The organism is Pseudomonas syringae (genome assembly GCF_002157375.1).
Classification (GTDB): Bacteria; Pseudomonadota; Gammaproteobacteria; order Pseudomonadales; family Pseudomonadaceae; genus Aquipseudomonas; species Aquipseudomonas syringae_T.
On record NZ_MTSA01000010.1, the window covers coordinates 1 to 57,671 of the forward strand.

Annotated in this window: 46 protein-coding genes, 1 tRNA gene and 3 pseudogenes (1 of these 50 running past the window's edge); 27 read left to right on the top strand and 23 right to left on the bottom strand. The window is 58.8% G+C overall.

Features of this window, described 5'->3' with window-relative positions:
* Positions 1-238: 238 nt before the first annotated feature.
* From trpE to BW686_RS13945, 9 genes are all read right to left on the bottom strand, one after another.
* Positions 239-1,720: an anthranilate synthase component I gene (gene trpE, locus BW686_RS13895; protein ID WP_084917678.1), complete on the bottom strand. Its 1,482-nt coding sequence runs from the start codon at positions 1,718-1,720 to the stop codon at positions 239-241.
* A 69-nt stretch (positions 1,721-1,789) separates the two neighbouring features.
* On the bottom strand, positions 1,790-2,608 hold the full coding sequence (locus tag BW686_RS13900) for a phosphoglycolate phosphatase (RefSeq protein WP_084917680.1): 819 nt from the start codon (positions 2,606-2,608) through the stop codon (positions 1,790-1,792).
* A complete protein-coding gene (gene rpe, locus BW686_RS13905) occupies positions 2,605-3,279 on the bottom strand; it encodes a ribulose-phosphate 3-epimerase (RefSeq protein ID WP_084917682.1) in 675 nt (224 codons plus the stop codon). The genes BW686_RS13900 and rpe overlap by 4 nt, the downstream gene beginning before the upstream one ends.
* Positions 3,280-3,398: 119 nt before the next feature.
* Positions 3,399-4,220 (bottom strand): ABC transporter permease, encoded by an 822-nt coding sequence (locus tag BW686_RS13915; protein ID WP_024672805.1) that lies wholly within the window; start codon positions 4,218-4,220, stop codon positions 3,399-3,401.
* A gap of 11 nt (positions 4,221-4,231) precedes the next feature.
* The gene (locus BW686_RS13920; protein ID WP_084917686.1) at positions 4,232-5,479 is read right to left on the bottom strand and encodes an ABC transporter permease; all 1,248 of its coding nucleotides are present in this window, start codon (positions 5,477-5,479) and stop codon (positions 4,232-4,234) included.
* A gap of 77 nt (positions 5,480-5,556) precedes the next feature.
* Positions 5,557-6,591: a polyamine ABC transporter substrate-binding protein gene (locus BW686_RS13925; RefSeq protein ID WP_084917688.1), complete on the bottom strand. Its 1,035-nt coding sequence runs from the start codon at positions 6,589-6,591 to the stop codon at positions 5,557-5,559.
* 82 nt (positions 6,592-6,673) lie between these two features.
* Positions 6,674-7,798, bottom strand: coding sequence for an ABC transporter ATP-binding protein (locus tag BW686_RS13930; protein ID WP_084917690.1), 1,125 nt, complete (start codon positions 7,796-7,798; stop codon positions 6,674-6,676).
* A 626-nt stretch (positions 7,799-8,424) separates the two neighbouring features.
* Positions 8,425-9,054, bottom strand: a complete 630-nt coding sequence (locus tag BW686_RS13940) for a response regulator (RefSeq protein ID WP_084917694.1) — start codon at positions 9,052-9,054, stop codon at positions 8,425-8,427.
* Complete coding sequence (locus BW686_RS13945; RefSeq protein ID WP_084917696.1) at positions 9,051-11,099, bottom strand: sensor histidine kinase; 2,049 nt, start codon at positions 11,097-11,099, stop codon at positions 9,051-9,053. The genes BW686_RS13940 and BW686_RS13945 overlap by 4 nt, the downstream gene beginning before the upstream one ends.
* A 78-nt stretch (positions 11,100-11,177) precedes the next feature.
* Here BW686_RS13945 and BW686_RS13950 point away from each other — a divergent pair, with 78 nt between their 5' ends.
* Positions 11,178-12,164 carry an alpha/beta hydrolase family protein gene (locus tag BW686_RS13950; RefSeq protein WP_084917698.1) on the top strand — a complete coding sequence of 329 codons (987 nt, stop codon included), beginning with the start codon at positions 11,178-11,180 and terminating at the stop codon, positions 12,162-12,164.
* Positions 12,165-12,197: 33 nt separating this feature from the next.
* Here the strand turns inward: BW686_RS13950 and BW686_RS13955 are convergent, their stop codons facing one another.
* The 3 genes from BW686_RS13955 to BW686_RS13965 are packed head-to-tail and all read right to left on the bottom strand — an operon-like array spanning position 12,198 to position 14,718.
* Positions 12,198-12,965, bottom strand: coding sequence for a TerB family tellurite resistance protein (locus BW686_RS13955; protein ID WP_084917700.1), 768 nt, complete (start codon positions 12,963-12,965; stop codon positions 12,198-12,200).
* Positions 12,966-13,637 (bottom strand): N-acetylmuramate alpha-1-phosphate uridylyltransferase MurU, encoded by a 672-nt coding sequence (gene murU, locus BW686_RS13960; protein WP_084917702.1) that lies wholly within the window; start codon positions 13,635-13,637, stop codon positions 12,966-12,968.
* Between the two features lie 55 nt (positions 13,638-13,692).
* Positions 13,693-14,718 (bottom strand): aminoglycoside phosphotransferase family protein, encoded by a 1,026-nt coding sequence (locus BW686_RS13965; RefSeq protein ID WP_084917704.1) that lies wholly within the window; start codon positions 14,716-14,718, stop codon positions 13,693-13,695.
* 129 nt (positions 14,719-14,847) lie between these two features.
* On the opposite strand from BW686_RS13965, the gene BW686_RS13970 reads away from it, so the two are divergent.
* From BW686_RS13970 to BW686_RS14020, 11 genes are all read left to right on the top strand, one after another.
* Positions 14,848-17,631, top strand: a complete 2,784-nt coding sequence (locus BW686_RS13970) for an LPS-assembly protein LptD (RefSeq protein ID WP_084917706.1) — start codon at positions 14,848-14,850, stop codon at positions 17,629-17,631.
* Positions 17,612-18,934 carry a peptidylprolyl isomerase gene (locus BW686_RS13975; protein WP_179149266.1) on the top strand — a complete coding sequence of 441 codons (1,323 nt, stop codon included), beginning with the start codon at positions 17,612-17,614 and terminating at the stop codon, positions 18,932-18,934. The genes BW686_RS13970 and BW686_RS13975 overlap by 20 nt, the downstream gene beginning before the upstream one ends.
* Positions 18,931-19,920: a 4-hydroxythreonine-4-phosphate dehydrogenase PdxA gene (pdxA, locus tag BW686_RS13980; RefSeq protein ID WP_084917708.1), complete on the top strand. Its 990-nt coding sequence runs from the start codon at positions 18,931-18,933 to the stop codon at positions 19,918-19,920. Before BW686_RS13975 ends, pdxA begins: the two co-directional genes overlap by 4 nt.
* Positions 19,917-20,723 (top strand): 16S rRNA (adenine(1518)-N(6)/adenine(1519)-N(6))-dimethyltransferase RsmA, encoded by an 807-nt coding sequence (gene rsmA, locus BW686_RS13985; RefSeq protein WP_084917710.1) that lies wholly within the window; start codon positions 19,917-19,919, stop codon positions 20,721-20,723. The genes pdxA and rsmA overlap by 4 nt, the downstream gene beginning before the upstream one ends.
* Positions 20,724-20,835: 112 nt before the next feature.
* Positions 20,836-21,216 carry a Co2+/Mg2+ efflux protein ApaG gene (gene apaG / locus BW686_RS13990; RefSeq protein WP_084917712.1) on the top strand — a complete coding sequence of 127 codons (381 nt, stop codon included), beginning with the start codon at positions 20,836-20,838 and terminating at the stop codon, positions 21,214-21,216.
* Positions 21,216-22,118 (top strand): symmetrical bis(5'-nucleosyl)-tetraphosphatase, encoded by a 903-nt coding sequence (locus tag BW686_RS13995; RefSeq protein ID WP_084917714.1) that lies wholly within the window; start codon positions 21,216-21,218, stop codon positions 22,116-22,118. The genes apaG and BW686_RS13995 overlap by 1 nt, the downstream gene beginning before the upstream one ends.
* The gene (gene glpE, locus BW686_RS14000; protein WP_084917716.1) at positions 22,115-22,435 is read left to right on the top strand and encodes a thiosulfate sulfurtransferase GlpE; all 321 of its coding nucleotides are present in this window, start codon (positions 22,115-22,117) and stop codon (positions 22,433-22,435) included. Before BW686_RS13995 ends, glpE begins: the two co-directional genes overlap by 4 nt.
* Before the next feature lie 285 nt (positions 22,436-22,720).
* The gene (locus BW686_RS14005) at positions 22,721-24,643 is read left to right on the top strand and encodes a PrkA family serine protein kinase (protein WP_084917718.1); all 1,923 of its coding nucleotides are present in this window, start codon (positions 22,721-22,723) and stop codon (positions 24,641-24,643) included.
* A gap of 122 nt (positions 24,644-24,765) precedes the next feature.
* On the top strand, positions 24,766-26,037 hold the full coding sequence (locus tag BW686_RS14010) for a YeaH/YhbH family protein (protein WP_084917721.1): 1,272 nt from the start codon (positions 24,766-24,768) through the stop codon (positions 26,035-26,037).
* Complete coding sequence (locus BW686_RS14015; RefSeq protein ID WP_084917724.1) at positions 26,034-27,596, top strand: SpoVR family protein; 1,563 nt, start codon at positions 26,034-26,036, stop codon at positions 27,594-27,596. Before BW686_RS14010 ends, BW686_RS14015 begins: the two co-directional genes overlap by 4 nt.
* Positions 27,597-27,695: 99 nt before the next feature.
* The gene (locus tag BW686_RS14020) at positions 27,696-28,925 is read left to right on the top strand and encodes a multifunctional CCA addition/repair protein (protein ID WP_084917726.1); all 1,230 of its coding nucleotides are present in this window, start codon (positions 27,696-27,698) and stop codon (positions 28,923-28,925) included.
* 275 nt (positions 28,926-29,200) lie between these two features.
* On the opposite strand, the gene folK is transcribed toward BW686_RS14020, so the two are convergent.
* Entirely contained in the window at positions 29,201-29,725 is a 525-nt protein-coding gene (folK, locus tag BW686_RS14025) for a 2-amino-4-hydroxy-6-hydroxymethyldihydropteridine diphosphokinase (protein WP_084917729.1), read from the bottom strand.
* Entirely contained in the window at positions 29,716-30,069 is a 354-nt protein-coding gene (folB, locus tag BW686_RS14030; protein WP_084917732.1) for a dihydroneopterin aldolase, read from the bottom strand. The genes folK and folB overlap by 10 nt, the downstream gene beginning before the upstream one ends.
* Positions 30,070-30,143: 74 nt before the next feature.
* On the opposite strand from folB, the gene plsY reads away from it, so the two are divergent.
* A complete protein-coding gene (gene plsY / locus BW686_RS14035; protein WP_179149267.1) occupies positions 30,144-30,713 on the top strand; it encodes a glycerol-3-phosphate 1-O-acyltransferase PlsY in 570 nt (189 codons plus the stop codon).
* Between the two features lie 34 nt (positions 30,714-30,747).
* Here plsY and tsaD read toward each other — a convergent pair whose 3' ends face one another.
* Positions 30,748-31,773, bottom strand: coding sequence for a tRNA (adenosine(37)-N6)-threonylcarbamoyltransferase complex transferase subunit TsaD (tsaD, locus tag BW686_RS14040; protein WP_084917737.1), 1,026 nt, complete (start codon positions 31,771-31,773; stop codon positions 30,748-30,750).
* Positions 31,774-31,971: 198 nt separating this feature from the next.
* Between tsaD and rpsU the strand changes: the two genes are divergently transcribed.
* The 6 genes and pseudogenes from rpsU to BW686_RS14070 all read left to right on the top strand — a co-directional run.
* Positions 31,972-32,187 (top strand): 30S ribosomal protein S21, encoded by a 216-nt coding sequence (rpsU, locus tag BW686_RS14045; protein WP_002551877.1) that lies wholly within the window; start codon positions 31,972-31,974, stop codon positions 32,185-32,187.
* A gap of 469 nt (positions 32,188-32,656) precedes the next feature.
* A complete protein-coding gene (dnaG, locus tag BW686_RS14050; RefSeq protein ID WP_084917739.1) occupies positions 32,657-34,612 on the top strand; it encodes a DNA primase in 1,956 nt (651 codons plus the stop codon).
* A 67-nt stretch (positions 34,613-34,679) separates the two neighbouring features.
* Positions 34,680-36,530, top strand: a complete 1,851-nt coding sequence (rpoD, locus tag BW686_RS14055) for an RNA polymerase sigma factor RpoD (protein ID WP_084917741.1) — start codon at positions 34,680-34,682, stop codon at positions 36,528-36,530.
* 276 nt (positions 36,531-36,806) lie between these two features.
* On the top strand, positions 36,807-39,284 hold the full coding sequence (locus BW686_RS14060) for a bifunctional diguanylate cyclase/phosphodiesterase (RefSeq protein WP_179149268.1): 2,478 nt from the start codon (positions 36,807-36,809) through the stop codon (positions 39,282-39,284).
* Between the two features lie 15 nt (positions 39,285-39,299).
* Positions 39,300-39,376: transfer RNA gene (locus tag BW686_RS14065), tRNA-Ile, on the top strand.
* Positions 39,377-39,504: 128 nt separating this feature from the next.
* A pseudogene (locus BW686_RS14070) lies at positions 39,505-39,705 on the top strand (site-specific integrase); the annotation flags it as partial.
* A gap of 728 nt (positions 39,706-40,433) precedes the next feature.
* On the opposite strand, the gene BW686_RS27135 reads toward BW686_RS14070, so the two are convergent.
* From BW686_RS27135 to BW686_RS14115, 8 genes and pseudogenes are all read right to left on the bottom strand, one after another.
* Entirely contained in the window at positions 40,434-40,874 is a 441-nt protein-coding gene (locus BW686_RS27135) for a hypothetical protein (protein ID WP_084917748.1), read from the bottom strand.
* A complete protein-coding gene (locus BW686_RS14085; RefSeq protein ID WP_084917750.1) occupies positions 40,871-41,797 on the bottom strand; it encodes a DUF6402 family protein in 927 nt (308 codons plus the stop codon). Before BW686_RS14085 ends, BW686_RS27135 begins: the two co-directional genes overlap by 4 nt.
* Before the next feature lie 4 nt (positions 41,798-41,801).
* Complete coding sequence (locus BW686_RS14090; RefSeq protein WP_084917752.1) at positions 41,802-42,386, bottom strand: PAAR domain-containing protein; 585 nt, start codon at positions 42,384-42,386, stop codon at positions 41,802-41,804.
* 360 nt (positions 42,387-42,746) lie between these two features.
* Positions 42,747-42,998 (bottom strand): annotated as a pseudogene (locus BW686_RS14095) (LysE family translocator); the annotation flags it as partial.
* A 6-nt stretch (positions 42,999-43,004) separates the two neighbouring features.
* A pseudogene (locus BW686_RS26125) lies at positions 43,005-43,124 on the bottom strand (AraC family transcriptional regulator); the annotation flags it as partial.
* A 51-nt stretch (positions 43,125-43,175) separates the two neighbouring features.
* Entirely contained in the window at positions 43,176-43,811 is a 636-nt protein-coding gene (locus BW686_RS14100) for a 4'-phosphopantetheinyl transferase family protein (protein ID WP_084917755.1), read from the bottom strand.
* Positions 43,808-47,842, bottom strand: a complete 4,035-nt coding sequence (locus BW686_RS14105) for a Pls/PosA family non-ribosomal peptide synthetase (protein WP_084917758.1) — start codon at positions 47,840-47,842, stop codon at positions 43,808-43,810. The genes BW686_RS14100 and BW686_RS14105 overlap by 4 nt, the downstream gene beginning before the upstream one ends.
* 244 nt (positions 47,843-48,086) lie before the next feature.
* On the bottom strand, positions 48,087-48,596 hold the full coding sequence (locus tag BW686_RS14115) for a GNAT family N-acetyltransferase (protein WP_084917760.1): 510 nt from the start codon (positions 48,594-48,596) through the stop codon (positions 48,087-48,089).
* 357 nt (positions 48,597-48,953) lie between these two features.
* On the opposite strand from BW686_RS14115, the gene BW686_RS14120 reads away from it, so the two are divergent.
* The 8 genes from BW686_RS14120 to pqqC all read left to right on the top strand — a co-directional run.
* A complete protein-coding gene (locus BW686_RS14120) occupies positions 48,954-50,021 on the top strand; it encodes an FUSC family protein (protein WP_084917762.1) in 1,068 nt (355 codons plus the stop codon).
* 11 nt (positions 50,022-50,032) lie between these two features.
* On the top strand, positions 50,033-50,494 hold the full coding sequence (locus BW686_RS14125; protein WP_084918069.1) for an Lrp/AsnC family transcriptional regulator: 462 nt from the start codon (positions 50,033-50,035) through the stop codon (positions 50,492-50,494).
* Between the two features lie 152 nt (positions 50,495-50,646).
* A complete protein-coding gene (locus tag BW686_RS14130) occupies positions 50,647-52,326 on the top strand; it encodes a flavin monoamine oxidase family protein (RefSeq protein ID WP_084917765.1) in 1,680 nt (559 codons plus the stop codon).
* Between the two features lie 23 nt (positions 52,327-52,349).
* Entirely contained in the window at positions 52,350-53,156 is an 807-nt protein-coding gene (locus BW686_RS14135; protein WP_084917767.1) for a carbon-nitrogen hydrolase family protein, read from the top strand.
* A gap of 669 nt (positions 53,157-53,825) precedes the next feature.
* Entirely contained in the window at positions 53,826-56,156 is a 2,331-nt protein-coding gene (pqqF, locus tag BW686_RS14140; RefSeq protein ID WP_084917769.1) for a pyrroloquinoline quinone biosynthesis protein PqqF, read from the top strand.
* Between the two features lie 135 nt (positions 56,157-56,291).
* Positions 56,292-56,366: a pyrroloquinoline quinone precursor peptide PqqA gene (pqqA, locus tag BW686_RS14145; RefSeq protein ID WP_003422658.1), complete on the top strand. Its 75-nt coding sequence runs from the start codon at positions 56,292-56,294 to the stop codon at positions 56,364-56,366.
* Between the two features lie 85 nt (positions 56,367-56,451).
* On the top strand, positions 56,452-57,363 hold the full coding sequence (gene pqqB / locus BW686_RS14150; RefSeq protein ID WP_084917771.1) for a pyrroloquinoline quinone biosynthesis protein PqqB: 912 nt from the start codon (positions 56,452-56,454) through the stop codon (positions 57,361-57,363).
* Positions 57,364-57,371: 8 nt separating this feature from the next.
* Positions 57,372-57,671, top strand: the 5' end (the start) of a protein-coding gene (gene pqqC / locus BW686_RS14155) for a pyrroloquinoline-quinone synthase PqqC (protein ID WP_084917774.1). 456 nt of this gene lie beyond the right edge of the window; 300 of the gene's 756 nt are visible here — the first part of the coding sequence; it begins with the start codon at positions 57,372-57,374; the stop codon falls past the right edge of the window.

Below are 57,671 nucleotides of genomic sequence, written 5' to 3' on the forward strand. Positions count from 1 at the left end.
CCGGGGCTGTGCCGGCCTCTTCGCGAGCAAGCTCGCTCCCACAAGACTTATGTATTATGAGTGTCTAGATAGAGGCGGCGCAGGTTTGTGACTTGTGGGAGTGAGCTTGCTCACGAAAGTAACAGCCCAAACACCCCATTTCCGGGGCTGTGCCGGCCTCTTCGCGAGCAAGCTCGCTCCCACAAGACTTATGTATAACGCTCTGCGTCTGCTTTGAGACGCAGAGCATCAAGCCCGCTCAACCCTCGGCAGGCTGCGACGCCAGGGCAACGGCGCGGAACATCGCGCGGCGTTTGTTCAGGGTTTCTTCCCATTCCAGTGCGGGCACCGAGTCGGCGACGATGCCGCCACCGGCTTGCACATGCAGCTCACCGTCCTTGATGACCGCAGTACGGATCGCGATGGCGGTGTCCATGTTGCCGTTCCACGCCATATAGCCCACTGCCCCGCCGTAGACGCCGCGCTTGACCGGCTCCAGTTCGTCGATGATTTCCATGGCACGGATTTTCGGCGCACCGGACAAGGTACCGGCTGGCAGAATCGCCCGCAGTGCATCCATCGCCGTCAGGCCGTTTTTCAGCTCGCCGGTCACGTTGGACACAATGTGCATCACGTTGGAGTAGCGTTCGATCACCATCTTCTCGGTCAGTTTGACTGAGCCGATCTCGGAAACCCGCCCGACGTCATTGCGCCCAAGGTCGATGAGCATCAAATGCTCGGCGATTTCCTTGTGGTCGGACAGCAGGTCTTCCTCCAGCGCAATATCCTCTTCTTCTGTCGCACCGCGAGGACGGGTTCCGGCGATGGGACGCACCGTGATCAGATTGTCCTCGACGCGCACCAGCACTTCCGGCGAGCTGCCCACCACGTGGAAGTCACCGAAATTGAAGAAGTACATGTACGGGGTCGGGTTGAAGCAGCGCAGCGCCCGGTACAAATCAATCGGCGCCGCCGTGAAATCGATGGACATACGTTGAGACGGCACCACCTGCATCACATCGCCCGCCAGGATGTACTGCTTGATGGTGTCGACCGCGGTCTCGTAGTTATCCTGCGTGAAGCTGGAGCGAAATACCGGGTCGGCGGCCGGCGGCCTGTCCAGGTCCAGACCACGACGCGGCGTGATCGGCTGCCGCAACGTGTGCATCAGTTCATCCAGCTGCGCAACGCCACTCGCGTAGGCATCCTGCTGCGCCGGATCGACCAGCACGATAGCGTGCATCTTGCCCGCCAGGTTGTCGAACACGACCACTGCGTCGGACACCATCAGCAGGATGTCTGGCACGCCCAGCGGGTCGGGGTTCGGGCAATTGGCCAGGCGCTTCTCGACATAACGTACACAGTCGTAACCAAAATAGCCGACCAGCCCGCCGTTGAAACGCGGCAGCCCGGCGATGGTGGGTACGTTGTAGCGCGCCTTGAAGGTCTCGACAAAGTCCAGCGGGTCTTCAACGTCAAGGCTTTCGATTTCGACGCCATCGTGGGTCACGCTGACGTGATGGCCATGCACACGCATCACGGTGCGGCATGGCAAACCGATGATCGAATAACGGCCCCATTTCTCGCCACCCTGCACCGACTCCAGCAGGTAGGAGTTCGGCTGATCGGCCAGCTTGAGGTAGATCGACAGCGGCGTGTCGAAGTCAGCCAGGGTTTCACGGGCAAGCGGGATGCGGTTGTAGCCGTCGGCGGCCAAACGCAGGAATTCTTCACGGTTCATGAGCAACCTCGTGGTTTGAAGGTAAACGGTCAGGTAGGCAAACGTGCCGGCATGCCGGCCAGAATCAAGTCAGGCGCGCCAACGCCAGCGGGCCAGGGCCTTGATGACTTTCATCCAGAGTTTGCGAGTGACCACCACGATGGATTCTCTTGAGGAGGGACGTTTGATGTCGGGCAACAGTATCTCAGCGTCCAGATCCAGGCAACCGGGAATCAACCTGCGCAGATCATCGATGACCATCGCCGGGTTTTCTTCGGCAATCGGCCTGCCGTGATTGTAGCCATAGCTCAACGCAACGCAGGCCACACCGGCAGCCTTGGCGGCCTGCACGTCACTGCGCGAGTCACCGACAAACAGCGATTGCGAAGCAGGAACACCGGCCATTTTCATCACGAAAAACAGCGCGGCAGGGTCGGGCTTTTTCTGCGGCATGGTGTCACCACCGATGATCCAGCGAAAAAAACGCCCCAGCTTCATTTCATCCAGCAACGGCGCCACAAAGCGCTCCGGCTTGTTGGTGATGAGGGCCATTTCGACGCCCATCTTCTGCAACCACTTCAGGGTTTCGCGCACGCCGGGGTAGACCACGGTGAACTCATGCTTTTCGGCATAGGCTCGCATGAAGATTTCCAGCCCCTGCTCGGCCAGGGCATCGTCGACGCCGCTGTGGTCGAGGTTGTCAGCCAGCGCACGGCGTACCAGCACCGGCGCACCGTTGCCGACCCAGCCACGAACCGACTCCAGACCAGCCGGTGGCCGGCCCAGTTCAGCCAGCATCTTGTCCACAGCCACGGCAAGGTCGGGGACCGAGTCCACCAGCGTGCCGTCCAGGTCGAACATGATCAGCTTGGGCAGTTGGCCTGCAAACAACGTGTCGAAGCCGCTCATGCGCGGGCAGACGCCAGTTCTGCACGCATCTTCTCGATCACTTCGCGATAATCCGGAGCATTGAAAATCGCCGAGCCGGCGACGAAGGTGTCAGCACCTGCCGCTGCGATTTCACGGATGTTGTTGACGTTGACGCCGCCGTCGATTTCCAGACGGATATCACGGCCAGACGCTTCGATCAGCGCTCGCGCTTCGCGCAGCTTGTTGAGCGTGCCGGGAATGAACTTCTGACCGCCGAAGCCGGGGTTGACGCTCATGAGCAGGATCATGTCGACCTTGTCCATCACGTATTCCAGCAGGTTCAGCGGGGTCGCCGGGTTGAACACCAGACCCGCCTTGCAGCCGCCCTCACGGATCAGTTGCAGGGAGCGGTCGATGTGCTGGGTCGCTTCCGGGTGAAAGGTGATGTAGGTGGCGCCGGCCTCGATGAAGTCGCCGATGATGCGATCCACCGGGCTGACCATCAAATGCACGTCGATCGGCGCGGTCACGCCGTACTTGCGCAACGCGCCGCACACCATCGGGCCGATGGTAAGGTTCGGGACGTAGTGATTGTCCATGACATCGAAGTGGACGAAATCAGCGCCGCTGGACAGCACATTGTCGACTTCCTCACCCAGGCGGGCGAAGTCAGCGGAAAGGATCGATGGGGCAATAACGAAGGGCTGCATGACGCACCTGTTTGAGCAGAATCACGGTGCGCGGATTGTACGCCAAGCTTCGCCTGGAGCGGTAAGCCTCAAGCTGCAAGCGTATGGATTCGCCTTGTCTTGCAGCTTGCTGCTCTCGGTTACTGAGCCGTTCTCAGTTTCTCGCTGCGCCCCCTCAACCATTCCAGCACCAGCAGCAATACCACCGAAAAGCCGATCAGCAGGGTCGCCGCGGCGGCGATGGTCGGGCTGAGGTTTTCGCGGATGCCGCTGAACATCTGCCGGGGCAAGGTCGCCTGTTCCGGTCCGGCCAGAAACAGCGTCACGACCACTTCGTCAAACGAGGTCGCGAAGGCGAACAGCGCACCGGAAATCACCCCCGGTGCAATCAACGGCAAGGTCACGCGACGGAACGCGGTCAGCGGCGATGCGCCCAGACTCGCCGCAGCGCGCACCAGGTTGTGATTGAAACCCTGCAAGGTCGCCGACACCGTAATGATCACGAACGGCACGCCCAGCACGGCGTGAACCAGAATCAGCGAGGTGTAACTGTTGCCCAGGCCCAGTGGCGCGAAAAACAGGTAACTGGCAACACCGACGATCACCACCGGCACCACCATCGGCGAAATCACCAGTGCCATGACCAGCGCCTTGCCGGGGAAGTTGCCACGGGTCAGGCCGATAGCCGCCAGCGTGCCGAAGCCCATCGCAAGTAAGGTCGCGGCCGGGGCCACAATCATGCTGTTCTTCAACGCGCGCATCCACTCGGCGGAGTTGAAGAAGTCCTGATACCACTGCAATGAGAAGCCTTGCAGCGGGTAGACCAGAAAACTGCCGGAGTTGAACGATAACGGCACGATGACCAATACCGGCAGTACCAGAAACAGCAGCACCAGCGTGCAGAGGATGCGCAGCGCGTAATACCAGATGCGCTCGATCGGCGATGTGTAGGGGTTCAACATGGTGATGCTCCTCAGCTCAGACGCAGGCGGCTGGCGCCGACCAGCCAGCTATAAATCAGGTACAGCACGATGGTCGCCAACAGCAACAGCCCGCCGAGCGCCGTTGCCATGCCCCAGTTGATGCTGGTGTTGGTGTAGAACGCGACGAAATAGCTGACCATCTGGTCGTTCGGGCTGCCCAGCAAGGCCGGGGTGATGTAGTAGCCGATCGACAGAATGAACACCAGCAGACAACCCGCACCGATCCCCGCGTAGGTCTGCGGGAAGTACACGCGCCAAAAACTGGCGAACGGGTGACAGCCCAGCGAAATGGCCGCACGCATGTAGGTCGGGGAGATGTTCTTCATCACGCTGTAGATCGGCAGGATCATGAACGGCAGCATGATGTGGACCATCGAGATGTACACACCGACCCGGTTGAAGACCAGCTCCAGCGGTTTGTCGATAATGCCCATCGCCAGCAGCGCACTGTTGATCAGCCCGCTCGACTGCAACAGCACGATCCAGGCCGCCACGCGCACCAGGATCGAGGTCCAGAATGGCAGCAGCACCAGAATCATCAGCAGGTTGCTCTGCCGTGCCGGCAAGCTGGCCAGCAGGTAAGCCAGCGGATACGCCAGCACCAGACAAATCGCAGTGATCACCAGCCCCATCCAGAAGGTGCGGGCGAAGATATCCAGATAGATCGACTGATCCGGGGTCGCAGGTGCCACCTCTCCCAGATCATCGACGCGATGATCAACCGCCGCCAACAGGTAATACGGCGTGACACTGCTGGTGTTACGGCGCACTGCCTGCCAGTAAGCAGGGTCGCCCCAACGTTCGTCCAGCGCTTCAAGGGCTTCTTTGTAAGAGGCCGGTTCGGTCTTGAACGGCAGCGCACGAGCGGTCTTGCTCAGCAGGCTGCGGTAGCCGGCCAGTTCCATGTTCAGACGCTTGGACAGATCGCCCAGCGTGGAATTCTTGCGCGTTTCAGCCAGGTCCAGGCTCAACGCCTTATAGACCGACTCGGGCGGCAGCCCTTTACCGTCCCATTTCTGCACCTCGACCACCGTGGTCGGCAGCGCAGTCACAACCTCGGGGTTGCCGACACTCTTGTAGAGCAACGCGGCGATGGGCACCAGAAACACCAACAGCAGGAAAATCACCAACGGCGCGATCAGTGCCTGAGCCTTCCAGCGGTTGACCCGCTCGGCGCGAGCGAGACGTTGCTTCAAGTTGGGGCTGGCGCCTTCAGTCAGGGGCACGGCGATGGCCATAGCGAACTCCGGGATCTTTCAACAAGGGGGCGCTCCCTTATGCAGGGAACGCCCGGATCTGACTCAACTCAGGCTGATTATTTGGCAGCCCATGCGGTGAACCGCTGCTCCAGCGATTCGCCGTTGTCGGTCCAGAACGCCACATCCATCTGCACCTGATCCTTGATGTTCTCAGGCGTGGTCGGCATGTTCTGCAGCGTCTCTTTGTCCAGCAGCTTGACCGCCTGGGTGTTGGCCGGGCCGTAGGCAATGTTCTGCGAGTAGGTCTTCTGCTGCTCCGGGCTCAGCATGTAGGCGATGAACTTCTTCGCCGCTTCAGCGTTTTTCGAACCCTTAGGAATCGCCCAGGCATCGAAGTCATACACGCCGCCGGTCCAGACCACTTTGAGGTTGCTTTCTTTCTGCACGGCGGCGATCCGGCCGTTGTAGGCCGAACTCATGACCACGTCACCGGAAGCGAGGTACTGCGGCGGCTGTGCGCCGGCTTCCCACCACTGGATATTTGGCTTGAGTTCATCGAGCTTCTTGAATGCGCGGTCCTGACCGTCTTTGCTGGCCAGCACTTTATAGACGTCTTTCGGTGCAACGCCGTCGGCCATCAGGGCGAATTCCAGGGTGTATTTGGCACCCTTGCGCAGGCCGCGCTTGCCTGGGAATTTCTTGGTGTCCCAGAAATCGGCCCAGCCGCTTGGCGCGCTGGCAACTTTGTCGGCGTTGTAGGCCAGCACAGTGGACCAGACGAAGAAGCCTGCACCGCAGGTGGTGATAGCGCCCGGCACGAAATCAGCGGCATTGCCGAGCAGTTTCGGGTCCAGCTCTTCGAACATGTCTTCGTCGCAACCACGGGCCAGTTCTGGCGATTCGACTTCTACCAGGTCCCAGGAAACGCTTTTGGTGTCGACCATGGTTTTGACCTTGGCCATTTCACCGTTGTATTCACCGGCGATAATCTTGCCGTTGCCGGCCTTTTCCCACGGCGCGTAGAACGCTTTTTCCTGAGCGGCCTTGTTGGCACCGCCGAAGGAAATGACGGTCAGGTCGGTGGCGGCCATCGCTTGCGCAGCGCACATCAGGCCCAACGTGATGGCGGTGAACTTCAAAGACTTCAACATAGGTTCTTTTCTCCACGAGCAGTGTTGGTAAGCGATTGGGATGGGCGATCAATTCGCCTCTGTTATTGCTTTTATCGGTAGATCAATGCTCTTGCTGCAAGGGGTCGAGCGCACGCACGTGCTCAACTTGCCAACCCATCGGCACCACGTCGCCCACGCTCAGCGTTGGGTCCAGTTCGGCAATCGGCTGTTTGACGAAGAAGTCGGTCTTGCCGGCGACTTCAAGGCGCACTCGGACGTGGTCGCCCAGATAGATAAACTCGGCCACCCGTCCCGAGAACCGGTTGACGCAGCTTTCACTGCGGCCATTGAGGTTGATGCGCTCGGGACGAATGGAAAGCGTCACCGGACCACCGGGCTGGCCGACATTGATCGCCAGCGCATGAACCTTCTCGCCACGCTCCAGCTCGACCACACAACGGTCGCCGTCCTGACTGACCAGCCGTCCGTTGAGCCGATTGTTTTCACCGATGAAGTTGGCAACAAAGGTGTTTTTCGGCTCTTCGTACAGGCTGCGCGGCGGCGCAATCTGCTGGATCTCACCCTGATGAAACACCGCGACCCGGTCCGACATGGTCAAGGCTTCGCCCTGGTCGTGGGTCACGTAGACCACCGTCACACCGAGACGCTGGTGCAGGTGTTTGATCTCCATCTGCATGTGTTCGCGCAGTTGCTTGTCGAGTGCGCCGAGCGGTTCGTCCATCAGCACCAGTTGTGGTTCGAACACCAACGCACGCGCCAGCGCGACACGCTGCTGCTGGCCACCGGACAACTGCGCCGGGTAGCGGTGCGCAAAGGTGTCCAGCTGGACCATACCGAGCGCCTTTTTAACCTTTTCGCCCACGTCGGTCTTGCTCATGCCACGCACTGTCAGCGGGAACGCGAGGTTCTCAGCAACCGTCATGTGCGGGAACAACGCGTAGTTCTGGAACACCATGCCGATGTCGCGCTTGTGCGGCGGGACGTTGTTGATGGCGCGGCCACCGAGCAGGATTTCGCCCGCAGTCGGCGTCTCGAAACCGGCCAGCATCATCAGGCTGGTGGTCTTGCCAGAGCCGGAAGGACCAAGCAGGGTCAGGAACTCGCCTTTGCGGATGTCCAGGTTGAGGTCTTTGACGATCAGTGCTTCGCCGTCGTAGCTCTTTTGCACACCACGAAAGCTGACCAGAACATCACTCGCTCCAGCGCTTGTATCGACGTCGCTCATTACCCACACCTTTGGTTTGTCTGCGTGGGCTCAAGCCTAGAGCAGCCCGAATGCCCCGCAAATCGGGAGGCGGGAGAGAATCGCCTAGTCAGGCCGGAAGGCCCGGGGTAGGGATTGCCCTACAGAGATGGCGCGTTTAGGCATGCCGCCAGAATCTACCGTTCCGCACGTCCCATCAGGAATGCCGTTCATGACGCTCTGCGTCGAAGAGGACGCGGAGCGTCCAGACAGGCATGCCCACGCGGAGCATGGGCACAATAGTGGTTCAAGGACGCCGCTCGTTCCGCACGCTCCAGCGTGGGAATGCCGTTCGTGACGCTCTGCGTCGAAGAGGACGCGGAGCGTCCAGACAGGCATGTCCACGTGGAGCATGGGCACGATAGTGGTTCAAGGACGCCGCTCGTTCCCCACGCTCCAGCGTGGGAATGCCGTTCGTGACGCTCTGCGTCGCAAAAGGACGCGGAGCGTCCAGACAGGCATGCCCACGCGGAGCATGGGCACGATAGTGGTTCAAGGACGCCGCTCGTTCCGCACGCTCCAGCGTGGGAATGCCGTTCGTGACGCTCTGCGTCGCAAGAGGACGCGGAGCGTCGGCCCGATAGCCAGATGGCATGTCGTTTTCAGACTCAGAGCAGTTTGTGTTCCAGTGCGTATTTGACGAGATCGGCCAGGGAGTTGAGTTTCATTTTCTGCATCAACCGCGCTTTGTGGGTGCTGATGGTCTTGCTGCTCAGGGCCAGTTGCTGGGCAATGTCGTTCACGTTGGCGCCGTGGGCCAAACGCTCGAAGACCGAAAACTCTCGCTCCGACAACAGCGAATGCAAGGGCCTGTTATCTGTCAGGCCCACCTCGAACACCATGCGGTCGGCCAGGTCCGGGTCGATGTAGCGCCCACCGGCCGCCACACGGCGGATGGCGGTCAGCAGCAGTGCCGGGTCGCTGTCCTTGGTGGCGTAACCCGCAGCCCCGACTTTCAGCGCCCGCGCCGCCATTTGCGCCTCGTCGTGCATCGACAACACCAGAATCGCGGGCGGATTGGCAAGGGCGCGAATCCTCGGGATGGCTTCCAGCCCGTTGACGCCGGGCATGGAAATATCCAGAAGCACCACCTCACAGGCCACATGGCGCAACGTCTCGAGCAACTGTTCGCCGTTGCTGGCCTCGCCCACCACTTGCAGGTCTCTGGCCAGGCCAATCAGTTGCTTGATCCCTTCACGCACGATGGTGTGATCTTCAGCTACCAAAACACGAATCACAGTTTTCGCTCCTGAGCGGTGAGGTCCAGCGGTATGTAAGCACGCAAGGTTGTGCCCTCACCCAGCTCGCTGTCCAGTTCCAGTCTGCCGCCGAGCATCAATACCCGCTCGCGCATCCCGACCAGACCGAATGAAGCCGCCCTGCCCGATTCGATGACAAACCCCTGCCCGTCATCCGCAATGCTCATGCACATCATGCCGTCGTCCAGGGTCAGGCCGATTTCGACCGTGTGCGCATCGGCGTGACGCATCACGTTGGTCAGCGCCTCCTGAAGAATCCGAAACATACCTGTTGCCTTGGCATCGCTGAGCGCCGGAAGATTATCCGGCACTTGCACCAGACAAGGAATCTGGGTCCGCGCCTCGAACCGCCGCGCCTGCCACTCGATCGCCGATGCGATGCCTGCATCGAGAATCGGTGGCCGCAGTGCGGTGGCGACATCGCGCACCAGTTGAAACAACTGACCGATGAGACGCTTCATGCTGTCCAGACGCTCGCCCAGACCAGCGTCCAGATCCGCGTACGCCAGCTCGCACATCGACGTTTCCAGCTTCAGCACCGTCAGCATCTGACCCAGTTCGTCATGAACTTCCCTGGCAATACGTCCCTTTTCTTCCTCGCGCACGCTTTCCAGGTGCGCTGACAACTCACGTAACTGATCGTGAGCGCGGCGGCGCTCGCTGGCATCGCTGAGGAACACCACCAGGTATTCCGCATCACGAAATCGCAGGAAGCTCAACGAGACATCCGTGGGCACCAGACTGCGGTCGGCCCTTAGATAATGGGTTTCGAACACCTGCGGGCTGTCATCGCTGGAACGGGCGTTTTTCCACAGATTGAGCCAGCGGTCCATGTGCAGATCGGGTTCGAAGTCGATCAATGGGCGCTCTACGACCTTCCCCGGCGCATAGCCCAGCATGGATTCCGCAGCGCGATTGGCATAGCGCACGCGGCTGTCCCAGTTGACCCAGAGAATCCCGACGGTACTTTGATCAATGGAGAATTGCGCCAGCCGCAAGGCTTCTTCGCTTTCGACGCTACGCGCGAGGTCTTCACGCCCGGCGAGCAGCTCCTGCTCCAGCGCTTGTTGTTGGCGACGCTGCCAGATCACGATGGCAAAACAGGCCAGCAGCATCACCAGCAGCAGAATGCACAGGTTTTTCCAGAGCTTCGTTGATTCAGTGAAATGCGAAGGATTCAGCGGCATCCAGCGTGTGTGCAGATGCTCCAGCTCTTTGCCTGGGATCGCCCGCAGGCCTTCGTTGATGATGGCCGCCAGCTCCGGGGCATCGCGGCGTGACGCCACACGCAGCAACTGCGGCAAGCCGATGTCACCCACCACGGCCAGCCCGGCAAACTCCGGTTCACGGAACAGACGACTGAGTTGTGCCTCATCGACCACCGCGTACCGGGCCTGCTGGCTGAGCAGCAATTGCAGCGCCTGGCGCTCTAGCGGCACACCTTGCAGGTTCAGGTGCGGAAAATTGTTGCGCAGGTAATCGGCGGTAGAACTCGGCATGCGCACCGCCACGCGTGACAGGCTGTCGAGCTTTTCCAGGTCCACGGCGGCGCTGCCGTCACGTTCACCGATCAACAGTTGCGAGACCCGCAGATACGGATCAGAAAATAACCACAACTGCAGCCCCGCCGGGGTTTGCATCAGTCCGGGCGCTACGTCGATGTCTCCCTTGGCCAGCGCTTTTTCCAGCGCGGCCTGGTCAGCGAAGTTTCGCCACAGCAACTCGACCGGCAGTGTCGCGGCCAGCGCATTCATCAACTCGACGTTGGCACCGGACAACTGCTGCAGGCGTTGGTCGAACTGGGCGTAAGGCGCACGCAGCACCAGCCCGACCCGCAACGGGCCATGCTGATCAAGCCAGCTACGCTGTGTCGGACTCAGTTGAGCGGCGGCGGGCGTTTCAAGCTCGTCAGCCTGCGTCATCGCCATCTGAACCATCAAGAGCAAAGCCAGGCAGCCGATAAGACCGGTGCGCAGAAGACGAATGATCAATGTGTCGCTCTCGTATGTTCGTATGACGGGCATGTGCCGCTCAGGCTCACGCCTGACAAAAGCCGATCAACCTATTAGGCTGCCGGGACAGTTACCGGCTTGGAATATCCGATGTCCTACCCCTTTCGCGCAACGTTTCCTGCACTGTTTCTTTCATTGGTCCTTCCTTGCTCCCTGCCTGCAACAGCCGCCGATCCGGCGCCTGCCAAGGACGCTGCTGCCGAAGCGCCTGTCGAACGGGCACCGCTGCTCAGCCGCTCTCAGGAAGACGAGATAGCACTGGAGCGTCAACTGCCTCGCGAGGATCAGCAGCAACTTCAGGCCGGGGATGAAAGCTTTCTTGCGCTCTGGAAACCTGCCAACAGCGAAGAACCACAGGGCGCTGTCATCATTGTGCCGGGCGACGATGAGTCTCCGGACTGGCCAGACGCCGTCGGCCCGCTGCGGCGCAAGTTTCCGGATGTCGGCTGGTCCAGCCTGAGCATCACCCTGCCGGATGCGCAGGACAACACCTTGACAGCGCGAGAGCCCGAAACAGCAGCGGCAGACGCCAACGCCGAAAAGCCGAAGGAAAAGCCCAAAGATGCTGCCGAGAAAGCACCGGACCCGGCAGTTGAAGCTGAAGCTCAGGCGGCCGCTGCCACGGCGAAGGCCGCGGCGGATGAGGAACGCAACAAAGCGCAGGCCGAACGCATTTTCGCGCGCATAGAAAGCGCAATCAGCTTCGCGCAACAGAACAAGGCCCGCAGCATCGTGCTGCTCGGCCATAGCAGTGGCGCGTACTGGGCAGCCAGGTTCCTCAATGAACGAACCTCGCCTGCCGTACAGAAACTGGTGATGGTCGCTGCCCGCGAGCCCGCCAATGCAGCACCGTCACTGCTGGAAATGGTGCCTGCGCTGAAAATCAAGACCGCCGACTTCATCTACAAGAACCCCGTGGACCTGGCTGCCCGGTCACGCTTGCAGGCCAGCAAGCGCACCAAGGGGCCGGGCTTTACCCAAATCGGCCTGATCAACATCATCGGCAATGAAAACACCGAGCAAGAACAGATGTTCAGGCGTATTCGCGGCTGGATTGAAGCCAAAGAGGAAAAGTAGACGTCACGAACGCAGCCTGATGAGGGCGCCGCTTCATGTGAAGCCGCGTCGGTTTTTCACGACCCGATAAGCGTTGTGCAGCTCGCTGGTCTTCTCGGTGGCCACGCGCACTTGCTGGGCATTGGCACCCGAGCCGGCGACTTTATCCGGGTGATGCCGGCTGAGCAGCCGCCGATAGGCGCGTTTGATGCTCAACGGATCGGTGTCGGGTTTTATGCCCAGCAACGCCATCGCGCCCTTATAGTCATCACCTGCGCTGATCGGCGAACGCTTCATGGGGTCATGATCGGCGGCCAGGGCTTCGACTTGTTGTTGCGACCAGCCCAGCCACATACCCCACATGCCGATCAGCTCGCGTTCAACCCGAGAAGCCTTGCCATCCGCCCAGGCCATCCGCCAGCAGGCACGCAACAACTCTTCCGCCCACTCGGCCTGCCCCTGCAAACCGCGCAAATAACTGCGCAAGCCATCGACACCGTCCCTGCCGCGCTTGAAGGCACTGATGGCGCGCAGTTGTTCGGCGTCATTCAGGTTCAGGCGCCGCATCTCGGTACGGGCCTGATGGATGTGGCTGGCCACCACTCGCCCTTCACTCTTGGCCAGCCGGCCCAGCATCACGAACAGCAGCCCATCGTCAGGTATCGTCGCGCGTCCGCCCAAGCGTTCGCGCAAGTGTGCCCAGCCCCGAATTTTCAGCCGTCTGTCCAACGCTTGTCCCAACAACGCGCCGAGCATAGCGCCCGGAATGCTGGCAATGGCATAGCCGGCCCCAGCGCCGATCAGTGTGCCAGGCCAGAGCATTCAGCGGCTCTCCACAAGCGACTGCTCGACTTCGGCCAGCCGCTCATGGGTGCCGACATCCACCCAGCGACCTCTGAAATGCTCACCGGTTACCAGGCCTTGGTGCATGGCTTCGCGCAGCAACGGCGCCAGCTTGAACGCACCGGGTTCGCAGTCGGCAAACAGTTGCGGATGAAGAATGGCGATACCGCTGTAGGTCAGGCGCACACCCGCCGAATCGTCATCGCGGACCTGGCCATCGACCAGCGAAAAATCGCCGGTCGGGTGATGCGCCGGGTTATCGATCAACACCAAATGGGCCAGACCCGAAAGCGGCATGCGCAACGCACTGAAATCGTAATCGGTCCAGATATCACCATTGACCACGACGAAAGGCTCGGTGCCCAACAATGGCAGCGCCCGGTGGATGCCTCCGCCGGTTTCCAGCGGCTGACCTTCAGGCGAATACCGGATGCTCAGGTCGAAACGCTGACCGTCACCCAGATAATCTTCTATTTGCTGCCCCAGCCAGGCGTGATTGATGACCAGTTGGTGAAAGCCGGCGTCACGCAGGGCATTCAGGTGGTACTCGATCAGAGGAACACCCCCCGCACGCACCAGCGGCTTGGGGGTGTGCAAGGTCAACGGTCGCATTCGCTCGCCCTTTCCGGCGGCGAGAATCATCGCTTTCATGCAGTCCTCTTCAAATCAATCAATGTCTGTTTCAAGGTGGCTTTCATCTGCCTGCTCAGACGGAAGTCGTGACAGGTTGTTGCAGGCTGGTGAGCAACTGCCCTAACTGCGCCAGTTCGGGGCGTTTCGAAAGCACGGCCTCTATGTAGGCAAAGAAACGCGGAACATCGTCCAGATAACGAGGTTTGCCATCGCGATGACAGATTCGCGCGAAGATCCCGATCACCTTCAAATGGCGCTGCACACCCATCAGGTCACTGGCGCGCTCGAATGCCGCGAAATCATCCTGCACCGGGATCCCTAGCGCACGCGCTTTGTCCCAGTACATGTTCAGCCATTGGCTGACACGCTCCTGCGGCCAGCTCAGGAAGGCATCCTTGAACAGACAGGTCACGTCGTAGGTCACCGGGCCGTAGACCGCATCCTGGAAATCCAGCACGCCCGGATTGGGCTCGCTGATCATCAGATTGCGAGGCATGTAGTCACGATGCACCAGTACCTTGGGCTGCGCCAGCGCACTGTTGATCAATAGCGTGCTGATCTGCTGCCAGTCCGCCAGTTGCGCCTGATCCATCTCGATTCCCAGATGGCGCTTCACGTACCACTCGGGGAACAGCTCCAGCTCACGACGGAGCAAGGCTTCGTCATAAGCGGGCAGCGGCGCGTCCATCGGCAGTTGCTGAAAAGCCAGCAGCGCCTGGATAGCATCGGCGAACAGTGCGTCGGCATTGTCCGCGTCGATCACGTCCAGATACGTCTGCCGGCCCAGATCGTTGAGCAGCAAAAACCCTTGCGTCAGGTCTTCGGCATAAATTTTTGGAACATTAATGCCCGACTTTTCCAATAAATGAGCGATATCCACGAACGGTTTACAGTTTTCCCGGGGTGGCGGGGCATCCATGACAATAAAAGTTCGGTCGGCACCCTCCCAGCGAAAATAACGACGGAAACTTGCGTCACTGCTGGCCGCAGTCAACGTGGCCGGGGGAACGGCGCCCCAATTGTGCGCTGTAAACAGCGCTGGCAGCTGCTCATCGAGCCAAACTTTCAAGGATTGCAGGCGTATATCTTGATCTGACATTACAAGGGTCTCCGACGGCGCTAGCCGTCAAGCGGGTCATGCTTTATTATCCGGAATCTTTTTCAGCCCATCGAGAGGCGTGCGGCCCCCCCGCGGGCAGATGGCGCGCAGGAAGCCCGGACTAATAAGATGGCATTGAAATCCCCCGCGTTTCGTAAAAAATTTCCGTTGCTCGTAACCGGCAGTCTGCTGGCGATGCAACCTCTGGCCACTCAGTTCGTGGTCGCCGCGGAACAGTATGACTGCTCAGTCGCTGCTTCGGGTGCCTGGAACTGTGCGCCGAAATCCAACACTGCAGCTGTAGATCTGCCTCCGCGCCCCGTGCATGACACGACGTCGGTCAGTTCCAACGGCACGGTTTCGTCGGAGAGTACCTCTTCGAGCGGTCAGGCTGCGGGCACGCAACTGGTCACCGAAGCCAAGGGCAAAGGCCTGAAGTCGCGTAGTGCTGACTACAGCCACCTCGATTGGGTTCCTCGCGAAAAGCTTACCGCAGCGCAACTGGCCGAGACCGGCCCGTACTGCTCGGGTGCCTACGTCGAGCCGATCCGCCCTGGCATGGACGACAAGACGCCGATGAAAGACGCGCCGATGTTCGTGGGAGCCAAGGCTTCGCGTTACGAACAGGAAGCGCAGGTCGCAACGCTGGCCGGTGATGTCGTGATGCGCCAGGGCAGCATGCAGGTGCAGGCCCAGGAGGCCGCACTGCATCAGGCCGAAAACCGTGGCGAGCTGAACGGTGACGTCCGTTTGCGCGACAACGGTGCGCTGATCGTCGGCGACAAGGCCGAATTGCAGCTCGATACCGGCGAAGCCCGTGTCGACAACGCCGAATACGTCCTGCACAAGTCGAACATTCGCGGCAACGCGCTGTACGCCAAGCGTGCCGAGAACGCGATCATCCGGCTCAAGGACGGCACGTACACCACGTGCGAACCGAACAGCAACGCCTGGACACTCAAGGGCAACAACATCACGCTGAACCCGGCCACCGGCTTCGGTACAGCGACCAACGTTACCCTGCGGGTCAAGGACATACCGGTTCTGTACACGCCGTATATCTACTTCCCGATCGACGACCGTCGCCAGTCCGGCTTCCTGCCGCCGACGATTGCCGCGGGCGGCGACAACGGCTTCACGCTCGTGACCCCGTACTACTTCAACCTGGCGCCGAACTACGACGCCACGTTGTATCCGCGCTACATGGCTGATCGCGGCTTGCTGATGGAAGGCGAGTTCCGCTACCTGACCAAGGGCAGCGAAGGTCAGTTAGGCGGTGCGTACCTGAACGACGAGAACGACGAGCGCAAGCTCCAGTCGGACTACGACAAGACTCGCTGGATGATCAACTGGCAGCACAAGGGCGGGCTTGATACACGCTGGCTGACCCAGGTTGACTACACCGACATCAGCGATCCGTATTACTTCCAGGACCTGGAAACCGATCAGATCGGCGTCAAAAGGACAGATTTCCTCTCCCAGCAAGGCTCTTTGACCTATCGCGGTGACGGCTACTCGGCTGTACTCAACGCTCAGGCCTACAAGCTGGCGACCGTTGCGAACGTTACGCCTTACAACCGCCTGCCACAGCTGACGTTCAACGGCACCTTGCCGTACAACCCGGCTGGTTTGAAGTTCGATTATCAGACCGAGGCCGTACGTTTCGACCGCGACCTGCGCAGCGGCACATTTGTTGACGAAGACGGCAATTTCGAAAGTCGCCTGGACAACAACATCACAGGTCTGGACCGTGCAAATGGTGATCGCCTGAATCTGGCGCCGTCTGTCAGCCTGCCGATGAACTGGTCTTACGGATTCCTCACGCCGAAGCTGAAATATGTTTACACCCAGTACGACCTGAGCCTAGACGGAACGGGTAAAAGTCAGCTGGCAGCCTCTGGCGGAACATTCGACAGCAGCGTCAATCGTAGCGTGCCGATTTTCAGCGTCGACAGCGGCTTGTACTTTGATCGCAATACCAACTGGTTCGGCAAAGACTATCGCCAAACCCTGGAACCTCGCCTGTTCTATCTCTACGTTCCAGAGAAAGACCAGTCTGATATCCCGGTATTCGACACCAGTGAAAGTACCTTCAGCTTTGCGTCGCTGTTCCGTGATAACCGCTTTACCGGCTCTGATCGCATCGGAGACGAAAACAAGCTGTCGCTGGGCATTACCAACCGCTGGATCGAAGACAACGGCTTCGAGCGTCAACGATTCAGCATCGGTCAGGCCGTGTATTTCGAAGACCGCAAGGTGCAATTGCCAGGCGTTCAGTTCGCAGATCGCGACGACGCCCAAGCCAGTGTTTCGCCTTACGCGCTGGAATACGAGTACCGCTTCAACCGCGACTGGCGCTTCAACTCCGATTTCAACTGGGATCCGGACAGCAAGAGCACCCGTTCGGGCAGCGCAATGTTCCACTACCAGCCTGAAGCTGAACCCAACAAGATCGTTAACCTCGGCTATCGCTATCGCAACGACCAGATTCGTTACGACGAAAGCACTGGCCGCTGGATCGTGGGGGGTGGCGACTACGGCACGCCGGGTTCACCCAACTACGTGAAGGACTACTACAAGATTCAACAGCACGATTTCTCGGTCATCTGGCCAATCGTGCCGCAGTGGAGCGTGATCAGCCGCTGGCAGTATGACTACAACCGCGCACGCACTATCGAAGCGTTCGGCGGGTTCGAGTACGACAACTGCTGCTGGAAAATGCGTCTGGTCAACCGCTACTGGATCGACTATGACGAGTTCAGCCAGGCAGCACCTCAGAACGAGAAAGGCGACCGCGGCATATTCCTACAAATTGTGTTGAAGGGGCTCGGCGGTGTGACTGGCGCCAAAGTAGACAGCTTCCTCGACAAAGGCATTCAAGGTTATCGTGAACGTGAAGACCAAGCTTTCTGATTGTCTGCGCCCGCTGATGCTGGGCGCGTTACTCCTGAGCGGTGCAGTGCATGCAGCTGTTCAGCCTCTGGACAGTGTTGCGGCTATCGTCGATAACGACGTGATCATGAAAAGCCAGGTGGACCAGCGTGTTCGTGAGGTTCAGCAAACCATCGCCAAGCGCGGAGCTGGCGTACCGCCGGCCGATGCGCTGCAAAAGCAGGTTCTGGATCGTCTGATTCTGGAAAACCTGCAATTGCAGATGGGCGAGCGGTCAGGCATTCGTGTCAGCGATGACGAACTGAACCAGGCAATCGCCTCCATTGCCCAGCGCAACAACATGAGCGTGGATCAGTTCCGCGCCGCGCTGGCTCATGACGGCCTTTCCTATGACGACGCCCGTGAACAGGTTCGTCGGGAAATGATCATCAGCCGTGTGCGTCAGCGCCGCGTGGCAGAACGTATTCAGGTCTCCGAGCAGGAAGTGAAAAACTTCCTCGCTTCCAGTCAGGGCAAGGCTCAGTTGTCTGAAGAGTTTCACCTGGCCAATATCCTGATCGCCACGCCTGACAGTGCGTCCTCGGAAGTCATCCAGGCCGCTGCCGTCAAGGCCAAGAGCATTTATGACCAGGTGAAGAAAGGCGCCGACTTTGCCAAGCTCGCCGCCACCACGTCATCGAGTGAAAATGCGCTGGAAGGCGGCGACATGGGCTGGCGCAAGGCTGCTCAGTTGCCACCACCGTTTGGTGACATGCTCAGCTCGATGCCGGTCGGTGACGTGACGCCACCGGCGCGCACGCCAGGCGGTTTCATTATCCTCAAGCTGCTGGAAAAACGAGGTGGCCAGGGTCAGGCACAGATGCGCGATGAAGTGCATGTGCGTCATATCCTGATCAAGCCGAACGAAATCCGCAGCGAAAAAGAAACCGAACGTCTCGCGCAAAAAATCTACGACCGTATCAAGGGCGGCGAAGACTTTGCGACACTGGCTAAAAGTTTCTCGGAAGACCCTGGCTCTGCACTCAATGGCGGTGACCTGAACTGGGTGGACCCGAACTCGCTGGTTCCAGAGTTCCGTGAAGTCATGAACAATACGCCGCAGGGCGAGTTGTCCAAACCCTTCAAAACGCCTTATGGCTGGCATGTTCTGGAAGTGCTTGGCCGTCGCGCCACAGACGCAACCGGTCAGGCCCGTGATCAGCAAGCACTGAGCGTACTGCGTAACCGCAAATACGACGAAGAGCTGCAAACCTGGCTGCGTCAGATCCGCGACGAAGCCTACGTTGAAATCAAACTTCCTGGCGCGACCCAGGCTGAACAGTGAAACCAAAGCGTTTCGCACTGACACCCGGTGAGCCGGCCGGCATAGGTCCTGACCTTTGCCTGCTGCTCGCCACTCAGCCTCAGCCCTACCCCCTGATTATCATCACCAGTCGCGACCTGCTCCTTGAGCGGGCCGCGCAGCTGGGTGTAGCGGTCAGCCTGCTAAACGTCACGCCTGACACCCTCCCCGACCTGCCTGCGCCTGCCGGCAGCCTGTATGTCTGGGACACCGCCCTGGCAGCGCCGGTAAAAACCGGCGTCCTGAACACGGCCAACGCCGCGTTCGTCCTGCAAACCCTGACGCGCGCTGCCCAAGGCTGCATCGATGGGCTGTTCAGCGGCATGATCACCGCGCCGGTCCACAAGGGTGTCATCAACGACGGCGGTATCGCGTTTTCCGGACACACCGAATTCCTCGCTGAGCTGACCCGCACCGAACAGGTGGTGATGATGCTGGCGACCGGCGATCTGCGGGTGGCGCTGGTGACCACTCACCTGCCCTTGCGCGAAGTGGCCGACGCCATAACAGCGGATCGGCTGGAACGTGTGACACGTATTCTCCACGCCGACCTGGTCAACAAGTTCGGCATAGCACAGCCCCGCATTCTGGTCTGCGGCCTCAACCCCCATGCTGGCGAAAGCGGGCATCTGGGCCGTGAGGAAATCGACATCATCGAACCGACTCTGGAGCGTCTGCGCAACGAAGGGCTGGATTTACGCGGCCCGCTGCCTGCCGACACTCTGTTTACCCCCAAATACCTGGAACACTGCGATGCAGTGCTGGCGATGTACCACGATCAGGGCTTGCCCGTGCTGAAATACAAAGGTTTCGGCGCAGCCGTCAATGTGACGCTCGGTCTGCCAATCATCCGCACCTCTGTCGATCACGGCACGGCGCTGGACCTGGCGGGCAGCGGGGACATCGACACCGGCAGCCTGAACGTTGCACTGCAAACCGCCTACCAGATGGCCGAGACCCACTCATGACCGAGCACTACCAACACCGGGCGCGCAAGCGCTTCGGGCAGAACTTCCTGCACGACGCAGGCGTTATCGACAAGATCCTGCGTGCCATCCGCAGCAAACCTGAAGACCGCCTGCTGGAAATCGGACCAGGCCAGGGCGCACTGACCGAGGGGCTGCTCGACAGCGGCGCCCGACTGGATGTGGTCGAACTGGACAAGGACCTGATCCCGATCCTGAACAGCCAGTTCGCCAGCAAGCCCAACTTCAACCTGCATCAGGGCGATGCGCTGAAGTTCGACTTCAACAGCCTCGGCGCCGAGCCTCGCAGCCTGCGTGTGGTCGGTAACCTGCCGTACAACATCTCGACACCGCTGATTTTTCACCTGCTGCAGAACGCCAGCCTGATTCGCGACATGCACTTCATGCTGCAGAAGGAAGTGGTCGAGCGCATGGCTGCCGGCCCTGGCGGCGGCGACTGGGGTCGTCTGTCGATCATGGTTCAGTACCATTGCCGCGTGGAGCATCTGTTCAACGTCGGGCCAGGTGCCTTCAATCCGCCTCCCAAGGTGGACTCGGCCATTGTCCGTCTGGTCCCGCACGAAACACTGCCACACCCTGCCAAGGACCACCGCGTGCTGGAGCGGGTTGTACGTGAAGCGTTCAATCAGCGTCGCAAGACCTTGCGCAACACGCTCAAGCTGTTGCTCAGCAGCGATGAAATTACAGCTTCCGGCGTCGACGGCAGCCTGCGCCCCGAGCAGCTGGACCTGGCCGCATTTGTTCGTCTGGCAGACACGCTCAGCGAAAAAGTCATGACGGAGTGAGTCTCAGGGCACGTAAACGGTTTTATCCGTCGTCATTTCCCGGCGACTTGTCCTAGACTGTTCTACCTGCCGCACACGCCCTTTTTTCGCTTTCGCTTTCAAGGTCTCCTGCATGTCCGATTCTCGTTACAAGGTCGACGTCAAAGTCGTCACACGCTTCCTTGCAGAACAGTCGCAAACCGATCAGAACCGCTTTGCTTTCGCCTACACCATCACCGTTCACAACAACGGTGAACTGCCTGCCAAGCTGCTGTCCCGACACTGGGTCATCACCAACGGTGATGGTCACGTCGAAGAAGTACGCGGCGAGGGTGTTGTGGGCCAGCAACCGCTGATCAAGGTTGGCGACAGCCATACCTACAGCAGCGGCACGGTGATGACGACCATGGTCGGTACCATGCAGGGCACCTATCAGATGCTGGCCGAAGACGGTAAACGCTTCGATGCGGTCATTGCTCCGTTCCGGCTGGCCGCTCCAGGCTCGCTGCACTGATGTCAGTTTACGCCGTCGGTGACCTGCAGGGCTGTCTTGAGCCCTTGAAGTGCCTGCTGGAACATGTTCATTTCGATCCGGACCAGGATCGACTCTGGCTGGTAGGCGACCTGGTCAACCGCGGTCCTCAGTCGCTGGAAACCCTTCGATACCTGTACAACATCCGCGAATCGCTGGTCTGCGTGCTCGGAAATCATGACCTGCACCTGCTTGCCGCTGCCCGTAACGCTGAGCGCCTTAAAAAAGGCGACACACTGCGCGAGATTCTGGACGCCCCGGATCGGGAAGCACTGCTGGGCTGGCTGCGCCAACAGAAACTCATGCATTACGATGAAAGCCGCAACGTCGCCATGGTTCATGCCGGCATCGCCCCGCAGTGGTCGCTGAAAAAAGCGCTGAAGTACGCCGCCGAAGTTGAACAGGCGCTTCAGGACGACCAGTCCTATGGTGCCTTCCTTGATGGCATGTACGGCAACGAACCGGCCAAATGGGACAGCAACTTGAGCGGCGTGACGCGATGGCGGGTGATCACCAACTGTTTCACGCGCATGCGCTTCTGCACCCGCGACGGCAAACTCGACCTCAAGAGCAAGGAAGGTGTCGGCACCGCGTTACCTGGCTATGCGCCCTGGTTCAGTCACGAGAGCCGCAAGACTCGCGAGGTGAACATCATCTTCGGTCACTGGGCCGCTCTTGAAGGCCGCTGCGACGAGCCGGGAGTCTTTGCGCTGGACAGCGGCTGTGTATGGGGCGGCGCCATGACGCTGCTCAACGTCGACACGCTTGAACGTCATCACTGCAATTGCGATGCTGTCGGCAACGCCGCCCCCGGGCAGATTGTCAGCATGCAGCCGGGCGTCGCAGACACTCAGCAACCTCAGGCCCAGGAGCCCCAGCAATGACCGATTTCAAACGTATTCCGCCTGACCAGGCCAAAGCGCTGCGCGATCAGGGCGCCGTGCTGGTCGATGTTCGCGATGCGCAAGCGTTTCAGAGCAATCGCATTCCTGACGCCGTGCATCTGGACAATCACTCGATTGCAGACTTCATCCGCGAGGCAGACCTCGACAAGCCTCTGCTCGTGGTCTGCTATCACGGCAACTCCAGTCAAAGCGCCGCGGCTTACCTGGTAGGCCAGGGCTTCTCCGACGTGTACAGCGTGGACGGCGGTTTTGAGCTGTGGCGCACGACTTACCCCGAAGAAACCGTGCAAGGCTGATACAAAATATTTTTCTGACAGCGGATCCCGCGTTCTACGCGGGCTTGCGCGCCATCTGACGAACGGTCCCCCCCTCTTCTCGCGCATCCCTTCTTTATCTTTCCGAATCCGAACTATCCTTAGCCTAGGCCATCCGTATTCAGGGGAGAGCCGGTACACCGGCGCGTGGGTTATCGGTAGCTATTATTAAGGTGTTCTGGGGGGTAAACAGTGACCGAGTGATCGGCTGCTGCCAGCATCGACTGAGATCCGCCGCCGGCTCTACGTATCGAGCGAGGTGACGTCATGAGCATATTCAGCCACTTCCAACAACGCTTTGAAAGCACACGACAGGAAGAGCTCTCGCTACAGGAGTATCTAGAGCTCTGTAAACAGGATCGCAGCGCCTACGCCTCTGCCGCAGAACGTCTGCTGCTGGCCATTGGTGAGCCCGAGCTGGTGGACACGTCCGTCAACTCGCGATTATCGCGAATATTTTCCAACAAGGTCATACGCCGCTATCCGGCCTTTGCGGACTTCCACGGGATGGAAGAATGCATCGACCAGATCGTTTCGTATTTCCGCCATGCCGCCCAAGGCCTGGAAGAAAAGAAACAAATCCTCTACCTGCTCGGCCCGGTTGGCGGTGGTAAATCGTCCCTGGCCGAAAAGCTTAAACAACTCATCGAAAAAGTCCCTTTCTACGCCATCAAGGGCTCACCGGTTTTCGAGTCGCCGCTGGGCCTGTTCAATGCCACTGAAGACGGCGCGATTCTGGAAGAGGATTTCGGAATTCCGCGACGTTACCTGAGCACGATCATGTCGCCTTGGGCGACCAAGCGTCTGGCCGAATTCGGGGGCGACATCAGCCAGTTCAAGGTCGTCAAGCTCTACCCTTCGATCCTCAATCAGATCGCGGTGGCGAAAACCGAGCCGGGAGACGAGAACAACCAGGACATTTCCGCGCTGGTCGGTAAGGTCGATATCCGCAAGCTCGAAGAATATCCACAAAATGACGCCGATGCTTATAGCTACTCCGGCGCACTGTGCCGTGCCAACCAGGGCATGATGGAATTCGTCGAGATGTTCAAGGCGCCCATCAAAGTCCTGCACCCGTTACTGACGGCGACCCAGGAAGGTAACTACAACAGCACCGAAGGGCTGGGGGCGATCCCGTTCACCGGCATTCTGCTGGCCCACTCCAACGAATCGGAATGGCACAGCTTCCGCAACAACAAGAACAACGAAGCGTTCATCGACCGTATCTACATCGTAAAGGTGCCGTACTGCCTGCGCGTCAGCGATGAGATCAAGATCTACGACAAACTGCTGTTCAACAGTTCGCTGGCCAAGGCGCATTGCGCGCCCGACACCCTGAAAATGCTTGCGCAGTTCACCACGCTCTCTCGCCTCAAGGAGCCGGATAACTCCAACATCTACTCCAAGATGCGTGTGTATGACGGCGAGAACCTGAAAGACACTGACCCCAAAGCCAAGTCGATTCAGGAATACCGGGACAGCGCAGGCGTCGACGAAGGCATGAACGGCCTGTCTACCCGCTTTGCGTTCAAGATCCTGTCCAAGGTCTTCAACTTCGATCCGCACGAAATCGCCGCCAACCCGGTCCACCTGCTGTACGTGCTGGAACAGCAGATCGAACAGGAGCAGTTCCCTGCCGAAACCCGCGAGCGTTACCTGCGGTTCATCAAGGAATACCTGGCACCGCGCTACATCGAGTTTATCGGCAAGGAAATCCAGACGGCGTACCTGGAGTCGTACAGTGAATACGGTCAGAACATCTTCGACCGCTACGTGCTGTATGCAGACTTCTGGATTCAGGATCAGGAGTACCGCGATCCCGAGACCGGCGAGATTCTCAACCGCGTGGCTTTGAACGAGGAACTGGAGAAGATCGAGAAACCGGCAGGCATCAGCAACCCGAAAGATTTCCGCAACGAGATCGTCAACTTCGTATTGCGTGCCCGCGCCAACAACAATGGCAAAAACCCGACCTGGCTCAGCTACGAGAAGCTGCGTGTGGTGATCGAGAAGAAAATGTTCTCCAACACCGAGGACCTCCTGCCGGTCATCAGCTTCAACGCCAAGGCCAGCAAAGAGGACCAACAAAAGCACAACGACTTCGTGACTCGAATGGTCGAGAGGGGCTATACGGACAAACAGGTTCGCCTGCTTTCCGAATGGTATCTGCGCGTGCGCAAGTCGCAATAAAAGCAGGTGTCAGCTTCAAGCTATCGGCTGCAGGCGAACAGCGGTCAGGCCTCCATTCCGGGGCTGAAAGAGCATTCGTTTGCAGCTTGAAGCTTACAACTTGAAGCTCCCCGGAGGGGCCTATGAGCTATGTGATCGACCGACGTCTCAATGGCAAGAACAAGAGCACGGTAAACCGACAGAGGTTTCTGCGTCGTTATCGTGACCATATCAAGAAGGCGGTGGAGGAAGCTGTCAGCCGGCGATCCATTACAGACATGGAACACGGCGAACAGATCAGCATCCCCGGGCGCGACATCGACGAACCGGTGCTGCACCATGGTCGTGGCGGCAAGCAGACGGTCGTCCATCCCGGCAACAAGGAATTCACCACCGGCGAGCACATCGCCCGCCCACAAGGCGGCGCTGGCGGCAAAGGGCCTGGCAAGGCAGGCAACTCCGGCGAAGGCATGGATGAGTTTTCGTTTCAGATCACTCAGGAAGAGTTTCTTGAGTTCATGTTCGAAGACCTCGAACTGCCGAATCTGGTCAAACGCAACCTGACCGGCACGGACACGTTCAAAACAGTGCGGGCCGGGATTAGCAACGAAGGTAACCCTTCCCGCATCAACATTATTCGCACCCTGCGCTCCGCCCATGCGCGACGCATTGCGCTGTCTGGCAGCAGTCGTGCAAAGCTCCGGGAGTCGATCAGCGAACTTGAGCGCATGAAGCGCGAAGAACCCGACAATTTTGGCGACATTCAGGAGCTGGAAGTAGACATAGAGAAGTTGAAAGCGCGCATTCGTCGTGTGCCCTACCTCGACACCTTCGACCTCAAATACAACCTGCTGGTCAAGCAACCCAACCCCAGTTCCAAAGCCGTCATGTTCTGCCTGATGGACGTTTCCGGCTCCATGACCCAGGCAACCAAGGACATCGCCAAACGGTTCTTCATCCTGCTGTACCTGTTTCTCAAGCGTAACTACGACAAAATCGAGGTCGTGTTCATTCGCCACCACACCAGTGCCCGCGAAGTGGACGAAGAAGAGTTTTTTTACTCACGGGAAACCGGCGGCACGATCGTTTCAAGCGCCCTGAAACTGATGCAGGAGATCATGGCGGCACGCTACCCGACCAGCGAATGGAACATCTACGCAGCTCAGGCTTCGGACGGCGACAACTGGAACGATGACTCGCCCATCTGCCGCGAGATCCTGACCAAACAGATCATGCCTTTCGTGCAGTACTACACGTACGTGGAAATCACGCCGCGTGAACATCAGGCCCTGTGGTACGAATACGAGCGTATCGGTGACGAGTTCGCCGACACCTTCGCCCAGCAGCAGCTGGTCTCTGCCGGTGATATCTATCCGGTATTCCGCGAACTCTTCCAGCGAAGGTTAGTGTCATGACCGCCAGAGAGCAGAAACGCCAACCCCTTTCCACCGGGTCAGAGTGGACGTTCGAACTGATTCGGGCCTACGACCGGGAAATCGGCAGAATCGCCGAGCGGTATGCCCTGGATACTTATCCCAATCAGATCGAGGTGATCACGGCCGAGCAGATGATGGATGCCTATGCCTCGGTGGGCATGCCGCTGGGTTATCACCACTGGTCTTACGGCAAGCACTTCCTCAGCACTGAAAAATCCTACTCGCGAGGCCAGATGGGTCTGGCCTACGAGATCGTGATCAACTCCGACCCATGTATCGCCTACCTGATGGAAGAAAACACCATCTGCATGCAAGCGCTGGTTGTCGCTCATGCCTGCTACGGGCACAACAGTTTCTTCAAGGGCAACTACCTGTTCCGCACCTGGACCGACGCCAGCTCGATCATCGATTATCTGGTGTTCGCCAAGCAGTACATCATGCAGTGCGAAGAACGCCACGGGATCGATGCGGTGGAAGACTTGCTCGACTCCTGCCACGCGCTGATGAACTACGGAGTGGACCGGTACAAACGCCCGTACCCGATTTCTGCCGAAGAAGAGCGGCGCCGACAGAAGGACCGTGAAGAGCATCTGCAACGACAGATCAACGATCTTTGGCGCACCATTCCGAAGAACGCCGACAAAGGCAACAAAGAGGATAACGCTCGCTTCCCTGCCGAACCTCAGGAAAACATTCTTTATTTCATCGAAAAGCACGCACCGTTGCTGGAGCCCTGGCAGCGTGAAGTGGTGCGAATCGTACGCAAGATTGCGCAGTATTTTTACCCCCAGCGCCAGACCCAAGTGATGAACGAAGGCTGGGCGACGTTCTGGCACTACACGCTGATGAATGACCTGTATGACGAGGGGCTTGTTACCGACGGCTTCATGATGGAGTTCCTGCAGTCGCACACCAGCGTGATCTATCAGCCCGGTTTCGACAGTCCGTATTACAGCGGTATCAACCCTTATACCCTCGGGTTTGCCATGTATCAGGACATCAGAAGGATGTGCGAACACCCCACTGATGAGGATCGGCAGTGGTTCCCGGAAATTGCCGGGACCGACTGGCTGACAGCGATCAAGTTTGCGATGGGCAGTTTCAAGGATGAGAGTTTCATCCTTCAGTACCTGTCACCCAAGGTCATTCGCGACCTCAAGCTGTTCAGCATCATGGATGACGATCAGAAAGAAGACCTGGTTGTGCCTGCAATTCACGATGAAAACGGTTACCGGACCATCCGCGAAATTCTCGCTGCCCAGTACAACCTTGGCAATCGGGAACCCAACATACAGATCTACAGCATTGATCGCCGCGGCGACCGCTCACTGACCCTGCGCCACCAGCAGCACAACCGCAAACCGCTGGGCGAATCGACAGATGAGGTGCTCAAGCACTTGCATCGGTTGTGGGGTTTTGACATCCACCTGGAAACCCTTCAGGGCGATGAGGTGGTCAAAGTCCATCATGTACCACCAAAAGGCGAGCATGCCGACAGTGAATATCCCCGGCGTGATTTGGCGGTTGTACACCTTTAAGCTGTAGAGCGGTGAATATTAATTATCCGCCCTTGATTCGGTTTTGGCCTCCACGAGCGCGACGCAAGGTTTATCCTGTCGCGCTTACGGAGGTTTTTTATGCAGATTTATAAAGTTGGCGGTGCAGTACGCGATCGCCTGCTGGGGCAACCCGTTACAGATATCGATTGGGTGGTGGTGGGCGCCAGTACCGAGGAGATGCTGGTCAAGGGCTATCGCCCGGTCGGCACAGACTTCCCGGTGTTCCTGCACCCGCTGACCAATGAGGAATACGCCTTGGCGCGCACCGAGCGCAAAAGCGGTGTGGGCTATGGCGGCTTTGTTTTTCACGCCAGCCCCGAGGTGACCCTTGAGCAGGACCTGATCCGTCGCGACCTGACCATCAACGCGATGGCCGAAGACAAGGACGGCAATCTGACCGACCCTTACAACGGGCAGCGGGACCTGGAAGCGCGAATATTGCGTCACGTTTCACCCGCATTCGCCGAAGATCCGCTCAGAGTCCTGCGCGTCGCCCGGTTTGCGGCACGTTACGCCGGTCACGGCTTCACCATCGCCTCCGAGACGATGGACCTGATGCGACAGCTTAGTGAATCGGGCGAACTCAAGGCCCTCACCGCCGAGCGAAGCTGGAAGGAAATCTCTCGCGCCCTCATGGAGGACCAGCCTCAGGTTTTCATCCAGGTGCTGCATGACTGCGGTGCGCTCGGCGAATTGATACCGGAAGTCGAAGCGCTGTTTGGCGTCCCGCAACCAGCAGCCCATCACCCTGAAATAGACACCGGCGTGCATGTTCTCAGCGTGCTTGAGCAGTCTGCGATTCACAAACACCCACTGACCGTGCGCTGGGCCTGCCTGTTGCACGATCTCGGCAAAGGGCTGACACCCGAATCCGAATGGCCTCGCCATATCGCTCACGAACACAAAGGCCTGCGCCCGATAAAAGCAGTCAACGAGCGCTTTCGCGTGCCCAAGGAATGCCAGGAGCTGGCGCTGCTGGTCGGTCAATATCACACTCACGGGCACCGGGCGCTGGAACTGAAGCCCTTGACCTTGCTGGAGTTGCTGCACAGCTTCGACGTCTATCGTCGGCCGCAGCGGTTCGAAGAGTTCATTGCCGCCTGCGAGATGGATGCACGAGGCCGCCACGGTTTCGAACAGCGCAGTTATCCACAGGCCGACTACCTGCGCGGCGCAGCACACGCCGCCCGAACCGTGTCAGTACAACCGCTGCTGGAGCAAGGCCTCAAGGGCAAGGAACTGGGCGATGCGCTGAAGAACGAGCGTCTGAAGGCGCTGAAAGCGTACAAGGCGGAGCAGATGGCCTGACTTACGCGCGCGAGCTATCGCTGCGACGCTCATCGTTATACACAAGCCCCAGAACGCCTGGAATAGAGGGCTTACAGGCTTCTGACAGAAGAGCATGGGAGCGAACTTGTTCGCGAAAGGGCCGTGACATCCGCTGAAGATGTATCGCCCAGAATAAAGCTTTCGCGAACAAGTTCGCTCCCACGGACTCCGGGCAGAATCAAAAGCGGACTGACGCTCCAGCGTGATAGCGCAGCCCTGGAAGCTCTGCGGTTGAACTGGAAAGCGAGACAACCTTAGCTGCGCAGCAAATGCTCAGGCGTCAACTCTACCCCACGCCACTCAAATGCAACCGGCCAAAGCTGCTGGTCAATCTGCGCATCCGCCCACAACTTGCTGAACGACAGGCCTACCCCCGGATGCAGGCGTTCGGGGGCAATCAGTGCAAGTGGGCGCAAAACGAAGGCATTTTTGAGAATTTCCGCCCTAGGCAAAATCAGCCCATCAAAGTTGCCGACCTGTTCCCCGTACAACAGCACATCGATGTCCAGCGGCAGGCCTACACGGTCAGGCGCGTAACGCCCGTTGTCCGCCTCGATGAATTTCAGTCGGCGATCCAGCTCCGTCAGTGGCAAATCGGTCAGTGCCGAAACCACCAGATTGAAAAACGGCCCGCTCTTGATGCCCACGGCATGGCTCTCGAAAACCGGCGAGCAACGCATGTCGGTCAAAAAGCCATCCAGCGCATCAAGCCCCGCCTGCAGGTGCCGTTCACGCTCGATATTGCTCCCCAGGCCGAGGAAGATCCGGGTCAGCGACATCCGCGCTCGATCTCCACGCCTACACCGGCAGCGGCGGCAACGGCGCCGGGCTTGGTCAGTTTCAAGCGCAGCCAGGGAATGGTGAATTCGCTCATCAGCACTTCGGCCAGACGTTCAGCGAACGTCTCGACCAATTGAAACTGCGCGTGCTCGGCGAACGCCTGAATACGCGTCGAGACACTGGCGTAGTCGAGCGCCTTGCTCAGGTCGTCGCCCGCCGCGGCAGGCCGATTGTCCCAGGCAAAACTGAGGTCCAGACGCAGGCACTGACGGATGCCACGTTCCCAGTCATACGCGCCGATGACGGTATCCACCTCAAGGCCCTCGATGAAAACTCTGTCCAAGCACTACTCTCCACTGCACGACAAGGGCGCGATGCGCCGTTAGAATCAGGGCATCCTCGCCCGGAATGGTTAGCATGTTTTGGTCACTGGCGGCTTTCGCCTACCTGCTTGGCTCACTGTCCTTTGCCATCCTGCTCAGCCGCCTCAGCGGCAGCCCGGACCCGCGCGCCAGCGGTTCCGGCAATGCCGGCGCCACCAACATGTTGCGTCTGGCCGGGAAAAAGCTGGCCATACTGACCCTGCTCGGCGACCTCTGCAAAGGCCTGATTCCGGTATTGCTTGCCGGCACCTTGGGGCTTGATCCCTCTCAGCAAGGCTGGATCGGCGTCTGCGCAGTGCTCGGCCATCTGTTTCCGCTGTACTTTCGGTTCCGCGGCGGCAAAGGCGTTGCAACGGCCGCCGGTGTGTTACTGGGGCTTTACCCGCCCGCAGCAGCCCTGGCGGTAGTCGCCTGGCTGCTGACGTTTTACCTGACCCGTACCAGCTCGCTCGCGGCGCTGATCGCTACACCCCTGACACTGCCATTACTGGCCTGGCAGGAGCCGCACGCCTTGTTGCCGATGAGCGTGTTGACCCTGCTCATCGTCTGGCGCCATCGCGGCAATCTACGCGACCTGCTGGCCGGGCGCGAACGGCATTTCTGAGCAACGACACGAAAACCACCGCCCTCGCATGCCTTCAGATTCCCGACAACTGCTCCATCGGCCAGCGCGCCTGCACGTTAATGCTCAAACCTTCCTTCTGCCCGGCCTGCAGACGCTGACAACCCGCAAAGGCGATCATCGCGCCGTTATCGGTACAGAATTCGGGCCGTGCGTAGTAAACATGCCCGCGCAGATCGCCGAGCATGCTTTCCAGCGAGACCCGCAGCGCCTTGTTGGCACTCACACCGCCGGCGATGACCAGGCTCTTGAGACCGGTCTGCTTGAGCGCGCGTTTGCACTTGATGGTCAAAGTCTCCACCACCGCCTGCTGGAAGGCCAGCGCGATGTCGCAGCGGGTTTGCTCACTGTCGTCTCCAGCACGCTGACACTGCTGCCAGGTATTGAGCGCTGAGGTTTTCAGGCCGCTGAAGCTGAACGCCAGCCCGGGACGATCGGTCATCGGTCGAGGAAAGACAAAACGCCCCGGCACACCCTGCATGGCCGCTTTCGAAATCTCCGGCCCACCGGGATACTGCATGCCCATCATCTTCGCGGTCTTGTCGAACGCTTCGCCTGCCGCATCGTCCAGCGTCTCGCCCAGCAGTTCGTACTGACCGATACCGTCGACACGCACCAGCTGTGTATGACCACCGGACACCAGCAAGGCGACGAACGGAAACTGTGGCGGGTTTTCTTCCAGCATCGGGGCCAGCAAATGGCCTTCCATGTGGTGAACACCCAATGCCGGAATGTCCCACGCGAACGCCAGCGCCTGGGCGCACGACGCGCCGACCAGCAACGCACCCACAAGGCCCGGCCCGGCGGTATACGCGATGGCGTCGATGTCGGTGGCAACACAGTCCGCTTCGGCCAGTGTCTGGCGGATCAGGGGCAGCATGCGCTTGACGTGATCACGCGACGCGAGTTCCGGCACCACACCGCCGTAGGCGCGGTGCAGATCGATCTGGCTGAATAAAGCGTCCGCCAGCAAACCGCGTTCACTGTCGTACAACGCGACGCCGGTTTCGTCGCAGGAGGTTTCTAATCCCAGTACTAGCATGGGGTTGCGCCTTGTTGGGGGCAGATTTGAAGGCGCGCATAATAGTCGCCGACCGAGGTGCCGACCAGCGGTTTTCGATCAGAGGCTTTGCATTCCTCTCAATGAGGGGTTAACATCCGCAACCCTTAAAAACCGACGTACTTTTGTGCAGTGTTTGCACTAAGCGTTGACCCCGGTAATGAATGAAGGTAGCTCTGGATGCCAGCCGTCAAAGTTAAAGAGAACGAACCCTTCGACGTAGCTCTGCGTCGTTTCAAGCGCTCCTGCGAAAAAGCCGGTGTTCTGGCTGAAGTTCGTAGCCGCGAATTTTACGAGAAGCCGACTTCGGAGCGTAAGCGCAAGGCAGCAGCTGCTGTCAAACGCCACGCCAAGAAAGTCCAGCGCGAACAGCGCCGCGCCGTTCGTCTGTATTAATTTACAGACCTGCGTCGCAAGCTTCTGCCTTGCCCGGCCACACAGCCGGGCTGTCGGCAGTTACAGCTTTGCTGTTTTGCGTTAGCTAGATTGATTGACCTGTTCAGGCCGCAGATGCGACCCAGACACTCAATCAAGCACGTCCAGCCTGTTTACAGGCAGCATTGGTCATGCCCAGCCGGGCAATAAACTGGCCGATGACAAGACGAGTATGCCTTGATGACTTCGCAAGAAGCTCAGCCAAGGCAGCGTCTTTTCAGGCATTCAACATCAGCATTGCAGCCTCTGGCTCGATGACCTGTTCGTATGATCATGTGCCCACCCTACCCCTTTGAACTCAGCCCGACCTTCGGATGCAAAGACGTGCCCGCTTATTGCCATTTCAATGCAAAAAGACGGCTGACAGGCTGACGGAACGCTCGTAGAGTCTCCCGATACTTCTGCAACGCGCTTGAATGACGAGAACGCCATGGCCGGGCTGATCCCCCAGAGCTTTATCGACGACCTTCTGAACCGCACCGACATTGTCGATGTTGTCAGTTCGCGCGTGCAGCTCAAGAAATCCGGCAAGAACTACAGCGCGTGCTGCCCGTTTCACAAAGAAAAGACACCCTCTTTCAGCGTCAGCCCGGACAAGCAGTTTTACTACTGCTTTGGCTGCGGCGCAGGCGGCAATGCGCTTGGCTTTATCATGGACCACGACAACCTGGATTTCCCCCAGGCTGTCGAGGACCTCGCCAAGGCCGCCGGCATGGAAGTGCCTCGCGAGCAGGGCGTCAAAGGTCAAAAACCACGCCAGCCAACCGACTCCCCGCTCTACCCGCTGCTGACTGCCGCCGCAGAGTTCTATCGCCAGGCCCTGAAAAGCCATCCCTCGCGCAAGGCTGCGGTGGATTACCTCAAGGGCCGCGGCCTCTCCGGCGAAATAGCACGGGACTTCGGCCTTGGCTTCGCGCCGCCCGGCTGGGACAACCTTTACAAGCACTTGAGCAGTGATTCGCTACAGCAAAAGGTCATGATCGACGCAGGCCTGCTGATCGAAAACGCTGAAACCGGCAAACGTTACGACCGCTTCCGCGACCGGGTCATGTTTCCGATCCGCGACTCTCGCGGCCGCGTCATCGCCTTTGGTGGTCGAGTGCTGGGCGATGACAAACCCAAATACCTGAACTCCCCGGAAACACCGGTGTTTCACAAGGGTCAGGAACTGTACGGGCTGTTCGAGGCACGCAAATTCAATCGCAACCTCGATGAAATCATCGTCGTTGAAGGCTACATGGACGTGATCGCGCTGGCCCAGCAAGGCCTGCGCAATGCGGTGGCGACACTGGGCACCGCCACCAGCGAAGAGCATTTGAAACGGCTGTTCAGGGTCGTGCCCAACGTGCTGTTCTGTTTCGACGGTGACCAGGCCGGACGCAACGCCGCATGGCGAGCGCTTGAAGCCACATTGTCGAACCTTCAGGACGGGCGTCGGGCTCGTTTTCTGTTCCTGCCTGAAGGCGAAGACCCGGACACACTGGTGCGCTCCGAAGGCACCGACGCGTTCAAGGCACGCATCAATCAGCATGCCCAGCCGCTGGCCGACTACTTTTTCGAGCAACTGACCAAAGAGTCTGACCCGCGCTCGCTGGAAGGCAAAGCGCACATGGCCACGCTCGCTGCACCGCTGATCGATAAAGTGCCAGGCGCGAACCTGCGCATTCTGATGCGTCAGCGCCTGACTGAAATCACCGGGCTGACCGGCGAGGCAGTGAGTCAGCTGGTGCAAAGCGCGCCCGCCGATGCACCGCCCAGCTACGACCCGTACGTCGACTACGACGCCGCGCCTGACTACGCCGACTACCCGCCACAGGGCGGTTACGAACAGCAGCAGGAATGGACGCCCAAGAAAACCGGCGGTCCGAATCAGAAAAAGTGGGACAACAAGTCCTGGGGCAAAAAAGGCAAGCGTCAGGACTTCGAGCCGCGCGCGCCCCGCGTTCCGACGGCCGTCGAGCCACCGATGCAGGCCGCCCTCAGAACATTGCTGCATCACCCGGAACTGGCCGAAAAGGTCGAAAATGCCAGCCATTTCGCGGCAGAAGACCAGTCAAACGCACAATTACTTGTCGCGCTCATTGAAGCCAGACAAAAGAATCCCAACCTGCGGTCGTTACAGTTGATAGCGCGGTGGCACGGGACTGAACAGGGCCGTTTGCTGCGCGCCCTGGCCGAAAAGGAATGGCTGATTGAGGCCGACAACCTTGAACAACAGTTTTTCGACACTATAACTAAGCTATCGGCGGACCAACGTTCGCGAAATATTGATCAATTGATCAGAAAAGACCGTGACACCGGCCTGACGGCCGAAGAGAAAGCGCAGCTGGTAAAGCTGCTCAGTCGTAATCATTCTGCACAAAACCCGACCTCAACTGGCGCGTGAGGTCATAGCTCGGGTATAATCCTCGGCTTGTTTTTTGCCCGCCAAGACCTTCAGTGGATAGGGTGTTATGTCCGGAAAAGCGCAACAGCAGTCTCGTATCAAAGAGTTGATCACCCTGGGTCGTGAGCAGAAGTATCTGACTTACGCAGAGGTCAACGACCACCTGCCCGAGGATATTTCAGATCCCGAGCAGGTGGAAGACATCATCCGCATGATCAACGACATGGGGATCCCGGTACACGAGAGTGCTCCGGATGCGGACGCCTTGATGCTGGCCGACGCCGATACCGATGAGGCAGCCGCAGAAGAAGCGGCCGCAGCACTGGCAGCGGTCGAGACCGACATTGGTCGTACCACCGATCCCGTTCGTATGTACATGCGTGAGATGGGCACCGTTGAACTTCTGACCCGTGAAGGCGAAATCGAAATCGCCAAACGTATCGAAGAAGGCATCCGTGAAGTGATGGGCGCTATCGCGCACTTCCCAGGCACGGTTGACCATATTCTCTCCGAATACACACGTGTCACCAGCGAAGGCGGTCGCCTCTCCGATGTTCTGAGCGGTTATATCGACCCGGACGACGGCATTGCGCCGCCTGCCGAAGTCCCTCCGCCCGTCGACCCCAAAGCCGTCAAGGCTGAAGGTGCTGACGACGACGAGGAAGAGTCGGCAGACGCCAGCGACGAAGAAGACGAAGTCGAGAGCGGTCCCGATCCGGTCATCGCCCAGCAGCGCTTCGGTGCGGTTTCCGATCAAATGGAAATCACCCGCAAGGCACTGAAAAAGCTCGGTCGCGACGACAAGCACGCCATTGCTGAAATGGTTGCCCTCGCCGAACTGTTCATGCCGATCAAACTGGTTCCAAAACAGTTTGAGGGTCTGGTCGAGCGTGTACGCGGTGCTCTTGAGCGTCTTCGTGCTCAGGAACGCGCCATCATGCAGCTGTGTGTACGTGATGCACGTATGCCACGCGCCGACTTCCTGCGCCAGTTCCCGGGCAACGAAGTCGACGAAAGCTGGACCGACGCACTGGCCAAAGGCAAGAGCAAGTACGCCGAAGCCATCGCGCGTTTGCAGCCTGATATCCAGCGTTGCCAGCAGAAACTCGCAGCACTGGAAGAAGAGACCGGCCTGAAAATAGCCGAGATCAAGGACATCAACCGTCGCATGTCGATCGGTGAGGCCAAAGCCCGCCGCGCGAAGAAAGAGATGGTTGAAGCAAACTTGCGTCTGGTGATCTCCATCGCCAAGAAGTACACCAACCGTGGCCTGCAATTCCTCGATCTGATCCAGGAAGGCAACATCGGCTTGATGAAGGCTGTGGACAAGTTCGAATACCGTCGTGGCTACAAGTTCTCGACCTATGCCACCTGGTGGATCCGTCAGGCGATCACTCGCTCGATTGCCGACCAGGCCCGCACCATTCGTATTCCGGTGCATATGATCGAGACGATCAACAAGCTCAACCGTATTTCCCGGCAGATGCTGCAGGAAATGGGTCGCGAACCGACCCCGGAAGAGCTGGGTGAACGCATGGAAATGCCTGAGGATAAAATCCGCAAGGTATTGAAGATCGCCAAAGAGCCGATCTCCATGGAAACCCCGATCGGCGATGACGAAGATTCGCACTTGGGTGACTTCATCGAAGACTCGACCATGCAGTCGCCAATCGATGTCGCCACTGTTGAAAGCCTGAAAGAAGCGACACGCGAAGTGCTGTCGGGCCTCACCGCCCGTGAAGCGAAGGTTCTGCGTATGCGTTTCGGCATCGACATGAATACCGACCACACGCTTGAAGAGGTCGGTAAGCAGTTCGACGTAACCCGCGAGCGGATTCGTCAGATCGAAGCCAAGGCACTGCGCAAGCTGCGTCACCCGACAAGAAGCGAGCATCTGCGCTCATTCCTTGACGAGTAATCGCACGAGCGAGTCAACAAAACCCCCGGCACGCCGGGGGTTTTGCGTTTCTGGCGAACCAGAATCCACACAGCAGGCCAAGGCGCAAGCGTGATCGACGCAGGCCTTGTCAGCCATCGGTCTAATTGCAGGTATCGGCGAATTGACCTACAACTATGTATCTACCCGGATACAACGCTTTCGGGACAAGCCTGAGTTAAATACATAGCTCAAGGCCATGTCACACCCTTATCAGAAACGGTCAGACACGGATGTGAGCCACTTATGCGTGGATTAATGATCGACATTAGCGACCGGGAAGCCCTGCGCCTGTCCGAAGGCAGATTCGCCTCGGTCTTCGCTCAATGCCCGGACGCGATGATCATCGCCAGCCTTATCGATGGGCACATCATGGATGCCAACGAGGCATTCGTCGAACAAACGGGGCTTGCCATAGACGACGTGATCGGCAAAACACCCACCGAGCTGGACCTATGGGCTGTGCCCGGTATGGGCCCCAACGTTCTTCAGCAACTGCAAACGGGCAGTATCCACAACCTGGAAATCCCCTTCCGTCGCAGCAGCGGCGAAACCTTTTCAGGGCTCATGTCAGCGCAGCCGTTTGATCAGGGCTCCACGCCAGCGGTACTGGTGGTCGTTCGTGACATCACTCAGCTCAAGCTGGCTCAGCAGCAACTGCAAATGTCCGAAGAGAAGTTCGCCAAGGCCTTCCATGCCTCGCCAGACGGGCTGGGCATCACCCGCCAACTGGACGGGATGATGCTGGAAGTCAACGAAGGTTTCTGCAACATCACGGGCTATAGCGAACAGCACTGCCTTGAGCATTCAACGTTCGATATGGGCATCTGGGCTGATCTGAGCGAGCGCCATCGACTCATCGAGCAAATAAAGCGCAACGGCTCCGTTCGAGACTTCCGTGCCCGGCTCCGCAATATCAGCGGCGACATCAGATTATGCGAGCTGTCCTCACAACCGCTCATCATCGGCGGTGAAGACTGCCTGCTGACCATTTCGCGGGACATCACCCAAAGCCAGCAAATGCAGGAAAAACTGCGCCTGGCCGCGACCGTTTTCGAGAGCACTGCCGAGGGCGTGCTGATCACCGACACCCACCAGCGCATCACTGCCGTCAACCGCGCCTTTACTGAAATCACCGGGTACAGCGAGGGCGAAGCCATCGGCAAGACGCCTCGCCTGCTCGCATCAGGCCAGCATGACAGCGCGTTCTACGCCGCCATGTGGCATCAACTGACTGCCGAAGGCCACTGGCAAGGCGAAATCAGCAACCGGCGCAAGAGTGGCGAGCTGTATCCGAGCTGGCTGACCGTGAGCGCCGTCCGCAACAAAGAGAACCTGCTCACCCACTTCGTGGCGGTGTTCGCTGACATTTCCAGCCTCAAACAGGCACAGGCGCGCCTGGACTATCAGGCTCACCACGACCCGCTCACCGGCCTGCCCAATCGCACCCTGTTCGAGAGCCGCCTTCAGTCGGCGTTACTGCACAGCGAAGAATCCGGCAGCCTTGGCGCAGTGCTGTTCCTCGACCTGGACCGCTTTAAACACATCAATGACAGCCTGGGCCACCCGGTGGGCGATTTGTTGCTCAAGGGCATTGCCCATCGCCTCAAGGAAACCCTGCGCGACATCGATACCGTCGCGCGACTCGGCGGCGACGAGTTCATCGTGCTGCTGCCCGGCCTGTTGCAGGCCTGCGACGCCAAGGCCATCGCCAACAAACTGCTGGCCTGCTTCAACACCCCTTTCGAGGCGGGTGAGCACGAGCTGTATATCAGCCCAAGCATCGGCAGCTGCGTGTTCCCCACCGACGGCACCGACGTCGCAACGCTGGTCAAAAATGCCGACGCCGCCATGTACCGCTCCAAGGCGCAGGGCCGCAACCGGGTCGAGAGCTACACCCGGGACCTCACCGAACAGGCCAGCGAACGCATTGCACTTGAGCAGGAATTGAGAAGAGCGCTGGACCGCAACCAGTTGAGCCTGGCTTACCAGCCCAAGATCAGCCTCCTGAGCCACACACTGGTGGGCGCAGAAGCGCTGATCCGCTGGAGCCATCCGACCTTTGGCGAAGTACCGCCTGAACACTTCATTCCGCTCGCGGAAGAAAACGGCATGATCCTGCAGATTGGCGACTGGGTGCTGGAGCAGGCCTGCGTCCAGATGGGCAAGTGGCGCAAAGCCTTCAAGCCGTTCGGCCCGGTGTCCGTCAACCTGGCCGGCGCCCAACTGCGCCAGCCGAACCTGGTTGAACGCATCGAACAACTGCTAGCCGACAACGGCCTGGTCCCGGACTGCCTGCAACTGGAAATCACCGAAAACTTCATCATGAGCCAGACCCAGGAAGCACTGGCCGTGCTGCACAAACTGAAAACACTCGGCGTCCAGCTGGCCATCGATGACTTCGGCACCGGCTATTCCTCACTGAGCTATCTGAAACGGCTGCCACTGGACATCCTCAAGATCGATCAGTCCTTCATCCGCGGCCTCCCGGAAGACACCCACGACGCCGCCATCGTCCGCGCCATCGTCGCACTGGGGCGCAGCATGCAACTGACCGTGATCGCCGAAGGCGTCGAGAACAGCGAACAACAGAAATTCCTCACCGACGAAGGCTGCGAACAGATCCAGGGCTACATCATCAGCCTGCCCCTCCACCCCGATGAATTCGGTACGAAATTTCTTCTTATGAATGTTTCGGACTTTTCGGATAGCACAGCCGCGAAACCGCCGTTATAATCCGCGGCCTACTGAGGGCCCATAGCTCAGTTGGTTAGAGCAGAGGACTCATAATCCTTTGGTCCACGGTTCGAGTCCGTGTGGGCCCACCACCTTTGGAAGCCGCGCATTGCGCGGCTTTTGTGTTTCTGGGTGGTGCTCCGGGGATACAGTCTTATGGTCCAGAGGGACAAAATCGGTGTAGCGCTGGTGCGCCAGTACACATTTGGCGTTCTTTCAGATGGCGACACTAGTCAAAACTCCTTCCGGCACCTGGAAGGCATTGATCCGCAAAACCGGTTGGCCAACTGTGGCTAAAACCTTCCGTACCAAGCATGATGCGGAGGACTGGTCTCGGCGTACCGAAGACGAAATGGTGAGGGTTGTCTACATCCAGCGTGGCGGTTCAGGGCGCATGATGCTGGAAGCAGCGCTCAAGCAAGTTGGTAAATCGGCCTGGTATCGCTAGGCAACCCAGACGCGTTTTCTAGATATCCCACCAACGGCGAGTATCGAGACTGTCTTTCCGACCTCGCGATTTCCTGTAAACGTACAGGCTCAAGCGGCCCGTAAACACTGCGACAAAAAAGACCAGACACCAGAATCCGTCGACATCAATCCAACCAATCAGCTGACGGTGGAAAACCACGAGCAGCACGAAAATCGCCGCGACTAGATACCCAAATTTTTGATTAGTCATAATACGCTCATAGGAGCTCCCTATTCGTTTAGGGAATGCTGACGTCGAAGATGCTCACTTAAATCAGATAGGCGTAGCTGCTCTGGGGCTTGTGTGTATTCCCTAATTCCCAAATCGCCTGGCGCAATACTGATTTCGATTTCAGCAACGTCTTTCAAAGCAATCTGGAAAAAAGCAAAAGCGTGGACCTCGATCTTGTGCCTACCTGGAAACTCGACTACCAAGATCCCTACGGTGTCTTCTTGATCGTGAAGATCACCAGTAGGTGAGACACGCACGCCTGTAAAGTATGGGGCAAGGGCCAAGAGGCAGCGACATTGTAGTGATACTGCTGCCGAAGTGCGTTAATGTAGCGAACGCTCAGATTAGCAGGCAATCCCGTTTCATCCCCTCGATTTTAAAGACCCAGATCGCGCGCTCTGATACTGCCAAAGCCTGCTGCAGTGGCAGGCTTGGCGATGCTGCACTTTTCATTGCGATTTCTGAAGTGTGGGCCGATGACGCATGCAACCAGGAACAGTTGGGCCAATAGGGATCAGCCCTGAGTAAATGAAACCCGAGCCCTCCCCCCAGTCAATTCCCCATGCCCCTGATTCACGATCGTAAACCTTGGTTTCTGAAATCAATTTTCCGTCTCGATGATCGTACAGCCTGTAAAAGCCGGGGCTGCCCCACCATGGAAACCATTTTGGCGATCTAACCCCATTAGGGTCTGGTTCTCGATGGAGTACATTAGGCAACACCCAAAAAGGCTCGAAAGCTTCCAGTCGATAACACCCGTCCGGGCTGATGAGTGGTGCTCCTGATCTCTTGGCTAGCGCTCTTTCCCACCACTCGGAAGCAGTCCAAAGGCTACAAGCTATTATAATATATGCCAAAAAAAATCTTACCCTTGCCGATGATATTTTCATTGGCGCGTTCCTAGATCAATGGTCCTATCAATTTTTTTCCACAATATATCGGAGTAGATAATAAAGTCTCCCCCCTTGCCTATTTTACTTCTGTATTCTCGAAAATCACCATTGTAAATTGCAGCAAAGGGCCCATCTTTCAATCTAACCACTAAACGCCCCAGTGGCGTCATGGATATCACATCTTCTTTTTTTGTTAACACATGATCTTCTGTACAAGTACCTAGATATTGAAAGCCATTAAAATCATAGTGATCGCGAATATAAAACCCTACCTGATCTATATGAAAACATTCATGTTTCTCTTTGGTCAGGCTATCTATTTTGCTAAAAGTGCTCCCTATAACACCTATCTTTAATGTCGCCGCCCCTAATGCGCCATACATATCGTCTAATACATCCCAGAAGCTACCGATTTTAATGAAATTTACTTGAGATACGGAATCCATCTGTAATGCAGTCATGGCATGAGACCCAAGCTCAAACGCCCCTGTCCCGCTCCAGCCTGCCTTTTTCAGCAGCCTATTTAAACGAGCTTTAGCATTGACTGTGGTCAGAAGTAACTCAGCCTCCTCAACAGCCTGCCTGCATCGCTCAAACTGCATTGCCCATTCCATCTTCACGATGCTTTCATCGCACTGCGCGGGAGACAGGCTCATTGGGTCAGGCTGTGTTTCCTGCACCTTCCACTCCTCCGGCATTTCCCACGCTGGACTGTCAAACCATCTCTGCATCAGCGCCGCTGCGGTGTCCCACCCCATGTTGCGCATGGCTCTCGGGATTCGAGTTAAGGCCAGGCTTTGGAGGATGACTTCTTTGGCTGGGGTGTCTGTAGGGGCGTAGGTGTGCGAGGCACCTTGGGGCAAGGCATAGTAAGTATCAGGGCCTAAGGCATTGGTGCGTGTAAAATCGTTCAGAGACATTGGGCTATTCCATGACCGGCCGCGGGGCGTTGGTTGCGATTTGTAGAGCGGCAACTGCGGGGCTTTTATGGCTGCGGCTATAGCCTTGCACGTCAAGCGCGCTAACGGCAGTGCAACGTTGGTCTTGCATAACCACGTATCCCAGATGGCCAAGGCTGGTGCGTTTGTCATTGAAAAGACGAAAACGCTCATCACACATCACAGACTCTCGTTGACCTATAGCTAAATCAACTGACTGCACAACCGCATCTACCCCAGACTCGCTAGCATCACTCTGAGCGTTACTGACCGGAGTAGAGAACGCGGACTCCATAGCACTCGACCGCCTCTCAACCCGAAAAAAGCTCTGCTGTCGGGATATCAAGCGTGCTCCGCAACTGGTCAGGTCGCCTTCTAGCGCGATTATGTATCCGTCTACGTGGAAGGTGTTTCCTTCACCAATAATTTTGCTAGCGCCATGCAATGGGCAGGTGACGTCACAGCCCCTATGCGCTACGGGAAAACCATTGATACGCTTTGTTTGGTCGCCGTTAATAACATACCCTCCGTGGTCTGTGACATCACCCTGGACAATGGCCAGTAGTTTCATAAAACTCTCCCTGAGAACTGTTTTTTTACGGGGTCAATAGAGAAAAAGGGGAAATCATACACTAAGCCAATTACCAGGACGAAATGCAGTGATCAACTCGTGTATGGAAACCTTACGAGCGTGAATCTGGTTCAGTATTTCGGTACCCACCCGGTACAGCTATAAGCTCTCACTACTGTCTCAACACCACGTCAAACCCGCTGTTTATAATGCTTTCCGCTTTGTGTGCCTACGCTCTCCTATAAACAGTTTTGTTAGGCCCACAGCGTTTCTAGGCAACTCATAATCCTTTGGTCTACGGTTCGAGTCCGTTTGGGCCCACAGCATTGAAAGCCGCGCATTGCGCGGCTTTTTTGTACCCTAAATCAATACAGTCAACCAAGCCTGCACCAACAATAAAAAAGCCAGTACACGGTTCATGCACTTGAGCGCCTGCTCTGAACCAAAAGCGCGTTTACTGCCCACACCGAGCAGTGCCCATAGGGTCATGCAGGGTAAGGAAACCAACAGAAACACCAGTGACAACACCACCAGCCGCATGGTCTTGTCGCTGCCATCGGCAAAAAAGCTCACCGTTGCCACCGCCATCATCCAGACCTTGGGGTTGACCAATTAACCCCCCACCAAAAAACTGTCATGCCAGTGCGGGTCGTAGTCATGGCCCTGAAAATGGGCGCGAATCGATTCAATCCCGGTATCTGCGTCCTGGGACAGCTCAATCCAGTTGCGTTTATCCAAAAAAGACTCCGGGCATAAATGGGTCAGCGTTAAACGGTACGGACGATTAACTTACCCGTTTTGGAAAGGATGTTTAGAAGATTTGTGCGGGTGATGAGCTGCAGTCGCCAAAGCCACCACCCCAACCATCCCACGCCCCACCTCAACCTCAACCCCCTCCCCCATTAACATCCCCACCTGGCCCCACTCCCCCAATTCCAGCCCATGCAGCTTCAACAACGCCTCCCGCTCACACCAGGCTTTGGCAAATGCCGTCGAGCGCATCGCCTCAGGCACACTCATCAGTCGCGCAGTCACGTCAGCGCCGAGGTAGTCCTGCGCCACAACCTGCCAATCGGGCACATCCTGAACCTGCATCACATCAACCCCCACCGCCCCGTGCAGGTGGACAGCCGCCAGGGAACATCCGGCTTCGTGGCTGATGGAAAATCCCGGTTCCAGCCAGTCGTTAATCATCAGTCGCGGGGCGTGTCCGGGGTGGCTGATGAAGGCGATTGCGTCAGGTGACAAACCGAGGTATTGGCTGAGGGCGTGACGCACGCAGGTGCGAATGCGTTGTCTCGCTTCGACGCGCGTGCTGCTGGCTCTGATAGTGCTGCTGACCAGCAATATCCCGTCGTGCGGGAATGGCTGGCGAGAGGCGAGCCGGCCATCCTCGTCGAATGCCCAGATCGCCCCGAGGCTCATGCCCTGTCAGGTGCCGCAGGGCATCCGGCCCAGCGGCTGGCGGCGGGAATGTGTTCGCCTTTCATCACCAGTGTCAGTGAGCCGAGATGCGCATCGTCGCCCACTGCGGCGCTGTACAGCACGGCGCTGCGTGGTCCCATGTAGACGCGTTCGCCGATGACGACGTGGTCGATTTTCATGATCCGGTCTTCGAACAAGTGAGTTTGCGGGCAGGCCCCGGCATTCAGTTCACTGTTGGCGCCAATACGGACGCAGTCGAATTCGGTGATGTCGGTTGTGTCCATGTACACCCCACGGCCAATCTTGCAGCCGAGCAGGTTGAAGGCCAGCGGCAACCACGGCGTGCCGCGCAGGTAGCGCATGAAGTTCGGCGCGGCCATGCCTTCGTAAAGGCTGGTGATGCCCTCTGAAAACCATACAAAGGGTGTCCACATCGGGTCTGCACGTTTGCGGTAGCGACCGATGACCACCCATTTCAGGGCCGTTATCAGCAAAAAGTTGCCCACGCTGTACGCCAGGCCAATCGCCGCAAGGTACGCCAGCACGGCACCCCAGCGCTCGTCTTCGGCCAGCGGCATGAGGTCGAGCATGACGGTGTAGCCGACCGCGATGACCATCGCGTGCGGGGTGACGATACGCACGGCTTCGACCAAGCCTCGCGCCAGGCGGCGCAATGGCGAAGGCTTGAAGGTCAGCGACTCAGGCGCACCGCTTGACTGCTCCCGGGCAGGCAGGTTGATCGGGGGCGACCCCAGCCAGGTGTCGCCATCGACCAACTTGTCGTTGTGCGGCGCACAGGAGTGAACGCCGATCAGGACGTTTTCAGGCAGTACGGTGCCGTCCGAAATGTAACTGCCATTACCGACAAAGCTGCGGTTGGAAACGACCGTCGGTTGCAAAGTCATCCAGCCGCCATCGATACGCTCATCGCCTAGCATGACGGCGTCGGCGATAAAGGTTTCATCGCCCAGGGTGAGCATGTCGGGGATCACACCCTGCGCGCTGGAAATCTCGGCATCACGCCCGACTTTTGCGCCCAGCAGCCTGTACCAGAATGGCGAATACACCGTGGCGTAAATGCCGGACAGCACGTTCAGGCTCGCTTCCTGTATCTGGCTGATCATCCACTTGGCGCAATAGATGTTGCTGTGGACCGCGTAACGGCCCGGCTTGAGGCGAGGGAACACGATCCAGCGCAACGCCGCGGAGGCCAGCACCGTCGCCACGATCAACACGGCACTGGCCGGGAAAGCGAGAATGAAATAGCGGATAAGTTGACCGGCCACCCCGCTCCCTTCAAACCCCGGCAAGAAATGTTGGGTATCGAACCAGTCGATCAGGAAAAAGGTCGGGAACACCGGGATGAAAAACAGCGTGGCGACCAGCAGGACGCCCAGGCAGAAAAACAGTTTTTCTGCACGCAAGCGCGCACGAGTGACGATGGGGCGTGCTGGCTGGCTGAGGATATCAAAGGCACCGACATCCCGTGCCGGTGAGCCCTGCCAGAGGCGGCCAGCCGGAACTTCGCGGCCGTCCGCCAGCGCTGACTGGGATTCCAGATGGCCCCACGGGCCGACAGCGGTATTGCCTTCCATGATTACGTAAGAGCCGACGCAGGCGTTGTCCTGCAAGGTGATCTGCCCCAAGCGCAACTGGCCCCGCTCGACACGCGCGTTCTCGAAGCTGACGCCATTGCCGATGCTGACGCCGTCCCCGATCTGCAGAAGGTCGGGTATCCGAGCCGTGGTTCCACCGATCACTACTTCCTGCCCGATCCTGGCGCCCAAAGCCCGCAGCCACAGGGGGTAAAGCGAAGAGCCGCTTAACAGATACACCGGCGCTGACTCGACCACGCGATCCGCAGCCCACCAGCGGAAGTAGGTGACGCCCCACAACGGGTAGACGCCGGGCTTCAGGCGTCCGGCTATCAGCCACTTGCCGGCGATGGCAATGAAAAACTGCAGCACGGTCGCCATCAGAAATACCGAGATCGACGCGACGGTCGCCAGTGCAATGGAGTCCTCGGGTGAGCCGGTGAGAAAGTGATAGGTAAAGAACGGCGCAAGCCACTGCGTCATCCGCAGACTGACCATCACCGGCAAGGCCAGCGCCTGCGCAACACCGCACCGCCAGCGCCGCCATGCGGAAGGAGGTGTCCAGTCCTCCGGGGCCGCCGTCTCTTGCGATGCCAGGTCCAGCACTTCGGCAATCGCGCTGATACGCCGTTGCTGGTAGATGTCCCGCACAGTGATTTGAGCGAAACGAGGATTGGCACGCAGGGCCGACGCCAAACGGGCGGCAAAGAACGAATGCCCGCCCAGGTCAGTGAAAAAATCAGCGTCGCGACGGATCGGCAGGCCGGGAAAGAGCGTCGCCAAGGCGGCGAACAGTGCAACTTCGCCTTCAGTTCCTGGCGCATCGGATTCGCCGCTGCTGACACTTATTGCCAGAGGACGTGCCTTGAGCGCTTTGCGGTCGATTTTGCCGGAGGTCAGGCGCGGCATGCTGTCGAGCAACTCGAAATGCCCCGGCACCATGTACGGTGGCAGTTGAGTTTGCAGGACCTTGCGCAGCTCGCTCGTGAAGACGGGAGAGGGCTCGGCGTCGCACACCAGATAAGCGACCAACTGATCGACGCCATTTTCGTTACGCAGCAAAACGGCGGTGGTGCCGACGCCGGGCTGTTGCGCCAGCAAGGCTTCGATCTCGCCCAATTCGACACGGAAGCCACGAATCTTCACCTGATCATCGGCACGCCCCAGGCATTGCACTTGCCCTTCCGCATCGATCCGCGCCAGATCGCCCGTGCGGTACAGACGCGCGTCGTGATAACCGGTGGACCACGGGTTGGGCAGGAATTTATCCTCGGTCAGGTCCGGCCGGCCCAGATAACCTTCGGCCAGACCAGGACCAATAATGCACAGCTCGCCCACTTTGCCACGCGGCAGAAGACTTGGCGCCACCGTGCTACCGACCGCCGGGTCGTTGGCAATCACCAGCAGCCCGTAATTGGGCAGCGGCGTGCCAATGGTGACCGGTTTTCCACGTGACAGCGGCGCCAGACTGGCTGACACCGTGGCTTCGGTCGGCCCATACGTATTGAACATCTGCCGGGCTGGCGTGGCCCAGCGCTCGACCAGAGAATCCGGGCACATTTCGCCGCCCAGATTGATCAACCGCAGGCTCGGGACGTCTTCACTGAACAGCGCCAGCAATGTGGGCACTGCGTGCAGCACGCTGATGCGCTGTTCGTTCAACAGCCTCGGCAGGGTTTCGGGGTCGCCGCTGGTTTCTTTCGGCCCGATCCACAGCGTTGCGCCCACCAGGTAGGCGATCCAGATTTCCTCGAACGACATGTCGAACGCGACCGAAAACCCCTGATAGACACGGTCGCTGGCACGGATGCCCAACACCGCGTTTTCGCTGCGCAGAAAATGGCAGATGCTGCGCTGGGAAATCACAATGCCCTTGGGCTTGCCGGTCGAGCCCGAGGTGTAGATCACATAGGCAGGATGGTCCGGCGACACGCCGCTGCGTCGAACCGGAACCGTGTAGGTCTGCATCAACAGCACTTCGGCAGTCCACACCGTCAGCCCGGTATCGGCCAGCAGCGGTCTCAGCGTTTCACAGCAGACCACCCCCACTGCATCGGCGTCCTCCAGACAAATCTGCAGACGTTCAACCGGCGTATCCTGATCCAGCGGCAGCCAGGCTGCACCGGTCTTGGCGATGCCGGCCTGCATGACCAGAAGCTCGATGCCGCGTGGCAGCCAGAGGCCGACGATCTGCCCTGGCCGAACGCCTGCCCCGATCAGCGCAGACGCGACTTGATCAGCCTGTTGATTCAGCTCCCGGTAACTGATCTGGCGATCGCCGAAGATCAAGGCCACGTGTTCCGGGTCGCGTTGCGCGCTGGCTTCAAGCAGGTCGGCCAAGACTTCTTCGCGCAACAATTGGGGTTGAATCGGACCGTAAATCACATTCGCCGACGGTTCGTTCCGGTAAGGCTGCAGCAGGTTCAGGTTATTCATGGCAGCAAATATTCGCTCGTCTGAAAGGAGAAGCCTGAGAGAGTTGTCGTTATGGGTTCAGAGCCGATCCTTCAGCGAGTGGCGTGCATTTTGTAGTGACAAAGCGTCCACACTATTTCTGTTTTGATACATTTTGACGGGAGCGCCGCAGCTCTCGCCAAAGCGAAAGATCGGGCTGACAAGGCGAATATGGCAAAGGCTGGCTGTACGAATGTTGAACAATGGATCGAAGGCAGACGGCGGGTCAGCGATTGCAACAACGCCAGAGGGTTTCACGCGTCACCGGGTCGAGCGTCAACGACTGACGCTCGATAACGGCCTTCAGCCCTGCGCCCATATGGGCCTCAGGCATCGGAAGAAAGCCGTGCTTTCGAAACCAGGGCCCGTTCCAGATCGGTTCACGGAATGTCGTCAGGCTTATCGCTTGCACCTGAAGAGCATCCGCATATGCCAGGGCGGACGTCAGTAAGCTCACACCCACGCCAAAGCCTGAAACACGCGGATCAACGGCAATATTGTCCAGGTATAAAAGCCCGTCGAGGGGTCGTGTGGCCGCAAAACCAACGACCTGCTGATCGTGCCGGTCGACAGCCACCATGACCCGACAGGCTTTGAATCTGTCTGCGTTCAACGCAGGCGTGTCGGCGATGTACGCCAGAGAGGGAATGGTTCTATAACGAGAACGGGCCTGCGTCGAGATACGCATCAAGTCTGGCAGATCGTGGGCTTGCGACAGACGCAGTTGAAATGCCATCGGATCCTTCCTCAATACCCGCCCTCCATCCGACAAGAAATTTGCCGCCATCAAGGCAGGCGATTTCTGGCACGGGGTGTATGGATTCATCAAGTAGCACAATTGCGCACTTGAACATGCACATAAGAGATCATGAAGTGACACATTAAAAAGGATAAAGCATCACATAGAGCCACCTTAAATCATCAAAAAGCTGCTTCCTTCTGCAGTCATAACGCTATTTCGGGCGGGCAGACTGCCGATTTTGTCCCGGGTGGCCGACAACAAACACCACCCATTTCACGTCAAATGTGGCTTACTTGACTTCATCATCATCCAACCAGGGATCTCTTCCCTGCCCTCGCGGTCTTTTAACGCATGACGAATTCGCGCTCTGCTTTCATACCCTCTTGGCTACGCCCTGTTTTGCGCCCGCTGCTGGACCCGTATCGTCGCTATCGACATGCGCGGCTGATCCACGCGGCGCGAATTGCGGTGGGGTTGCTGGTCACGATCCTGCTGACCACAGGCCTCAATCTGCCTCACGGCGAATGGGCATCGGTCACGATGCTGATCGTGATCGGCGGCTTGCAGCACCACGGCAATATCGGCAAGAAATCGGTCGAGCGTGCCTACGGGACGCTGATCGGCGCCGGGCTGGGTCTGATCGTGGTGGTGCAGCAGGGCTATCTGGAAATGCCGTTGCTGACCTACGCCATGATGTCGGTGATGTGCGGGTTCTTCGCTTATCACGCCATCGGCAAAGGCGGCTATACCGCGCTGCTGTCCGCGATCACGCTGTTTATCGTTGCGGGGCACGGTTACAACCCGATCAGTGACGGGCTGTGGCGGACGGTAGACATCCTGATCGGTATCGCGCTGGCGTTGGCGTTCTCCTTCGCGCTTCCGCTCTACGCCGTGTTTTCCTGGCGCTACAACCTGGCCAGCGGCTTGCGTGACTGCGCCAAGGTGTATGGACGCATCGTGCAAGGCCAGCCGGTCACGGCTGACGAGCATTTGAAGCTCACAGCCAGGCTGAACGCCACGATGCTGCAACTGCGCTCGCTGCTGCCGTCCGTCTCCAAGGAAGTGAAGATGTCGATGGTCGAACTGGACGCGATTCAGGGGCACTTCCGCATGTGCCTGAGCACGCTCGAAATTCTGGCCAACATCCGGCCTGCCAACCTGGATCAGGCTGCGGGCGAGTCATTGAAGGCGTCGCTGGACAACGATTATCGCCAGATCCGTCGTCAGTTGATCGGCATGGCCCGCGCGCTGCAAACAGGGGCCACTGAACGGCTGGAAAGAACATCGGAAAGCACACCGGCACAGCCGGTCATCCCCGCCGAGTTGATGGGCTATCACTTGATGACTCAACAACTGGCGCAAAATCTGGACGGGTTGCAAGCCCGGCTGGCGAAGACCGCCAGACGCTGGAAGTTCTGAAGGAAATGCCTGTGTCCGACACCCGCCCGCCGACGCTGGATGAGATTGATCGAAAACTGATCGCTGCGTTGCAGATCAACGCCCGCGAAAGCGTCGCCATGCTGGCCCGTCAGTTGGGAATCGCCCGCACCACAGTGACCTCTCGGCTGGCCCGGCTGGAAAGCAGCAACGTGATTACCGGCTACGGTGTCCGCCTCGGCAAGCGGGTGGTCGATGGCGGTTTGCAGGCGTATGTCGGCATCACCGTGCAACCCCGTTCCGGCAAGGAAGTACTGCGCCGGCTAAGCGCATTGGCGCAGGTTCAGCAACTGTGCGCGGTGAGCGGCGAGTTCGATTACGTGGCCTGGCTGCGTACCGACTCACCCGAGCAACTCGACCAGTTGCTGGACCTGATCGGCAGTGTGGACGGCGTCGAGAAAACCACAACGTCGATCATTCTCAGCAGCAAGATCGACCGCGGGCAGCCTGTCTGAAGAACCCGTTGATCCCGCTCGATCAATCAAAATGGCCAGCCCTCTCGTCACTTCGTACAGACAAACATCATATCGACGACACTTTGCGTCTTATTAACGTGTGTGCAGTTATCTAAACTGTTGTTTTTCGCCGTTGCTACCCAAGGTCAGTCATGAAAAACAACCGTCACCCCGCCAACGGCAAAAAGCCGATCACGATGTTCGGCCCTGATTTTCCGTTTGCCTTTGACGAGTGGATCGAGCACCCGAAAGGCTTGGGCAGCATCCCAGACGAAAACCACGGCGCGGAAGTGGCGATTATCGGGGCCGGTATTGCCGGGCTGGTCGCGGCCTATGAATTGATGAAGATGGGCCTCAAACCCGTGGTGTACGAGGCGTCCAAGATGGGCGGCCGGTTGCGCTCGCAAGAGTTCGAAGGCGCCAAGGGCATCGTTGCCGAGCTGGGCGGCATGCGTTTCCCGGTGTCCTCGACGGCGTTCTTTCATTACGTCGACAAGCTGGGCCTTGAGTCCCGGCCCTTCCCCAACCCGCTGACCGCCGCCTCCGGCAGCACGGTCATCGACCTGGAAGGCACCACCTATTACGCCCAGATGCTTTCGGACCTGCCTGCCCTGTTTCAGGAAGTGGCGGATGCCTGGGCCGATGCACTGGAAAGCGGTTCGCAATTCGGCGACATCCAGCAGGCGATCCGCGACCGTGACGTGCCGCGCCTCAAAGAGCTGTGGAACAAACTGGTTCCGCTCTGGGACGACCGTACCTTCTACGACTTCGTCGCGACGTCCAAAGCGTTCGCCAAACTGTCTTTCTACCACCGCGAAGTGTTCGGTCAGGTGGGCTTTGGTACAGGCGGCTGGGATTCGGATTTCCCCAATTCGATGCTGGAAATCTTTCGCGTCGTGATGACCAACTGCGATGAACACCAGCACCTGATTGTCGGCGGCGTGCAGCAAGTGCCGGTCGGTCTGTGGAGCCATGTGCCCGAGCGCTGCGCCCACTGGCCCAAGGGCACCAGCCTGTCATCGCTGCACCGTGGCGCTCCGCGTCCCGGCGTGAAACGTATCGCACGAGCCGAAGATGGAAGCTTTTCCGTCACTGACAACTGGGGCGACACCCGTCAATACGCCGCCGTGCTGACCACCTGCCAGAGCTGGCTGCTGACCACTCAGATCGAGTGCGAAGAGTCGCTGTTCTCACAGAAGATGTGGATGGCGCTGGACCGCACACGCTATATGCAGTCCTCCAAAACCTTCGTCATGGTCGACCGTCCATTCTGGAAGGACAAGGACCCGGAAACGGGGCGCGATCTGATGAGCATGACCCTCACCGACCGCCTGACCCGTGGCACGTACCTGTTCGACAACGGCGACGACAAACCGGGCGTGATCTGCCTGTCTTACTCGTGGATGAGCGATGCGCTGAAGATGTTGCCGCAACCCATCGAAAAACGCGTGAAGCTGGCGCTCGATGCGCTGAAGAAGATCTATCCGAAAGTGGACATCGCAGCACGCATCATCGGCGACCCGATCACCGTGTCGTGGGAAGCCGATCCGCACTTTCTGGGGGCATTCAAAGGTGCGCTGCCGGGCCATTACCGCTATAACCAGCGCATGTACGCGCACTTCATGCAGCAGGACATGCCCAGCGAACAGCGCGGCATGTTCATCGCCGGTGACGATGTGTCCTGGACACCGGCCTGGGTGGAAGGCGCAGTGCAGACGTCGTTGAACGCGGTGTGGGGCATTATGAATCACTTCGGCGGCAAGACCCACGCCGAAAACCCCGGCCCCGGCGATGTGTTCCACGACATCGGCCCGATTGCGCTGGCTGACTGACTGACCGGCAAAAAGGAAATGTCATGCGCATTGCGCTTTACCAATGCCCGCCCTTGCCGCTGGATGTCAGCGGCAACCTGAATCGGCTTGAACAACAGGCCATTGCCGCAGCCAGCCAAGGCGCGCAGGTGCTGGTTTGCCCGGAGATGTTTCTGACCGGCTATAACATCGGCGCTCACGCCGTTGGTGAGCTGGCGCAACCCTCTGACGGCTTGGCGGCGACTCGCATTGCTGCCATCGCTCAGGCAAGCGGCATCGCGATTCTGTACGGATACCCGGAACGCGGTGCCGATGAGCAGATTTATAACGCCGTGCAGTTGATCGACAGCCACGGCGTGAGCGTGTGCAACTACCGCAAGACGCACCTGTTCAGCGAGCTGGACAGGTCGATGTTCACAGCGGGCGACGATCACTGTCCCGTGGTCGAGCTGAATGGCTGGAAACTGGGATTGCTGATTTGCTACGACGTCGAGTTTCCCGAAAACACCCGCCGCCTGGCACTGGGCGGTGCCGAGCTGATTCTGGTGCCGACCGCAAACATGGCGCCTTACGATTTCGTCTGTGAGGTAACCGTGCGGGCGCGGGCCTTCGAAAATCACTGTTACGTGGTGTACGCCAATTATTGCGGCAGCGAAGGCGATATTCGCTATTGCGGGCTCAGCAGCCTTTGCGCACCTGACGGCAGCCGCCCGCTGCTGGCAGGCCAGGATGAAGACTTGCTCGTCGGGACGCTGGACAAAGCGCTTCTGGCGCAGGCCAGGACAGTGAATGATTATTTTGTGGATCGAAGACCTGAACTTTATACGCCACTGACCCGAGCCAGGCACTGATACATCAAGCAGCTGCACCGGCCTCTTCGTGAGCAATGCGGATCGCCGCCCCGGTCACTCCCACATTTACCGAGCCCGACACTGCCCCCCTGTGGGAGCGAACTTGTTCGCGAAGGCGGTGTTTCAAGTGACCTCATTTCTGCGAATGTATCGGCTATCTATGCGCCACTGACCCGAGCTCGACACTGATGCATCAAGCAGCTGCACCGGCCTCTTCGTGAGCAAGCTCACTCCCACATTTACCGGGCACACATGGCTGCCTGTGGGAGACCTGAGCTTTATGCGCCACTGACCCGAGCCAGGCACAGATACATCAAGCAGCTGCACCCGCCTCTTCGTGAGCAAGCTCACTCCCACATTACCGGGCAGACAGGGCTGCCTGTGGGAGACCTGTACTGTATACACCACTGACCCGAGCCCTACACTGATGCATCAAACAGCTGCACCGGCCTCTTCGTGAGCAATGCGGATCGCCGCCCCGGTCACTCCCACATTTACCGAGCCCGACACCGCCCCCTGTGGGAGCGAACTTGTTCGCGAAGGCGGTGTTTCAGGTGACCCCATTTCTGCGAATGTATCGGCTATCTCGACTATCGTGCCAGGCTCGCGAACTCCGTCGGTTATCCGCTAGCATGACGCTTCGCCTTCCCTGCTGCCGTGGACGCCCTCATGCCTGCCCCGCAATCTGCTGACCTCAGACGTATCACGCTGGCCAACGGCCTGAGTGTGGTGCTGTGTCACGACTCGCGGCTCAAGCGCAGTGCGGCGTCGTTACGTGTAGCCGCAGGCAGTCACGATGCGCCGCAGGCGTGGCCGGGGCTGGCGCATTTTCTGGAGCACCTGTTCTTTCTGGGCACCGAGCGTTTTCCGAAAGGGGAAGATCTGATGACGTTCGTGCAACGTCATGGCGGTCAGGTCAACGCCAGCACCCGCGAGCGCACGACCGATTTTTTCTTCGAGCTGCCGCAAACCAGCTTCGCTCAAGGGCTGGAGCGTCTGTGCGACATGCTCGCCCATCCCCGCATGGCCGTGGCGGACCAACTGCGCGAACGCGAAGTGCTGCACGCCGAATTCATCGCCTGGGTCGGGGATGCCGAAGCGCGCAGTCAGACGGACCTGTTGGCCGCGATCAATCCTCAGCATCCTTTGCGCGGCTTTCATACGGGTAATCGCTACAGCCTGTCGGTGCCCAACCCGGCGTTTCAACTGGCCCTCAAGGGCTTTTTTCATCGCTTTTATCAAGCCGGGCAAATGACCCTGTGCCTGGCCGGGCCGCAGTCTCTGGGAACGCTGGAGGCGCTGGCAAAAACATACGGCATGATGTTTACGCCTGGAGAAAAGTCACCTCAGCTCCCGCCTCCGACGCTGATCGCCCCTTCGGCCCTCCCTAAACGGGGCGAAGCTGAAAAGCATCTGCTGTTCGCCTGCGAGGATCTGCCAGACAAGGCCGACGAGGCGGTCGCGTTCCTGTGTCATTGCCTGAATGCGGGTCATGAGGGCGGGCTGCGTGACGAACTGGCCAGACGGGGCCAGGCCAGTTCACTCAATGCCACTCCGTTGTATCAATTCGGTGGGCAGCTTTTGCTCGATATCGAGTTCAAAGGCGCTGTCGTAAACACAGCCACCGGCAACGGCCTGTTTTTAAGCTGGCTTGAGTTTTTCAGGATTCACTGGCCGGCACTGGTCGAGGACTATCAACGTGTTCAACAGCGCCGTTTGCACACCGGTGGCGCATTGGCGCTGGCGCATCATTACTGCCGCGACACCCCTGCGCAGTTGAGTGACCAAGGCGCGATAGCCCTGAGCGTATTGCTTGATCAACTCAACGCCAACGCGCGGGCCATCTTGTCGACTGTGGATAACCCGAGCGATGGAGGGGTCAAGTGGCAACTTCCAGCGCCCAACCCATTTTTGAAGCCAGCATCAAACGACAGTGCCGAGGCTGCGGTTTACCTGCGTTGGGAGTTGCCGTGCCCACAGCCGGCGCTCTGGCGAACACTCGATGCCAGGCTCAAGCGGTTGACCGACGACGCCCGACACGCCGGTGTGCTTCTGGTGTTCAGCGCTGAAGGCCCCTTTTGGCAGCTCCAGCTCAACGGGTTGCGTGAACCGATGGCGGCGGTGGTCGAACACTGCCTGCGCAGGCTGCAACATTCCGGCCCGGATACGCAGGGTTTGACCGGGCAACATGAAGAACCCGCACTGATCCCGATTCGTCAGTTGCTCAAGCGGCTCGCTGATCACTACCTGACACGTCAGACAGAACAGAAGCCCCTCGACTTGCAAACCACGTGGGCACATTCGCGCTGGATCAGCTTTACCCACGGATTCTGCCCGTCCAGCCTGCCGCCGTTGAACGCAGCGCTGAATAAAACGCCAGGCACTCGGCAGGAAGAGCGACCTGCGTTACCAGCCGTCAACGCCGGCAAACGCTGGGTCGCTGAAGCCTGTTCTTCGCCCGACGACGCGCTGCTGCTTTTTTGCCCCGCGCCCTCAATGTCCATCGAGGATGAAGCCGCCTGGCGCTTGCTCGCACACCTGTTGCAAGCACCGTTCTACCAACGGCTGCGGGTCGAGTTGCAACTGGGTTATGCCGTGTTCAGCGGTGTCAGGCAAATTGCCGGCAGGACCGGATTACTGTTTGGGGTCCAGTCGCCGACGTGCAGCACCCAACAGCTTTTTCAGCACATCGAAACGTTCTTGGGCGAGCTGCCGGAACGGGTTCGCAGCACCGATTTACCTGCTCAGGTTCAGGCGTTATCAGCTCAGTTCGATTCGTTGAACATGACCGGTCAACAGCAGGCAGACCTGCACTGGCACGCGCACCTTGCCGGGCATGAGGGCGATTACCTGACGGCCTTGCAAGGTGCGCTGTCAAATCTGGATACACACTCGTTATCGAGCGCTGCGAAGCAGTTGATCGACGCGGCAAGCGGCTGGCTGATCGTCGCCAACCGCCCTGCTCCGGTGGTCGACGCCCGATCCTTACCTGAACGGTAACGGTCTTTCATGCAGATTCTGGCCCTGCTGAATTGTTAAAATGAGTAACATAGCTCCCTAAGCATCTGAACGTATGCCTTCAGCGATGCACTAAGATGTAGTCACCCACCGCTGCACTTATCCGAGGAGATTTTTATGTCGTGGACTAAACCTGCTTACACTGATCTGCGTATCGGTTTTGAAGTCACCATGTACTTCGCAAGCCGTTGATTTCAGTGCGCTGTGAAGCCTCGGTTCGCCGGGGCTTTTTTTATGGTTGTGGCTGTTCTTTATTTTTGTATGCCAAGGAGCTGACATGTACATCCAGATTCTAGGTTCCGCGGCGGGCGGCGGGTTCCCCCAATGGAACTGCAACTGCGTCAATTGCGCAGGTTTTCGCGATGGCAGCCTGAACGCGCAGGCGCGGACCCAGTCGTCCATTGCCCTGTCGGACGACGGCGTACACTGGGTGTTGTGCAACGCCTCGCCCGACATTCGTGCGCAATTGCAGGGCTTTGCGCCCATGCAGCCCGGGCGAGCATTGCGCGATACCGGCATCAGCGCCATCGTGCTGATGGACAGCCAGATCGACCACACCACCGGTCTGCTCAGCCTGCGCGAAGGCTGCCCGCATCAGGTCTGGTGTACCGACATGGTCCATGAAGACCTCAGCACCGGCTTCCCGTTGTTCGAGATGCTCAAGCACTGGAACGGCGGTCTGAACTGGAACCGTATCGAGCTGCAGGGCAGCTTCGTGATCCCGGCCTGTCCAAACCTGCGCTTTACGCCCTTCCCGCTGCGCAGCGCCGCACCGCCCTACTCGCCACACCGTTTCGATCCGCATCCTGGCGACAATATCGGTTTGCTGGTCGAAGACACGCGCACAGGCGGCAAGCTGTTCTATGCGCCGGGTCTGGGCAAGGTCGACGAAGCGCTGGCCGAAAAAATGCGCGACGCCGACTGCCTGCTGGTCGACGGTACGATGTGGGACGACGACGAAATGCAGCGCCGGGGTGTCGGCACTCGCACCGGTCGGGAAATGGGCCATCTGGCCCAGAACGGCCCCGGCGGCATGCTCGAAGTGCTGGAAAGCTTCCCGGAGCAGCGCAAGGTGCTTATCCACATCAACAACACCAACCCGATTCTCGACGAAGACTCCCCGGAGCGCGCCGAGCTGGTTCGTCGCAATGTCGAAGTCGCCTACGACGGCATGAGCATCGAGCTTTAGGAGCTGACATGAGCCAAGCGACTGCGCTGTCCCCCGCTGAATTCGAACAGGCCTTGCGTGCCAAGGGCGCGTATTACCACATCTACCACCCGTTCCATGTGGCGATGTACGAAGGCCACGCGACCCGTGAGCAGATTCAGGGCTGGGTCGCCAACCGTTTTTACTATCAGGTGAATATCCCGCTCAAGGATGCTGCAATTCTGGCCAACTGCCCGGATCGCGAGATTCGCCGCGAATGGATTCAGCGCTTGCTCGATCACGACGGCGCGCCCGGCGAAGACGGCGGCATCGAAGCCTGGCTACGCCTC

What these genes read in the sequence shown, in the direction of transcription:
- trpE (WP_084917678.1), bottom strand. Translation starts at nt 1,720, where the DNA reads ATGAACCGTGAAGAATTCCTGCGTTTGGCCGCCGACGGCTACAACCGC.
- BW686_RS13900 (WP_084917680.1), bottom strand. Translation starts at nt 2,608, where the DNA reads ATGAGCGGCTTCGACACGTTGTTTGCAGGCCAACTGCCCAAGCTGATC.
- rpe (WP_084917682.1), bottom strand. Translation starts at nt 3,279, where the DNA reads ATGCAGCCCTTCGTTATTGCCCCATCGATCCTTTCCGCTGACTTCGCC.
- BW686_RS13915 (WP_024672805.1), bottom strand. Translation starts at nt 4,220, where the DNA reads ATGTTGAACCCCTACACATCGCCGATCGAGCGCATCTGGTATTACGCG.
- BW686_RS13920 (WP_084917686.1), bottom strand. Translation starts at nt 5,479, where the DNA reads ATGGCCATCGCCGTGCCCCTGACTGAAGGCGCCAGCCCCAACTTGAAG.
- BW686_RS13925 (WP_084917688.1), bottom strand. Translation starts at nt 6,591, where the DNA reads ATGTTGAAGTCTTTGAAGTTCACCGCCATCACGTTGGGCCTGATGTGC.
- BW686_RS13930 (WP_084917690.1), bottom strand. Translation starts at nt 7,798, where the DNA reads ATGAGCGACGTCGATACAAGCGCTGGAGCGAGTGATGTTCTGGTCAGC.
- BW686_RS13945 (WP_084917696.1), bottom strand. Translation starts at nt 11,099, where the DNA reads ATGCCCGTCATACGAACATACGAGAGCGACACATTGATCATTCGTCTT.
- BW686_RS13950 (WP_084917698.1), top strand. Translation starts at nt 11,178, where the DNA reads ATGTCCTACCCCTTTCGCGCAACGTTTCCTGCACTGTTTCTTTCATTG.
- BW686_RS13955 (WP_084917700.1), bottom strand. Translation starts at nt 12,965, where the DNA reads ATGCTCTGGCCTGGCACACTGATCGGCGCTGGGGCCGGCTATGCCATT.
- murU (WP_084917702.1), bottom strand. Translation starts at nt 13,637, where the DNA reads ATGAAAGCGATGATTCTCGCCGCCGGAAAGGGCGAGCGAATGCGACCG.
- BW686_RS13965 (WP_084917704.1), bottom strand. Translation starts at nt 14,718, where the DNA reads ATGTCAGATCAAGATATACGCCTGCAATCCTTGAAAGTTTGGCTCGAT.
- BW686_RS13970 (WP_084917706.1), top strand. Translation starts at nt 14,848, where the DNA reads ATGGCATTGAAATCCCCCGCGTTTCGTAAAAAATTTCCGTTGCTCGTA.
- rsmA (WP_084917710.1), top strand. Translation starts at nt 19,917, where the DNA reads ATGACCGAGCACTACCAACACCGGGCGCGCAAGCGCTTCGGGCAGAAC.
- apaG (WP_084917712.1), top strand. Translation starts at nt 20,836, where the DNA reads ATGTCCGATTCTCGTTACAAGGTCGACGTCAAAGTCGTCACACGCTTC.
- BW686_RS13995 (WP_084917714.1), top strand. Translation starts at nt 21,216, where the DNA reads ATGTCAGTTTACGCCGTCGGTGACCTGCAGGGCTGTCTTGAGCCCTTG.
- glpE (WP_084917716.1), top strand. Translation starts at nt 22,115, where the DNA reads ATGACCGATTTCAAACGTATTCCGCCTGACCAGGCCAAAGCGCTGCGC.
- BW686_RS14005 (WP_084917718.1), top strand. Translation starts at nt 22,721, where the DNA reads ATGAGCATATTCAGCCACTTCCAACAACGCTTTGAAAGCACACGACAG.
- BW686_RS14010 (WP_084917721.1), top strand. Translation starts at nt 24,766, where the DNA reads ATGAGCTATGTGATCGACCGACGTCTCAATGGCAAGAACAAGAGCACG.
- BW686_RS14015 (WP_084917724.1), top strand. Translation starts at nt 26,034, where the DNA reads ATGACCGCCAGAGAGCAGAAACGCCAACCCCTTTCCACCGGGTCAGAG.
- BW686_RS14020 (WP_084917726.1), top strand. Translation starts at nt 27,696, where the DNA reads ATGCAGATTTATAAAGTTGGCGGTGCAGTACGCGATCGCCTGCTGGGG.
- folK (WP_084917729.1), bottom strand. Translation starts at nt 29,725, where the DNA reads ATGTCGCTGACCCGGATCTTCCTCGGCCTGGGGAGCAATATCGAGCGT.
- plsY (WP_179149267.1), top strand. Translation starts at nt 30,144, where the DNA reads ATGTTTTGGTCACTGGCGGCTTTCGCCTACCTGCTTGGCTCACTGTCC.
- tsaD (WP_084917737.1), bottom strand. Translation starts at nt 31,773, where the DNA reads ATGCTAGTACTGGGATTAGAAACCTCCTGCGACGAAACCGGCGTCGCG.
- rpsU (WP_002551877.1), top strand. Translation starts at nt 31,972, where the DNA reads ATGCCAGCCGTCAAAGTTAAAGAGAACGAACCCTTCGACGTAGCTCTG.
- dnaG (WP_084917739.1), top strand. Translation starts at nt 32,657, where the DNA reads ATGGCCGGGCTGATCCCCCAGAGCTTTATCGACGACCTTCTGAACCGC.
- rpoD (WP_084917741.1), top strand. Translation starts at nt 34,680, where the DNA reads ATGTCCGGAAAAGCGCAACAGCAGTCTCGTATCAAAGAGTTGATCACC.
- BW686_RS14060 (WP_179149268.1), top strand. Translation starts at nt 36,807, where the DNA reads ATGATCGACATTAGCGACCGGGAAGCCCTGCGCCTGTCCGAAGGCAGA.
- BW686_RS27135 (WP_084917748.1), bottom strand. Translation starts at nt 40,874, where the DNA reads ATGAAAATATCATCGGCAAGGGTAAGATTTTTTTTGGCATATATTATA.
- BW686_RS14085 (WP_084917750.1), bottom strand. Translation starts at nt 41,797, where the DNA reads ATGTCTCTGAACGATTTTACACGCACCAATGCCTTAGGCCCTGATACT.
- BW686_RS14090 (WP_084917752.1), bottom strand. Translation starts at nt 42,386, where the DNA reads ATGAAACTACTGGCCATTGTCCAGGGTGATGTCACAGACCACGGAGGG.
- BW686_RS14100 (WP_084917755.1), bottom strand. Translation starts at nt 43,811, where the DNA reads ATGAGCCTCGGGGCGATCTGGGCATTCGACGAGGATGGCCGGCTCGCC.
- BW686_RS14105 (WP_084917758.1), bottom strand. Translation starts at nt 47,842, where the DNA reads ATGAATAACCTGAACCTGCTGCAGCCTTACCGGAACGAACCGTCGGCG.
- BW686_RS14115 (WP_084917760.1), bottom strand. Translation starts at nt 48,596, where the DNA reads ATGGCATTTCAACTGCGTCTGTCGCAAGCCCACGATCTGCCAGACTTG.
- BW686_RS14120 (WP_084917762.1), top strand. Translation starts at nt 48,954, where the DNA reads ATGACGAATTCGCGCTCTGCTTTCATACCCTCTTGGCTACGCCCTGTT.
- BW686_RS14130 (WP_084917765.1), top strand. Translation starts at nt 50,647, where the DNA reads ATGAAAAACAACCGTCACCCCGCCAACGGCAAAAAGCCGATCACGATG.
- BW686_RS14135 (WP_084917767.1), top strand. Translation starts at nt 52,350, where the DNA reads ATGCGCATTGCGCTTTACCAATGCCCGCCCTTGCCGCTGGATGTCAGC.
- pqqF (WP_084917769.1), top strand. Translation starts at nt 53,826, where the DNA reads ATGCCTGCCCCGCAATCTGCTGACCTCAGACGTATCACGCTGGCCAAC.
- pqqB (WP_084917771.1), top strand. Translation starts at nt 56,452, where the DNA reads ATGTACATCCAGATTCTAGGTTCCGCGGCGGGCGGCGGGTTCCCCCAA.